The sequence below is a fragment of the Burkholderia pyrrocinia genome, assembly GCF_003330765.1.
Lineage (GTDB): Bacteria > Pseudomonadota > Gammaproteobacteria > Burkholderiales > Burkholderiaceae > Burkholderia > Burkholderia pyrrocinia_B.
The window spans coordinates 975,001-1,031,648 of the sequence record NZ_CP024903.1 but is presented as its reverse complement, the minus strand read 5'-3'; the positions used below and the strand labels follow the sequence as shown (position 1 = coordinate 1,031,648).

The following is a 56,648-nucleotide window of genomic DNA, read 5'->3' as shown; positions in this document are numbered from 1 at the left end:
AGCCGGTCATGGAAAACTCACTCAACCGACATTGGCTGAACTACATCGACGGCGAATGGATCGACAGCCCGCGCCGTCTCGACGTCGCGAATCCAGCCGACGCCGAACCATTCGCAACCGTTGCATTGGCTTCGAACGACGACGCCGAACGTGCACTCGACGCTGCGACGCGATGCGTCAACAGCGGCGCACTGACTCGCCCGCGCCCCGCCGAACGCGTCAAATGGCTGCTGCGCATCGCCAACGAAATCCGCTCGGTGACGGACGAAGGCGCGCGCATTCTGTGCCGGGAAAACGGCAAGCGCCTGAGCGATGCTCGTGACGAGTTCGTCGAGGCAGCCCGCTACTTCGAATACTACGCAGGCCTCGCCGACAAGCTCGAAGGCATCTCGGTGCCGCTGGGCGACGACTACGTCGACTTCACGCACTACGAACCGATGGGCGTGTCGGTGCAGATCGTGCCGTGGAATTTCCCGGTGTCGATCTGCGCGCGCTCGCTGGCGCCGGCGCTGGCCGCCGGCAACGCGGTGATCGTGAAGTCGCCGGAACTCTCGCCGCTGGGCATGTGTGTGCTGTTCGAGGCGATCGAGCGCGCGGGCCTCCCGCGCGGCGCGGCACAACTGCTGTGCGGGCTGGGCAGCGAAGTCGGCGCTCATCTCGCGTCGAGCCCGAAGACCAGGCAGATTGTCTTCACCGGCTCGGTGCCGACCGGCCGCGCGATTCTCGCCGCCGCCGCGCAGTGGGCAACGCCCAGCGTGATGGAGCTCGGCGGCAAGTCAGCGGCCATCGTATTTCCGGATTGCGACCGCGAACAGCTGCTGGCTAGCGTCAAGAGCGGCATCTTCTTCAACGCAGGCCAGGTGTGTTCGGCGATGTCGCGCCTCGTCGTGCATCGGAGCATCCATGACGAGGTGGTTACCGCTGTCGCCCGTCTGGCGCGCAGCCTCGTCGTCGGCCGTGGCGAGCAGGATGCCGATCACACGCCGCTGATCAGCGCGAACCAGCTCGACCGTGTCGCGTCGATGTGCCGCGACGCGATCGACGAAGGCGCGCGGGCCGTCGCCGGCGGCGATCGCATCAATGACCGGAGCGGGCACTTCATGCAGCCGACCGTGCTCGCCGACGTGCATCCGCAGATGAAGATCGCGTGTGAAGAAGTGTTCGGGCCGGTACTGGTCGTGATGCCGTTCGACACGGAAGACGAAGCCGTCGAGATCGCGAACGGCACGCCGTTCGGCCTCGTGGCCGGCGTGTTCACGCGCGACGTCAATCGCGTGCTGCGCCTCACGCGGCGCCTGCGGGCCGGGCAGGTGTTCGTCAACGAGTGGTATGCCGGCGGCATCGAAACGCCGTTCGGCGGCATCGGCCTGTCCGGGTTCGGCCGAGAAAAAGGCCAGGAAGCGATCTACAGCTACGTGCAGACGAAGAACGTGGCGTTCCGCGTCGCCCGCGATTGAGAGAGGCACCGACGATGAAGAAGTGGCTCTGTGTCATTTGCGGGCTGATCTACGACGAGGCCGAAGGCTGGCCGAAGGACGGGATCGCGCCCGGCACGCGCTGGGAAGACGTGCCGGATGACTGGAAATGCCCCGAGTGCGGCGTCGGCAAGTCCGATTTCGAAATGATCGAGATCAGCGTCGAGACGGCACCGATCGCGCCCGCCGTTCCCGCAACGCCGGTGCCGTCGGCCCCCGCATCGGCTCCTGCCATCGCCGCGAAGCGCGCGAGTGCGCCGATCGTCATCGTCGGCTCCGGTCACGCGGGCTACAGCCTTGCGCAAGCCGTGCGCCAGCGCGATCCCGACGCCGACATCGTGATCCTGACCCGCGAGTCGGGCCATCTTTACTCGAAGCCGGCGCTGTCGATCGCGACGTCGCAGGGCCGCAGCGCTGACGCGTTGATCGCCGAGTCGCCGTTCGAAATCGAACAACGCCTGAAGCTCCGCGTGTACCCGCATTGCGACGTGCTGGCAATCGATGCGGCGTCGTACGTCGTGCGCACCGCGTTCGGCCCGATGCCGTACGCGAAGCTCGTCCTCGCGCTCGGCGCGAGCCCGGTTCGCATCGACGTCGCGGGACGCGCCGACGCACTGCTCAGCGTCAATAACCTCGACGACTACCGCGTGCTGCGCGAGCGACTGGCAACCGCATCGCGCGTGGCAATCATCGGCGACGGGCTGATCGGATGCGAATTCGCAAACGACCTGGCCGCCAGCGGCTTCGACGTGAACGTCATCGGCATCGGACAGTGGCCGCTTGAACGCCTGCTGCCGCAGCAAGCCGGGCTGCACCTGCAGCGCGCGCTGGCCGCCCTCGGCGTCGGCTGGCATCTGCGCAACGCGGTCACGGCCATCGACGGCGAGCCCGGCCGCTGGACGCTCACGCTCGCGAACGGCAGTCGGCTCGACGCGGACGTCGTGATTTCCGCGGTCGGTCTCGCGCCGAATGTTGCGCTGGCCGCGGCATGCGGCGCCGAAGTCGGCCGCGGCATCCGCACCGATACGCAACTGCGCACCAGCGTTCCCGACGTGTACGCGCTCGGCGATTGTGTCGAGATCAACGGCCGCCCGGCGCCCTATCTCGCGCCGATCAATCACGGCGTCGGCGCGCTCGCGCGCACGCTGACCGGCCAGCCGACCGACGTCCGCTATCCGCCCATGCCTGTCCATGTGAAGACGCCCGTCGCACCGCTGAGCTTCCTGCCGCCGCAGGCTGACGTCGCCGGCGAATGGCGCGTCGACGAGACCGCGGACGGCTTCAGTTGCGCACACGTCGACAGCACGGGCCGCCTGTGCGGCTTCGCATTGATCGGTCAGCACGCACAAACGCTACGGGCCCGCTGGGTGGACGAATGCAAGTCCGCTACCGGACAAACCGCCTCTTGATTCCGACGAATACCATGAACCTGCCCCACGACGACCCCAACTGCGGCTGGTATGCCGCGCTGCCTCCCCCCGCGCCTGCGCACCGTCTCTCCGGCCGCCAGGTAGCCGACTACGCGGTAATCGGCGCCGGTTTCGCCGGCCTCGCCGCCGCCCGCCAGCTCGCGCTTCACGAACCCGATGCCCGCATCCTGCTGGTGGATGCACAGCGTGTCGGCGAAGGTGCGTCGGGCCGCAATTCAGGCTTCGTCATCGACCTGCCGCACAAGTTCGCGCTCGAGAATCCGGACCCAGAATTCAAGCAGCGCCTGTTGCGGTTGAACCGCGCGGCGATCGCACAGTTGCAGTCGCTGATCGGCGAGCACGGCATCGCATGCCAGTGGTCGCACGCTGGCAAATACCAGGGCGCGGTCGGCGAGCGCGGTCTTGGGTATCTCGAACACTTCGAGAAGCTGATGTCCGGCCTCGGGGAACCATATCGGTCGGTCGAGGGCGCCGAACTGGCGAAGGTGCTCGGCACGTCGCACTACAGCCGCGCGGTGTACACGCCGGGCTGCTACCTGATGCAGCCGGCCGCGCTGGTTCGCGGGCTCGGCCGGTCGCTTCCCGGGAACGTCGAACTGCTCGAAGAATCGCCGATCCTGCGCGTCGAACGCGACAGCGGCGGCTATGTGCTGCACGGCGCCGACGGACAGATCCACGCGCGCCGCCTGCTCCTCGGGACCAGCATCTTCACCCGCGAATTCGGCTACCTGCAGAATCGCCTGTTGCCGGTGATGACGTTCGCGAGCTGGACGGCGCCGCTCGACGACGCGCAGAGCAAGCGCTATCGCGGGATGCTCGACTGGGGACTGACGCCGGCCGACCATGCCGGCACGACCGTGCGCATGACACAGGACCGACGCATCATCATCCGCAATACGTACCGGCACGTGCCGAAGTACGGCCGCAGCGTCGACGAAGCGACGCGTAACCGGATTCGCGCCGATCATCGCAAGGCATTTCTCGCACGTTTTCCGGAACTGTCCGATGTGCCGTTCACCCATACCTGGGGCGGCGTCTACGCCATTTCGCGCAACTTCACCAACTTCTTCGGCGAACTCGAGGACGGCGTGTTCGCGTCCGCCTGCGACAACGGCGTCGGCGCGGCATGGGGCACGATCTCCGGCACGCTGCTGGCCGACCGCGCGGTCGGCGCGTCGTCGCCGCTGCTCGACGACATTCACGCGGTCACCGGCATGCCGTCCCTCAATCCGCCGGAGCCGCTGCTCGGCCTCGGCGTGCGGACGCGCATCAGGCTCGCCGCGTGGCAAAGCCGGAGCGAGGTATGAACGCGCGCACCGACACACCGGCCCAGGCACGACTGGTCGACCACGCCGATCTCGGCTTCGTGGTGCGGGGCGGCCCGCCCGGCGCCGCCTACGTGGCGCGTGCGCTGCCCGACGACGTCTCGCCGAACCTCGGCATCGGCTTTGCGCGCTGGGAAGGCGCGAAGGTGAGCTGGACCACGCTGTACGAAGAGGTCATCTTCACGCTCGAAGGTAGCCTGGAGGTCGAGACGGGCGGTGTCACGCACCAGGTCAATCCGGGGCAGGTGCTGTGGCTGCCGAAGTACACGACGCTCGTCTACTCGGGCTTCGCGCTGTTCGGCTACGTGGTCTACCCGGGAAACTGGAAACAGACGTGCGACGCCGCGGATCGGGACGTGCCCGACCTCCACGCGCAGCAACGCTGAGCGGCACGTTCGGGTAGTGTCGCTCTCGACTTGACGGCGACGGCGGCTCGGGCAGAATTCGATCGTCAATCACGAGCCCGACAAGCAGGACGCCCGGCGGGAAACGCCCGCCGGGCGCGTCTCCCGTTGCACCGCCGAAACGGGAATCGCTTACAAAAAGCTGTACGGAGACACCCGTTCCCCAATGAAGATCCAGCCATTGCCCCCGTTCAAGGCGCTGATCGCTTTCGAGGCGACCGCACGCCTCGGCAGCTTCACGCGCGCGGCGGACGAACTCAACGTCACCCAGGGCGCGATCAGCCGACAGATCGGCCTGCTCGAAGACATGCTCGGCGCCCATCTGCTCGACCGCACCACGCGCTCGGTGCGGCTGACACCGACCGGCGAACAGTATTTCCAGTCCTGTCGGGAGTCCTTGCTATCGCTCGCCGAGGCAACACAACTGGTCAAGCGCTGGCACGGCGACCAGCAGGTGACGGTCGCGACCAGCACGGCACTCGCGTCGCTATGGCTGCTGCCGCGCATTCCGGAATTCAACGAGACGCACAGTGGCATCGACCTGCGCATCGTCGCGTACGACCACGTGAAGGACTACCGGAAGCTGGAGTGCGACCTCGCCGTCTACTACTGCAAGAGCCCGCCCGAATCGATCAAGAGCACGCCGATCTGCAGCGAAGAGATCTTCCCGATTTGCAGCCCGGCCTATCTCGCGCGTCGCCCGGAGGTGCGCCACGCAGAAGACCTCGCTTCGTGCACGTGGCTGTGGCTCGACGAATCGGAGCGCGACTGGGTCAGTTGGCCCGACTGGTTCCGTCGCCTCGGACTCCCGCCCGTCGCACCGCGCAACAAGATCAATCTCAACAACTATGCGATGGTGATCCAGGCCGCGCTGAGCGGGCAAGGCGTCGCGCTCGGCTGGCGCAACCTGATCGACCCCTACCTGAGGGACGGCACGCTCGTGCGCCCGGTGTCGGAAACGCTGGAAACGGACGGCCAGTTCCTGATCCTCGAACCGTCCGGCCCCCATGAACGGCGCAAGAGCGTCGGCAGCTTCAGGGACTGGCTTCTGTCGCTCAGATAGGCTCGACGCTTCACGTTTTCGGTCATCCGTCATGGCGTTTCCGTCTGATGGATGCCATGGCTTGCGCACGCCGGAACCGCGCCCGACAATGTTGTTGCACGCTGCGTCTATTACAAAAAATGATGAATTGACGCACGAAATATCGTTTGTTCGGCCCGGCCGATTTCCACAAACTCTCCTTGCCAGTTGATCCAGATCAGGTCGTCAGAACCGCAATCGGCTGGACCTGCCGTCCTGCACAAACACAAGGAGACATCATCGTGTCAAAAGCCCTACCTTCTACGCCGAGCGCGCGCGACCAGTTCACCCGTGCGCAATCCGGCAAGCACCGGCGCTTCCTCGCGAAACTCACGACCGTCATTTCCGGCGGAATGTTCATCGACGGTTTCATCCTCGGCTGCATCGGCATCGTCATGCCGGCCATCAGCAGCGACCTGCACTTGTCGCCGGCCTGGGAAGGCCTGATCGGCGCCTCCGCGCTGATCGGCATCTTCATCGGCGGCCCGCTCGGCGGATGGCTGGCCGACAAGGTCGGGCGGCGCCCGATGTTCACGATCGATCTCGCGATCTTCCTGGTCGGGTCGGTCGCGCAGTTCTTTGTTGCCGATGCATGGCAACTCTTCATCGTGCGCATCCTGATGGGCATCGCGATCGGCGCCGACTACTCGATCGGCTGGCCGCTGCTCGCCGAATTCTCGCCGGCACGCCTGCGCGGCAAGCTGCTGTCGATCGTCGAGCTCGCGTGGTACGTCGGATACCTGATTTCCTATGCGGTGGGCTACGGCTTGACGGTGTCGTCGACGGCCGGCTGGCACGTGATCCTCGGTCTCAGCACGGTCCCGACCGTCATCGTGTTCCTGCTGCGCCTCGGCACGCCCGAATCGCCGCGCTGGCTGATGAGCCAGGGACGCACGGCCGAAGCGCGCGCGCTCGCGGAAGAGCACATGGAGCAGGACGAGCAGCACGATCTGCAACTCCAGCGGGCAACCGGCAAGCAGGGATTCGGTCGCCTGTTCTCGGCCGACTACATCAAGACCACGATGTTCGTGTCGATCTTCTGGGTATGCAACGTCACGCCGTACTTCGCGATCGGTTCGTTTGCGCCGATCGTGCTGGAAAAGCTCGGACTCAAGGAGGGATTGACGGGCGGCCTGGTCCTGAACGGGGTTGCGGTGCTGGGCACGATCATCACGGTGATGTTCGTCGAGCGCGTCGGCCGGCGCAAGCTCGGCATCCCGCCGTTCTTCATCTCCGCTGTCGCACTGGTGGGCGTTGCGCTGTTCTCTCACGTTTCGCCCGTCGTCATTCTCGTCTGCTTCTTCGTCTTCTCGCTGGTGAACGCGATTTCCACCACGCTGTGCGGCGTCTATCCCGGCGAGGTGTTCCCCACGGAGATCCGCGGGATCGGTGTCGGGTTCGCGACCGCCTTCTCCCGCGTCGGTGCCGCGCTGGGCACGTTTCTCCTGCCGCAGGTCATCAGCGCGTACGGGGTCAACGTTGCGTTGCTCATCGCCGCGGGCATCTGCCTTTTCGGCGGCCTCGTGTCGTACTGGCTGGCACCTGAAACCAAAGGCAAGCTGCTGAGCGAAGTCTCCGCCCCGCAGCGAGGAACGGCCGCGGTTCGCACCACCGGCTGACGCCCGCCGTCGAGTCGAATCCACGCGCGCATCGATCGCGCCGCAGCCTTCGCTGGCCGCGGCGCGATCCCGACTACGCAGTGCCGTGCCCAGTGCAAGCGATGCGGGTCCCCAACCGCGTTGCAAAAGCCACCAGCAAATGGCTCACTCCGATCCCGCACCCATGAATACCCGATCGCCACAAACGAACGTTCTCGCAGGTGCTGCCGTGCCGGCGCGCAAAATCGGCCCGTCGGCACGACAGGCTTCATCGCCCGAAAGCGCGGCAGGCAAGCTGAACATGCACGCGCTGGGTCCCGGCGACGACGTGCTCCGCGAATGGGCCGACGTCGGGCTGGTACTGCCGGATCTCGCTGCAATGAGGCGCTATCGGCTGGCGCGCATTCGTCAGGAACTGGTTCGCCGCGACTACGTGGGCATCGTTCTCTACGATCCCGTGAATATTCGTTATGCCGTCGACAGCACCAACATGCAGGTCTGGACGCTGCACAATGCGTGCCGCTATGCGTTCGTTCCGGCGGAAGGCCCGGTGATCCTGTGGGAATTCGACCACTGCGACTTCCTGAATCATCACACCGGGTCAGTCGATGAAATCCGGCCATGCGTGCCGTGGTTTCATTTCTGCGCAGGCGATCGCGCGGACGAGCAGGCCGCGCGCTGGGCCGACGAAATCGCGGCCGTCGTTCGGCAGCATGGCGGCGGCAACCTGCGCCTTGCCATCGATCATTGCGATTCCGAGGGCGTCGCCGCGCTCGAACGGCTCGGCATTAGCCTCTACAACGGCGAAGCGCCGATGGAGGAAGCGCGCAGAATCAAGTGCGACGATGAAATCCGCGCGATGCGGTGCGCCATTCACGCATGCGAAGCCGGCATCGCCGTCATGCATCGGCATCTTGAGCCGGGGATCACGGAGCAACGCCTGTGGAGCTACCTGCACGCCGAGAACATCGCACGTGGCGGCGAATGGATCGAGACACGATTGCTCGCATCCGGGCCACGCTGCAACCCGTGGTACCAGGAGTGCAGCAGCCGCACGATCGAAAACGGCGATCTCGTCGCGTTCGATACGGATCTGGTCGGTACTTTCGGTTTTTGCGTCGACACGTCGCGCACCTGGCTCTGCGGCGACAACACGCCCACTGCCGAGCAGCGCGAAATCTACCGGCTCGCGTACGAGCAGGTGCAGCACAACATCGCGCTGCTGCGCCCGGGCCTCACGCATCACGACCTGACCCATCGCGCGCTGCGCTACGCACCAAACGAATTCCGGCACTACTCGTGCCTGTATCACGGCGTCGGGTTATGCGACGAAGCACCGAACATCTACTTCCCTGAATCGTGGCAGTCGTGGGGTTATGACGGTGTCATCGAACCCGGCATGGTGCTGTGTGTCGAGAGCTATCTCGGACGGATCGACGGCGGCCCGGGCGTGAAACTCGAGGAGCAAGTACTGATCACCGACACGGGGCACGAAGTGCTGACGGCCTACCCGTTCGAAGACCGGCTTCTCGCGTAGCAACCCGCCGGCAATTTGTGCAATGCCGCCCCCCCTCCACCACCGACCACTCGACATCATGAACGCCGCGGACGCAATTGGCATCGTAGGTGTGATCTGCTATCAAGTCGCCTATGCGGGGCTGCAACTCGGCCGCATGCTACGCGACGACCGCCTGTACTTCTATCTGAACCTGTTCGGCCCCTGCTGCCTGCTGTATTCGCTGCTGTTTCATTTCAATCTCGCGGCCGCAGTCAGCCAGGTGCTCTGGCTCGTGTGGAGTCTGCTCGGCGTTGCCAAGGGCGCGCGGGCGCGGCGCCGGAAAGCGATTGCCGCTGCCGGCACTCACATGATCGCCGACGGATCCGCGCTGCACGCGACGAATGGATTTGCCCACACCCCAAGCGTCGCGCACACCGTCCTTCCCGCTTCCGGCGACCACGCGACGGCTTCGGGGAAGCGGACCGACGGGCTGTGCTGATACGTTGCATGCCGAATAGCGCAGCCTCCCTCGGGCCCCCTGATACCGCCCTCGCCTCGCGGCATCGCACAGGCCTCACACGGTGAAACGCTCGCTCGCGAACTGCGCATCCGGCACGCCCGCCGCGACCGCCACCTCCCGCACACCCTGCACGAGCGGCGGCGGCCCGCACACATAGATGTCCGGCGCCGCATCGGCCTGCGCGAGCGCCGCGCGCAACGCGTCGACCGGCGTGCCGCTAAACCCGGCCCACGCCCCGCCCGGGCGCCATACGCACAGATCGACTCGCAATGGCGGCAGGTCGGCCTGCAATCGCGCCAGCTCGTCGAGCATGAACAGTTCGCTTTCCTCATTGACGCCGAAGAACAGTCGCGCGTCGGCCATCTCCTGAAATTCGGCCAAGCACCGCAGCATCGACAGGATCGGCGCGAGCCCCGTGCCGCCCGCGACGAACCAGCGCGGCCGCAGGCTGTCCGCGAACAGCCCGAAACCGCCCATCGGAACACGCACGGTCAGCGCATCGCCCGGCCGCGCACGCTCGCGCAGGTAGGTCGAGAACCAGCCGCCCGGCCGCAGCCGGATCAGGAACTCGAGGCGGCCGTCCCAGTTGCTCGTATTCGCGAGCGAATACGGGCGGCGCAGGCCGCTGCCCGGCACCTCGAGTTCCGCGAACTGGCCCGGCTCGAACTCCACTGCCGAGCCGAATGCGTCGTCGGGCTCGACCTGCAACTCGACGCGTATCGTGTCGGCTGCGATCGGTTCGAGCATCGCGATCCGCGCGGTGCGCACGGGCACCGGATGCAGCAGCACCTTGGCCCGGTCGTACGGCGCGGCGACCCGCAGATCGCCGCGCGGCGTGGTCCGGCACATCAGGACCGCGCCGCGCTGACCGGCCGGCAGCACGCCGACGCTGTCGGCCTGCATCTCGTATGCCCCCTCGACGACGGTCGCCTGACACGCCCCGCAGCTGCCACGCCGGCATTGCGACGGCAGCGTGATGCCGGCTTCGGCCGCCGCCGCGAGCAAATCCTGCCCGGCGTCGCAACCGAAACCGAACCGTTCGCCATCGCGCGTCGTGATCTCGATCCGAAAAGTCATCGAACGATCCCGCTCAGGCGGCCTTGCGCGCCAGCGACGCGGCAAGGTCGGTACGGGCGTCGCCGATCGGCTGGATGCCGAACTGCTCGACCAGCACCGCAAGCACGCCCGGCGTGACGAATGCCGGCAGCGTCGGCCCGAGGCGGATGTTGCGCAGGCCGAGCGCGAGCAGCGTCAGCAGCACTGCCGCCGCCTTCTGCTCGAACCACGAGATCACGAGCGACAGCGGCAGGTCGTTCACGCCGCAATCGAACGCGTCGGCGAGCGCCGTGGCGATCCGGATCGCCGAATAGCTGTCGTTGCATTGCCCGACGTCGAGCAGGCGCGGAATGCCGCCGATATCGCCGAACGCGTGCCGGTTGAACCGGTACTTGTTGCAGCCGAGCGTCATCACGACCGTATCGTCGGGCGCCTGCTCCGCGAACTCGGTGTAGTAGTTGCGGCCCGGCGCCGCGCCGTCGCAGCCGCCGATCAGGAAGAAATGGCGAATCTGTCCGGCCTTGACCGCGTCGATGACCTGGTCCGCGACGCCGAGCACCGCATGCCGGCCGAACCCGACCGTGATCGTCTCCTCCGGCGCCGTGGCCGGGAAACCGGGCAGCGCTTGCGCGGCGCGCATCAGCGTCGAGAAATCGTGATGCTCGAGATGGCGCACGCCCGGCCAGCCGACCGGCCCCGTCGTGAAGATCCGTTGCCGGTATTGCGGCATCGGCTCGATGATGCAGTTGGACGTCATCAGGATCGGCCCGGGGAAATGCGCGAAGTCGCTCTGCTGGTCCTGCCACGCGCCGCCGTAGTTGCTGACCAGGTGAGGAAACGCGTTGAGCGTCGGATACGCGTGGGCCGGCAGCATTTCACCGTGAGTGTAGACCTGGATGCCCGTGCCGGCCGTCTGTTCGAGCAGCGCGTGCAGATCGCCGAGATCGTGGCCCGACACGAGGATCGCCTTGCCCGCCACCGGCGACACACGCACGGCAGTCGGCTGCTGCGCGCCGAAGCGGCCGGTATTCGCGCTGTCGAGCAACTCCATCACCGTCAGGTTCAGTTGGCCGAGTTCGAGCGCCTGCGCGAGCAGCGCGTTGACGTCGTCGGGTTCGCGCGCGAGAAACTCGAGCGCCGCCTCGACGCCCTCGTAAATGTCGTCGCGCTCGTAGCCGAGCACCCGCGCATGATGCGCGTACGCGCACACGCCCTTCAGCCCGTACAGCACCAGCGCGCGCAGGCCGACAATGTCCGCGCCCACCTTGTCGAGGCCCGTGTCGATGCCGACGGCCGCGGCCTGTTCCAGCAGGCCGGCGAGATCGCCCGCCGGCTGCCATATCGCCGGCCCCTGCGGCGCGGGAACGACCGTTCCCGCGGCCCGCGCGCTTGCTTCGCATGCGGCTTTCACGCGGTCGCGCGTCTGCGCCGCTTCGCGCAGCAGCGCGACGAAGCGTGCCGCATGGAAGTTCACGTTGGTCAGCGTCGTGAACATCGCGTACAGCACGAACCGATCCGCGTCGCGATCGGGCTCGCCCATCGCGCGCGCGATCGCGCCGTATTGCGCGATGCCCTTCACCGCATGGACCAGCAGGTCCTGCAGGTCGGCCGTCGTTGCATCCTTGCCGCAGTTGCCTTTCGCCGATGCGCAGCCGGGCCGCGCGCCGGTCCGGTCGGTCTGTTCGCATTGATAGCAAAACACGGTGCTCTCCTTTCTCGATCATGGGGGCGCGGGTCGGCGCGAACGGCGGCAGAACGCAGGTTCCTTGCCGCCGGGCATCCCGCCCGCTTCAAGATGCGTGTTTTATGCATCTTTTTTCATGATGTTTCGGGACGCGTTTCGCCACCGTGATGCAGATCAAGAAACGGGATACGTACCGGTGGGACAACTTGTCGCTATGACTGCTCGCCGGCTTCGGTCGCGTTGTCGGCGTCCGCACATTCGATACCCCAGTCGCCGTATCGATACCAGTCGTCGCCGAGCAGTTCGCTCGGGTGCTGCGTGCGGCTGGAGCCGTTGCCGCAACGCATCGCGTGCGTCGGGCAGTAGTTGTCGCATCCCCAGCAGATCCTCTCCGGATGCACGGGATGCAGCGGAAATTTCTTGGCCATGGTTCGTTGTCTTCCCGGTGTCGTTTCGTCCGCAACCGTTCGACTCTAGTTCACCGACGCACCCGGGCAATGCGGCATTCTTTCGCAGTGGCGGCCGTGTGTCGGCCCAGGCATGCGAAGGCGATCGGTCTGGTCTGCAAGGTAATCCGCGACGCAATCCGCCAAAAGCAAAAAGGCCCGGACATCGCCCGGGCCTCGTCGCATCATCCGCCGCTACCGGCCGCCCTTACGCTTCAAGCGCTTCGAGCACCTTCCCCTTCGTCTCGATCCCGACGAAGTGCACGGTCACCGCCGCGATCAGCGGCACGACGCCGATCAGGTAGAACGCCGGCGCGAGGTTCCCGCCGATGATCGCGTGCGGCACCACCATCGGCGCGACGAACGACGCGATCTTCAGCCACGCGCTGCCGAGCCCGCAGCCCGACGCGCGGATGCTGGTCGGATATTGCTCCGGCGTATAGACGTACGCGGTAATGAACCCCGACGCCATCAACCCGAGCGACAGCGAACAGAAGAGCGCGACGACATACACCGACGATGCGTGGTAGATACCCGCGAGCGCCAGCGACAGCGCGCACAGCACGAACGACCACACGATCACCGGCTTGCGGCCGAGCTTGTCGACGAGCAGCGCCGACGCCAGTGAACCGAGCACACCCGCCACCGAACCGATCACCGCGAGGTTGAGCGCGAGTTGCAGCGGCGCATGATAGAAGTTCTTGTAGATCGTCGGCAGCCACGTCGACAGCCCGTACTGGATGAACCCGCAGGTCGCCCACAACGTCGCCACCGCGAGCGTGCGCTTGCGATATGCGGCGCTGAACAGGTCGCTCATCTTGCGCTTCGGATGCTGACGCACCATCTCGTCGAACGCGGCCGTCTGCGTGACGGGCGGCAGTTCGCCGCGCACCGACGCTTCGAACACGCCGACCGCACGCCCGGCTTCCGCGAGCTGCCCGCGCGACGCGAGCCAGCGCGGCGATTCCGGCACGAGACGCGTGAGCACGAGCGACAGGATCAGCGGCAGCCCGCCGACGAAGTACATGATCTCCCAGCCGAACCGCGGCACGAGCCACGCGCCGAGCCCCATCGACACGAGCAGGCCGATCGGGAACACGATCTCGTACAGCAGCACGAAACGGCCGCGGCCATGCGCGCGCGTGATCTCGTTGATGTACGTCGCCGCGACCGGCAGCTCGCCGCCGAGCCCCAGCCCCTGCAGGATCCGCAGCAGCACGAAGATCTCGAAGGTCGGCGCGAAGCCGCATGCGATGCTCGTGATGCCGATCACGGCCGAGCTCCACGCGATCGCCTTCACGCGGCCATGCTTCTCGGCCAGTGCGGGAAACAGGAACGCGCCGATCAGCTGGCCGATCGCGCCGGACGCGATCAGCATGCCGATCTGCGTTGGCGACAGCCCCCATTTGTGAATCAGCAGCGGCAGCGTCGCCGCGATCGTGATCACGTCGAAGCCGTCGAAGAACGTCGCGGTGCCGATCAGCACGCGCGCGCGGATCTGCATCGCGTTGGCCGGAAGCCGCTCGAGCCGTGCGATGATCGCGCCGGGCGTGGAGGCGGCAGCTTCCATCGTGGCGCGACCGGCCACGACGTTGTCGAAAGTGCTCATGCGGGGTGTCTCCTGGTCGTTTGCCGGTCAGGCAAGCGCTTTGGTTGTGTCTGCCAGGGCTTCCGTATCCACTGCCCGGCCCTGGTTCATCCATTTGCGCGCGAGCTTCAGCTCACGCGCGTTGTTTACGGCGATGACACCTCTCACATGCCCGTCGCCAAGGAAAAACAGCGTCGCGCGGCGCGCGGCGAGATCGCCGCGCACGACGAGCTGCGCATCGGCCGGCAGATCACCGAGGATCTGCAGGTTCACGTCGTACTGATCGGACCAGAACCACGGGATCTCGGCGTACGGCGCGCGCACGCCGAGCACGGCTTTCGCGGCCGCGATCGCCTGGTTCTGCGCGTTCGCCCACGATTCGAGCCGCACGCGCCGCTTCAGCCAGCCGTTGTGATGATTCGCGACGTCGCCGCACGCGAAGATCGCCGGGTCGCTCGTCGCGCCGAATTCGTCGACGACGATGCCGTCGTCGACGGCCAGCCCCGCGTCGCTCGCGAGCGACGCGTTCAGCGCGAGGCCGATGCCGGCCACCGCGAAATCGGCGTCGATCGTCGTGCCGTCGGCGAGCGTCGCGCGCACTTGCGACGCGTCGTCCGGCTGCGCGTCGAGCGACGCGAGCGCTGCGCCAAGGCGCACGTCGACGCCGTTCGCGCTATGCAGGTCGAGCAGGAAATCCGACACGATCTGCGGCACCGAGCGGCCACACAAGCGCGGCGCACCTTCGACTACGACCGCTTCGACACCCAGCTTGCGCGCGGTCGCCGCGACTTCGAGGCCGATCCAGCCGCCGCCGATCACGAGCACGCGCCGGCTGGCGCGCAGCTTCTCGCCGAGCGCGGCCGCTTCGTCGAGCGTGCGCAGGTAGTGCAAATTCGCCGTCTTCACGATCGCGTCCGGCAGGCGGCGCGACGTGCCGCCGGTCGCGATCACGAGCCGGTCGTATTCGATCTCGCGGCCGCTGGCGGTTGTCACCACGCGGCGCGCGCGGTCGATCGACGCCGCGCGTTCCGGCTGCCATGCTTCGACGTTCAACGCGTCGAATTCGTCGGGACGCACGACGCGCACGGTTTCGATATCGGCGTCGCCGGCCAGCACGGCCTTCGACAGCGGCGGACGCTCGTACGGCAAGTGCGGCTCGTCGGCAATCATCACGAGGCGGCCCGCGTAGCCTTCCGCGCGCAGCGTCTTCAACACCCAGCCGGCCGCCTGCCCGCCGCCGATCACGACGACCGTGGCCGGCGCGGGCTGCGCCTGCGTGTTCGCATCGGTCATGATTTGCGCTCCGTCATGAACTTGCCTTCCGGCGCCTTCGCGTTTTTCTGCCGGCGCGTGTTGCCGTCGAGGCCGCCGTCGACGGCCCACTCGGCGAACACAGTCGGGCCCGGCTCGAATTCGCGCGGCTGCCACTCGGGCGTCAGGACGTCCTCGTCCGCGTAGTACTCGATCAGGCCGCCGGCCGGATTCTGGAAGTACCAGAAGTACGCGGACGACACCGGGTGGCGGCCCGGGCCGAGCTGGGTTTCCCAGCCGCAGCGGTCGATGTGCATGCCGCCACCGAACACTTCATGGATATCGCGCACGGTGAACGCGACGTGGTTCAGGCCGCGCTTGCCATTCGGCAGCGCGAGCAGGAACAGGTCGTGGTGGCCGCCGTGCGGCGCGCAGCGCATGAACGCGCCACGGCCCGGGTAGCGGTCCGACATCTCGAAGCCGAGCAGGTCGTGATAGAACGTTTCCTGCGCGGCGAGGCAGTTCGTGAAGAACACGACATGCCCGACCTCGACCGGCTCCGCGCGTGCATAGATCGGGCTCGGCTGGTCGACGCGCAGCGTCTGCCCCCACACGTTCGACGGCGAGCCCGTGATGTCGAGCGAGCGCTTGCGCGTGACTTCGACACGGATCGCCATCCCGTTCGGATCGATGCAGCCCACCGCATCGTCGTGCGTGTAGTAGCCCGGCTGGCCGGCGAGCTTGTCGCGCAGCGCGTCGAGTTCCTGTTGCGTCGCGACGCCCCACGTGACTTCACGCAGTGTCGGCCCCGCTTCGAACGCGGGCGGCAGCGCCGGATCGTCGGCCTTGACGGCCAGCACGGTGCAGCCGTTCATCGTCTCGAAGCGCGCGCGCGTGTCGTCGTGCGCGACTTCCTTCAGCCCCCAGTCGGCGAAAAAGCGCCGGCAGGTCGCGAGGTCGTCGACGCCGTACGTGATCTGCTCGATTCCCAAAATGCTCATTGCGTCATTCCCCTTCGCTCAGTTCGCCCACGGCAGCGGCGCGTCGTTCAAGCCCCAGTAAAGGCTCTTTTGCTGCATGTACTCGCGGATGCCGAGACGACCCTTCTCGCGGCCCATCCCGCTCTCCTTCCAGCCCGAGAACGGCGTGGAGATCGAGAACAGCTTGTACGTGTTGATCCATACGGTGCCCGTTTCGAGCGCGCGCGCGATGCGCCATGCACGCTTGTAGTCGCGCGTCCAGATGCCGGCGGCAAGACCGAATACGCTGTCGTTGGCCTGCGCGATCAGCGACGCTTCGTCGTCGAACGGCATCGCGACGAGCACGGGCCCGAAAATTTCTTCCTGGCAGATGCGCGCGCTGTTCGGCAAGCCCTCGAGAATCGTCGGCTGATAGAAGAAGCCATTCTCGCGCCCGTCGCCCGACGGCCGCTCGCCACCGCACAGCAGGCGGCCGCCTTCTTCCAGCCCGAGCGCGACGTAGCGCTCCACCGATTCGCGGTGCTTCGCCGTGATCAGCGGCCCCATCTGCGTGTCGGGGCGCGTCGGGTCGCCCACCCGCAGCTTGCGTGCGCCGGCCACCAGGCGCTTCATGAATTCGTCGTACACCGAACGCTGCACGAACAGCCGCGAACCCGCGATGCAGGCCTCGCCCGACGAGCTGAAGATGCCGTACAGCACGCCGTTGACCGCGTGATCGAGATCGGCGTCGTCGCATACGATCGTCGGCGACTTGCCGCCGAGTTCGAGCGACACGGGCATCAGCTTCTCGGCCGCGATGCGCGCGATGCCGCGGCCCACTTCGGTGCCGCCGGTAAACGACACCTTCTTCACCAGCGGATGACGCACGAGCACGTCGCCGATCACCGAACCCTTGCCCGGCAGCACGCTCAGCACGCCCTTCGGCACGCCGGCTTCCTCGCAGATGCGCGCGAGCGCCAGCGACGCGAGCGGCGTGACTTCGGCCGGCTTCAGCACCACCGCGTTGCCGCCCGCAAGCGCCGGCGCGAGCTTCTGCGCGTCGGACGCGATCGGCGAATTCCACGGCGTGATCGCCGCGATCACGCCGATCGGCTCGTACACGCTCATCGTCAGGTAGTCGCCGCGCGACGGCGTCAGTTCTTCGTCGAGCGTTTCGAGGCAGGCCGCGAAATAGCGGAACGTGTTCGCGGCGCTCGCCACTAGCACGCGCGTCTCGCTGATCGGCTTGCCGTTGTCGCGGCGCTGCAGGTTCGCGAGCACCTCGTGGCGCTGCATGATCAGATCCGCGATGCGGTACAGCACCTGCGCGCGCTGGTGCGGCTTCAACCCGGCCCAGTCGGCGCGGCGCCATGCGGCGTCGGCGGCCTCGACGGCTTCGGCCGCGTCTTCCGCGTTCGCCGTCGACACTTCCCTATTCAGCGACTGGTCGGCCGGATAGATGCTCGCGTAAGGCACGCCACGGCCGCGCCGCCACTCGCCGCCGATCAGGATGTTGCCGTCGGGTACGAGGCTCGTATCGAAAGAAGTCATGTCACAAGTCCCACAAGTCTGTCTCTGCACACCCACCCTCGCCGTGGCGCGGGCGGACGCTCAATGGCCCGGTCAGATCACGCAGCGGGCCGCGCGGTTGCGCAGCGCGCGGATCGCGCTGTACGCCGTCAGCGCGGACGTCTTCGGGTTGTCGGGCAGCGGCTTGCCGCTCATTTCCAGCGACATCTCGCCGAATGCGCCGCGCGCGGTAATGCGGTGCACGTTGCGCGAGACCGCCGGATCGGCGATCAGGCGCACGCGCGTCGCGTCGAGGCCGAGGCCCGCGAGCGCGACCGTCGCCGCGACGTTCGCGTTCTTCGGATACAGTCGTGCGGCGTCGCGCGCAGTGCCGTCGAAGATCACCTTTTCTTCGGTCATCGCGCGCAGGTCGCATAGTTCCTCGGCCGGCGTGCCGAGCCAGCCAAGCGGCGGCTTGCGGCCGACGTACAGCACTTCGTCGAGGCCGCCCTGCTGCGCGGACGCCAGCGCATCGATGCCGCCGATCGCACCGGACAGCAGCGTCACCGTCGCGTTGCCTTCGTCGGCCGCCTGCGACAGCACGTCGAGCAGCGCGAGGTCGGACAGCGCGCCGATCGACGCGACCGCGCAGTCGGTGCCGGCCTTCAGGAGCGGCACGACGTGATCGACGAGCGCACTGTGGCCCGCGCATTCGAGCGCGAACTCGGGGAGGCGGGCGAGCGCGTCGACCGACGACACGACCTCGACCGCACCGCCGAGCACGCCCTGCACCGCCGCGCGCTGGTGCTCCGGCACGATCACGTGCGCGATACGCAGCGATGCATCGTGCTCGACCGCGTGGTACACGGCCGCGCCGATCGCACCGAAGCCGATCATCGCGACGTCGACGGGTGCGTGTCCGTTACGCATACTGGCGCTCCGTGGGCGCTTCCTTCTTCACCGGCGGGCCCGCGAAAACCGATGCGAACGAGCCGACCGACAGCATGTCGACTTCGACCATCACCGGCCCTTCCTTCGCCATCCCTTCGCGCACGATCGCTTCGGCCTGGTCGAGCGACGTGATCCGGTAATGCGTGAGGCCGAAGCTCGCGCAGAACTGCGCGAAATCGGGCTGGTGCAACTGCACGAAGCAGCGGCGGCCACCGTAGTGCGCGTCCTGGATGTTGCGGATCACGCCGTAGCACTGGTCGTTCATCAGCACGATCATCACGTTCGCGTTTTCCTGCACGGCCGTCACGAGTTCGCCGACGTTGACCATCAGGCCGCCGTCGCCGACGAGGCAGACCGTCTTCGCCGCCGCGTCCGCCAGCGCCGCGCCGATGCCCATCTGAATCCCCTGGCCGATGCCGCCACCCAGCGCATGCACGCCCGCGCGCGGCTCGAAGATCTTCAGCAGGCGGTTGCCCCACGTGCTGTTCGAGATCGTCACGTCGCGCACCCAGTTGTAGTCGCGGCCGACGGCGCCCTGCAGCGTGTCGACGAGCGTCTTGTAGGGCCCGAGGCCCTTCGACACGTCGGCCACGGCCTGTTCGCGGGCCGCCGCGAGATCGGCCGCGAACTGCGGATCGACCGACAGGCGGCCTTCGAGGCGATCGGCCAGTTCGGCCAGCACGCGCTTCGAATCGCCGTGCACGAACCACTCGTTGCGATAGCCGCGGTTGTCGGCGAGCGCGTCGGCATCGACGCGGAACAGCGGCTGCGGCAGCGCGAGCTTGTACTTCAGCGTCTCGTTGCCGCGCAGGCGCGAGCCGACGACGACGAGCGCGTCGCAGGTCTTGTAGAACGCTTCGACGGACGCGTGCACGTTGAACGCGCCGAGCGTCGCCGGGTGATCCTCGGGCAGCACGCCGCGGCCCTGCACGCTCGTCACGACGCCGAAGCCGAGCTTCACGAGGCGTTCGACTTCCTCGCGTGCGTGACGCGCGCCGCCGCCGAGCCACAGCAGCGGGCGGCGCTTGGCCGCGAGCGCGTCGGCAAGCTTCGCGACGCGCGCGGCGTCGTGCTCGCGCACCGTGACGTGCGCCGGCGCGAGATCTTCCGGCCATTCGATTTCGGCAGCCTGGATGTCGATCGGAATCTCGACCGACACGGGGCCCGTCGGCGCGGTCTGCGCGATGCGTACGGCTTCGCGGATCGTCGGCAGCACGGTCTCGACCGTACGCACGCGGAACGCGGCCTTCGAGATCGCGTTCAGCATCGTCAGCTGGTCGGGCGCTTCGTGGATGTACGCGAGATCCTGGTCGAGATACGGCGTCTCGATCTGCCCGGTGATGTGCAGCATCGCGGTGCCGGCCGTCAGTGCCTCGACCATCGCGCCGGCCGCGTTGCCCGCCGCCGTGCCCGTGCTCGTGAACGCGACGCCGAGGCCGCCCGACACGCGGGCCAGGCCGTCGGCCATGTTCACCGCGCCCGCTTCGCCGCGCGCGCCGACATACCGGATGTTGCCGCGCGAGTTGATCGCATCGAGGATCGGCATGTTGTGGATCGAGATGACACCGAATGCGGTTTTCACGCCGCACTGCTCGAGAAAGGCGGCAATCAGCTCGCCAACCGTGGTTTTTTTAGACATGGCGTGCAAACCCTCCAGAAACGTCGATATGGCTGCCCGTCGTATAGGACGACAGATGCGTTGCGAGATAAAAAAGTGCCCAGGCCGCCTCGTCGGGCTTGCCGAAGCGATTCAGCGGAATGTTCTTCTTGCGGGCGAGCGCGCCCGTCCAGTCTTCCCAGCTTTCGCCGGGCTGCGCCTGCGCTTCGTAGCGGCGGCGCCACTGGCCCGACTCGACGATGCCGATCAGGATCGAGTTCACGCGGATGCGCTGCGGCGCCAGTTCGGTCGCGAGCGACTTCACGAGGCTCAGCACGCCCGCACGCGCCGACGACGTCGCGACCATGTGCGGTTCCGGCTGCAGCGCGAGCAGCGAGTTCACGCAGGTGATCGTCGGCGCCTGCGCGTCGCGCAGCAGCGGCACGAACGCGCGCGTCGGGCGGACGATGCTGAAGTACTTCAGTTCGAGCTCTTCGCGCCACGCGTCGTCGGTCGTGTCGGCGAAGGTCGACACGCGGCCCTGGCCCGCGTTGTTCACGAGCATGTCGGCTCGGTCGAAGCGGGCGGACACGGCTTGCGCGAACGCGGTCACGTCGGCCTCGTCGAGCACGTTGCAGCGCACGGCGAGCAGTTGTGCGCCCGGGTATTTCTCGTTCAGCATGGCCTCGGCACGCGCGAGGCGCTCGCCGTCGCGGCCGCAAATCGCGACCGACGCGCCAGCCTGCAGGAACCGTTCGGCGGTCGCGAGGCCAATGCCGGACGAACCGCCCGTCACCACCGCCACCTGCCCGGTCAGATCGATCTGAATCATGTCGTCGGTCCTCGCCGGGCCGTCCCAAGAGGGCCGACAGCCCCCTCGGGGGGCAGCGCGCAAAGCAAGCGTGGGGGTCTCATTTCAGTCCTAACGCCTTCAGAAACGTGTGCTCGTCATCCGAGCGGTAATTGAGCCGCCGCGACAGTTCCGCCGCCGCGCGCTGCACCTTGTCGATCAGTCCGTCCGCGATCAGCGCCGCGTCGATCTCCGGTTTAGGCACCGTCACCGTGATGCACGCAACGATCCTCTGCGTCTCGTTGCGCACCGGCGCCGTGACCACCGAGATACCGCGCTCGAACGACGAATTGCTGACGCCGTAGCCGCGCAGCGCGTCCTCGCGGATCACTTCGTACAGCGCGTCGACCGTCGACGGCGTCGCGCTCGTCATCCGGTTCAGCGCGCCTTCCGGATACAGCGCGTGCAGTTCCTTCAGCGACAGGTCGCCCATCAGCACGTGGCCGTGGGTCGTCGCATGTGCGGGCAAGCGCGTGCCGACGTTCACGCGGATCGAGCTGAACACCGGCGACTGGCTCTGCGCCTTCGCGACGAACACCACGTCGCGGCCGTCGCGGATCACGATGTGCGTCGTGAAGCCGGTTGCATCGCGCAAGCTCTCGATCACGGGCAAGCCGAGATCGGTCAGTTCCAGCGAGCTCAGGTATTCGAAGCCGAGCCGCAGCACGGCAATGCCGAGCTTGTAGTTGCGATCCTTGTCCGCACGCTCGAGGAAGCCGAGCGATTCGAGCGTCTGCAGCAGACGGAACACCGTCGTGCGCGGAATGCCGAGCCGCTTCGACAACTCGGGCGCGCCGAGCACGGGCTCGCGCGGCGAGAATTCGGCGAGAATCCGCAGCCCGCGTTCGAGGCCCGGCACCACGTAGCTGGCCTCGGCCTTCGCGTTCTCGGATTCGGGTTGTTGCAGCGGTTCGCTCATGATGCCTCCCGCCGGGCCGCCCCAAGGGAGGCATCCGCCCCCTCGGGGGGCAGCGAACGAATGTGAGCGTGGGGGCAGTTCATACCAGTCCTCGCTGCATGTCGCATTGCCGACAGAACGCGTCGATCAGTGCGGAATAAACGGCCGGCGCTTCCACGTAGCCGGCATGACCGGCCTGCGGAATCACCTGCAACCCGACGTGCGCGGCCGCGGCGATCCGCTCGCACGCAGCGGGCGGCGTGATCGCGTCGTTCGCACCGACCGCCACGGCCGTGCGACCGCGAAAGCCCGCGAGATCGCTTGCCAGATCGGCGTTCGCGAGCAGATGCGTGGCCTGCGTGTAGCCGGCCGGCACGATGCGCGCCATGTTCCAGCGCACCCAGGCGCGGGCATCCTCGCTCGCGAAACCCGACAGCATGTTGCCGCTGCGCTGCTCGGCGAGACCGGCCGGGCCGAGTTCAGCGAGCATTGCGAGCCGCGCGTCGCGGCGCGATTCGCGTGTTTCGGCCGGTGCGCTGCCGTAGCCGCCCGCGGGCGAGACCAGCAGCAGGCCGGCGATCCGCGCGGGCATCACGCGGGCGAGACCGCCCGCAATGATCGCGCCGAGCGAATGACCGACCAGCACGCAGCGTTCGATGCCGAGTGCCTCGAGCCACGCGTTCAGCGATGCGGCGTAATCGGCTGAGGCCGGCGACGCACAGTGCACGGGCGTCGACACGCCATAGCCGGGCGCATCCCACGCGAGCACGCGCCGCGATGCGCCGAGCGCGTCGAGCTGGCGGACCCACGATGCGGCACCCGAGCCGATCCCGTGCAGCAACACGACGGGCAGCGCGCGGCCCGCATGCTGCGCACCGGCCTCGCGATAACCGATCGTGCCCGCCGCACCGGCCGCGCAACGCTGCTCCGGAAACTGCCCGAGCAGCGCGGCGAACGCCGCGGTGCGGTCGCGTTCACGTTTGTCGATGACACTCATTGCTTCATCCGCTCCGTCTCAACGCTTGATCTTCGCGAGCGGCGAATCGGGCGGATACGTCGGCGTGATGGGCTTCGACGAACCGAGCATCACGCACATCAGCGCATCTTCCTCGCCGATGTTGATTTCCGTGCGATACACGCCCGGCGGCACCGAGATCAGGTCGCGCTCGCCGAGGATCGCTTCCCACGTCTCGCCGTCGCGCTCGCAGATCACCTTCATCTTGCCGCGCAGCACGAAGAAGATTTCCTCGACGTCGATATGGATGTGGCTCGGGCCGATGTTGCCGGCCGGGATGACCATCGTCGAGAACGTGAAGTTGCCGGCCGGCACCGTGTTGACGTCCTTCGCGACGCCCGTGCCGCCCGTGCCGACGTAGCGCATCTGCGCACGGCGGTACTTCGGGTCGTAGTCGGCCTGGAACTTCAGTGCGTCCCAGTCGTAGCGCCGCGTCGCATAGCGCGCAACGCGCCCTTCCATCCAGTCGTCAAAGCTTGCGCCTTCCGGCTGGTCCCACGACTTGCGTTCGAGATCGGCGTCCGCCATCGTCCTCTCCTTCATCAAGGGTAAAAACATCAATTCATTACGAAGCCGCCGTTCACCGGCAGCAGTTGGCCCGTCACGAAGCGCGCGCCGTCCGACAGCAGGAACAGCACGGGGCCCGTCACGTCGTCGGGCATCTGCGCGCGCGTCAGCGCACGGCCCTGCATGTAGAACGCATGGCGCTCGGCCGGCACGTAGGCTGTCGCCTCGACTTCGGTCAGCCCCGGCGCGACTGCGTTGACCGTCACGCCGTGCGCGCCGAACTCGCGCGCCTGCGCATGCGTCATCGCGATCACCGCGCCCTTGCTCGCGACGTACGCGAGCAGCTTCGGCGCGCCCCACAACGCGGTGTCCGATGCGAGGTTCACGATCGCGCCGCGGCCCGATTGCGCGAGGTACGGCAGCGCCGCATTGCTGACGAGCCACACGCCGCGCACGTTCACGTTCATCACGGCGTCCCAGGTCGACACGTCGAGCTCCGTCGACAGCTTGCCGCCCGAGTTCGTGATCGCCGCGTTGTTGATCAGCGCGTCGATGCCGCCCAGTGCCGCCGCGCCCTGCGCGACGAATGCGGCAACGCTCGCCGGATCGGCCAGGTCGAGCGCGAAGAAATGCGCGGCATGGCCGGCTTCCGCAAGCTGCGCGGCGAGCGCCCGGCCTTCGTCGGCCAGCACGTCGCCGAACGCGACCTGCGCGCCCGCTGCCACCAGCGCCTTCACGAACGCCGCGCCGAGACCGCGCGCGCCGCCCGTGACGAGCACGCGGCGCCCTGCGAGCGACACGACCGGTGCGAGCTCAGCCATTCGCGGGCTCCGAAGCGGCTTGCGCCGCGCGATGCGCGTCGAGCGCGGTCAGGTGTTCCTGTGCGCGCTGGCGCAACATCCGGCGCACGCGTGTGACGCCGACGTCGTGCTGGTACAGGTATTCGTGATCGCGCGCCTGCGGTGCGAGGCTTTCGAGGACGTAGCGGTCCTGCTCGAGCACGTCCCAGTGCAGGCCTTCGAGACGGTTGCGGTACATGAAGCGCCACACGTCGCGCTGCCAGCCGCTGACCTTGCGAGTGCGCCAGAAGTAGACCTGGCAGTTGTCGCCGTCGACCGGCGTCGCGAAGCCGATGATCCCGAAGTTGCCGCCCGGGCCGAACTTCTGTTTGTACGGAATCGCGAGGCGCATCCACAGGCAGCCCGTTTCGCCGAGTTCGACCCAGTCGAAGTTCACGTCGCGCTGGCCGACCTTCTCGAACATCAGGCCCGTTTCCGTCTTGCGCACACGCATGTCGGCCTGCTTGTCGCCTTCGGCCATCGAGTGCGACGTCGCGTGCAGGTACGCGCCGTGCATCGGGTCCATCACGTTGTCGATCGCGTACTGGTAATTGCACTTCCAGTTCGACACGCACAGGAAGTGGCCGTACTCGTCGGCGACCAGTTCCTCGGGCAGGTTCAGCGGCGCCGGCTCGCCGTGCGCTTCGTCGCCGAACCACAGGAAGATCGCGCCGGCCTTCTCTTCGACCGGATACGACTTCACGCACTTCGTCCCTTCCATCGGACAGTTCGACACGGCCGGCACCCGGTTGACCGTGCCGCCACCGTCGATTTCGATGCCGTGATACCAGCAGGCGATGTTGCCGCCGAGATTCCAGCCGAGCGACAGGCGCGCGCCGCGGTGCGGGCAGCGATCTTCCAGCGCGTGAACCTTGCCCTCGTGATCGCGCCACAGCACGATCTGCTCGGACAGGCGCGTGAGGCCGACAGGCGCGTTCGACACCTGCCAGCTCGGCGCGACGGGATACCAGTAATTCTTGATGCCGCGGTCGAGATAGTCACGGACCGGGTCGTGTTGGGATGCGTGTTGTACGGGGGACGTCATCAGTGTGCTCCGGATGCGGTTGTCGTCGGGTCGGCGGGTCACGCGCTCGGCGCGGTCATTCCGCGAGCGAGGCCAGTTCGGCGCGGAAGCGCTCGGGTGTCCACGGCGTGCCGTCCGGCGCTCGGAAGCCGATGCGGTTCAGGCCCGCGACGACGTCGTCCAGCTCGGTTGCACCGGCTTCGAACACGCGTTCGAGCGCATCGCCGAGGTCGTTCTCGTACTGGGTCGGCTCGGCCTTGCGGTTCTGCCAGATCCGGTTCTCGACCTGACCGGGGATCTCGATTTGCCCCTTGCCGGCGACGTTGTTCGGCTGCGGCGCCACCCACGGCTTCAGGAAGGGATTGAAGTTGACGGTCGCTTCTTTCATGTCATTCCACCTTGATCTGGATTTCCTCGCCGGCGAGGCGCACCGCGTACTGCTTCAGCGCGCGTCCGCCCGGACCCTTCAGGCATTCGCCCGTCTTGATGTCGAACACGGCCTCGTGCAGCGGGCATTCGACCGTGCCTTCGTCGACGAACCCCTGCGTCAGCAGCGCGTACGCATGCGGGCACACGTTCTCGAGCGCATACACGTCGTCGCCGACGCGGTAGATCCCGATTTCGACGCCGTCGGTCCGCTTGAACTCGATCGGCGTGTCTTCCGACAGCGCGCCGGCGTGTCCGGCGCAAATCCATTGTTCAGACATCTCACACCCTTCCTTCTGATCGACTCTCGTTTGCTTCTCGTTTGTTCCATATTAGGAACATCAGTTTATGGATGGTGATTATAGAAGCGACTTTCCACGAGTAAAACAAAAAGCTGCATGCCCTAGGGAAAACACCGACCGCCCTGTCTACCCTCGCCTCCACCTACCACGTCAAATGTGGTTTTTTGTTTGGTGACGGGTAGTTACACCCTTATCTCGGGCCTCGAGCACCGATGCCGGACATCGGCTATGGACGCATCCGTCCCGAAAAAATTATTTTTGATCCGGCGCTTGACGCCTCTATACTTCATTCCACCAGAGGCACACTGTTCCTTATATGGAACATACGAAAAAGCCCACCCGGCGGTGAAAAACGCGTGACGGCCGGCCGTCCCTACGCATGCCGCCACACCACGTTTTCATCAGGTTGGAGAGTCAGGAGATCAAATGGTCAAGCATGCGATAGCAGCAGCAGTCATCGGATTGGGCGCCGCGTCGGGCGCGTGGGCGCAGAGCAGCGTGATGCTGTACGGCAGCGTGGATGCGGGTGTCGCGTACGTGAACAACGTCGGCGGCCATGCGAAGTGGGCGATGATCCAGGGCAACACGCAGCCCGATCGGTGGGGCCTGAAGGGCAAGGAAGACCTCGGCGGCGGCCTGTCGACGATCTTCCAGCTCGAGAACGGCTTCTATACGAACAACGGACAGTTCGCGACCGCGAACACGATCTGGAACCGCGCGGCGTTCGTCGGCCTCAGCTCGGACCGCTACGGCACGCTGACGCTCGGCCGCCAGACGCCGCTGACGTTCGACTATCTCGATCCGCTCAGCACGGCCTACCTCGCGATGAGCTGGTATGCGTTCCACCCTGGCAACATCGACGGGCTCGCCGCGACCGGCAACGTGCCTTACAACAATTCGGTGAAGTACCGCTCGCCGAGCTTCGCGGGCTTCTCGGCCGCGGCCACGATCGCGCTCGGCAACACGACGAACTTCTCGACCGGCAAATCGGTCGGCGTCGCGCTGAACTATGCGAACGGGCCGTTCAAGGCGTCGGCCGTCTACTCGAACGAGCATGACCGCTCGATCCTGATCAGCCAGACGGGTATCGCTTCGTTCCAGGGGCAGAACACCGCGAACGGCTACATCGCGAACAAAGTCGAGAACATCGGCGCGGGAGCGTCGTACCAGTTCGGCGACTTCCTCGTGCACGGCCTCTACACGCGCACGAAGATGCAGTCGAACGGCTTTTCGGACACGTTCCAGAGCTATGACGCGGGCGTGAACTACCGCAGCAGCGCATTCAACACGATCGCGGGCGGCGCGGCGACCACGACGCTGGCCGGCCGTCGCTGGACGCAGGTCGAACTCGGCGACATCTACGCGCTGTCGAAGCGTACGCAGCTCTACGCGAACGTGCTGTACGAGCATGGTTCGGGCGGCGCGAAGGCCTCGTTCTTCACGGCAGGCGTGTCGAGCACCGCGAACCAGGTGATCGTGCTGACCGGGATCCACCACTCGTTCTGAGCGGTTTCACGCGTTCGGCGCCCGAAACGACAAGAGCGGCCCGCGGGCCGCTCTTGTCTTTTGCGAAGCCGCGCGTGGCGACCGGTTCGATTCGTCAGAACATCGCGACCTTGTGGCGCGCATGCGCGAACGTCGGGTCGCTTTCGAGCGGCCGGTAGTTCAGTCGCTGCGACAGGTCGACCGCCGCGCCGCACACCGCTTCGACGAGCCTTTCCTTTTCGCCGGCCTCGCCGATCTCCGAGCGCGGCACCGTCGCGGTGATCGCCGCGACGATCGAGCCGGAGTGATCGCGCACGGGCGCGGTGACGGCCGAAATGCCGCTTTCGAACGCCGCCTCGCTGACGGCATAGCCGAGCCGCGCGTAATGGCGCACGCGTTCGTACAGTTCGTCGACGGTGCCCGGCGTGCGCTCGGTGAACTGCTCGAGCCGCTTTTCCGGATAGAGCTGGCGCAGCGCGTCGCGCGTCAGGTCGCCCATCAGCACGTGGCCGTGCACGGTCGCATGCGCGGGCAAGCGCGTGCCGACATGCACCTTCACCGAACCGAACATCGACGCATTGCTCTGTGCCTTCGCGACGAACACGACGTCGCGCTGGTCGCGGATCAGCAGATGCGTCGACAGGCCGGTCGAATCGCGCAGCCGTTCGAGTACGGGCGCGCCGAGATCGGTCAGTTCAAGCGAGTTCAGGTACTCGAAGCCAAGCCGCAGCACGCCGACGCCGAGCCGGAAATAGCGGTCGCCGTTCACGCGCTCGAGGAAGCCAAGTGCCTCGAGCGTCTGCAGCAGGCGGAACGTGGTCGTACGCGGGATGCCGATGCGCTTGGACAGCTCGGGCGCGCCGAGCACTGGCTCGCGCGCGGAGAATTCGGCGAGAATCCGCAGCCCGCGTTCGAGGCCGGGCACCAGATAGGACGACGCGCCGCCGGACGGTTCGTCGTCGCCGGGCGCGGCAGGTTCGGGAGTGTCGCTCATCGTTGTCTTGACCATGGGTACATGGACGGAAGGGAATCGATCACGAAACAGGTCGTGGATCATCGTGGATATTCCGTCATGCTACCTCAGCGCGCGTGCAGACTCGCACCCCCGCGTATCGCCGCGACGCAGCATGTGCATCCACGCCCCCGTGAATGGCCCTTCACCGCCGAGAGGACAGCTGCGACGGGCAGCGCGACGCCATGCGGACATCGCCGAGCGGCGGGAAGACGGCCGCCCGGTCCGTGCGCGCGTCGAGCGGCTGAAGGACAGCTGGCGGCGCGGTATTTAACGCCGGGGCCTACAGGCGCGACAGGTGGACTCGGATATTCGCGCGGTCGTACGTAAAACCGCCGGCCGCATCCGCTTCAAGCACCCGCGCAAGATCGACCGCATACATCCATCCGCTGCCCAGACGGCCACCGTTCACGGCCCGGATCCGGCTGCCGCCGACCGCGATCGCGGCATGAAAGACATTGCCGCCGCGGGAGAAACCGACCGCGGTTCCCGCTGGAATGCTGGCGTGGCCGTCCCACTGATCGCCGGTCTCGAAGTTGAACCGCGTCCGCCAGTGCTGACCGATCGTGTCGAGCAACGCGCTGGGCGCGATCATCGCGTCGCCGCGCAGCAGATACCTGACATAGGCCGCGGCGTCGTAGCACACGCCACCGGAAACATACTCGTTGATGTCGGCCATCCCGTACATCAGCGCTTGCGCGTGTTTCTGCCGTTCGGCGAAACCGGATTGGGCGACATGCCCGCCTAACTGGGACAGTTGCATGGGTAGCTCCTTCTGAGGAAATGGGTCGTCATCATCCCGCCAACGCAATAACCTCATATCTTATTACGATATCTATCGGCATCGTCCGGCTCCGAGCCTCACGGCGTGCGCGCCGCCGATGCCGGCACGACGGCGGCCGCGTCAGGATTCGGCGCGAGACGCAGGCGCACGCGCAACGGCTGCAGCATGTCCGGCGGCGGCGGCTCCGTCAGCGGGCCGGCCGTGAGCAGTTGCCGCAGCGTCGCGTCCGCGTCCGGATCGCCCAGCGACGCGAATTCGACACGCGTGACGGCGCCGTTCGCGCCGATCCACGCGCGCACGACGATCGCGGGCGGCGGCGCATCGGCGCTCGCGTTCAGCACGCGCGTCTCGAGGTAACGGTGCAGCCGGTCGGCCGCGTCGCCGTCGGCTTCGAGCCACATCTGGAACTGCTGCCCGGCGAGCTGCCCGTAACGGATCCACGTCTGCGGCACGTCGGCCGTCTGCGCGACGGCCGGCGCGGCGCCCACGGCCAACGCCGATGCGACGACGATCGCCCGCAGCCATCCGGATGCGCCCCACTCCTGCATTCGCTTCATCCCGCCTCCCGTTTCGACGAATTGTCGGCGCGCTGTTTTGCGCGCTGTTTTGCGCGCTGCCATTCGCGCTGCCCTCGTGCTGCCCTCGCGCCACGCAGCCTCGCCCGCTCACCCGATCTCGATCGGCACATACAGCCGCGTGCCGCCGCGCTGGACGAGCAGCGCGACGTTGCCGTGCGCGGCGTCGATCTCGGTCATCAGCGCGCCGATGCTCGCGACCGGCGTGCCATTGACCGACAGCACGATATCGCCGGGCTGCAAACCCGCGCGGGCGGCCTGGCCGCTCACCTGCTCGACGACAAGCGCCTGGCTGACGCCGAGCCGCTGGCGTTCTTGCTCCGTCGCCGCGCGCAGCGCCAGCCCGAACCGCGCGGGCCCTTGCTCGCCGCCGGCCGACGCCGTGCCGCTGTCGAATGCGCCCACCGTCGCGATCACATGCATCGCCCGTCCCGCGCGCCACACGAGCAGGTCGGCCTGCCGCCCGGCACGCATGCCCGCGACTGTGCCGAGCAGGTCCGTCGATTCGGCGATCGGCTTGCCATCGACCGCGAGCACGACGTCGCCCGCCTGCAGCCCCGCGTGCGCGGCCGGGCCATCCGGTTCGACGATCGTGATCAGCGCGCCGTCCGGGCTCGCGAGGCCGAACGAACGCGCGAGCGCCTGGCTCACTTCCTGCACGGCCACGCCGAGCCGCCCGCGCGTAACCCTGCCGGTTCGCAGCAACTGGTCCTTCACGTCGAGCGCGATGTCGATCGGAATCGCGAATGCGAGCCCCTGATAGCCGCCCGTCTTCGAGAAGATCATCGAGTTGATCGCGATCACGCGGCCGCCGAGGTCGAACAGCGGGCCGCCCGAATTGCCGGGGTTGATCGGCACGTCGGTCTGGATGAACGGAATCGCGCGCTCGCCAGGCAACGATCGCGATTTCGCGCTGACGATGCCCTGCGTGACCGTGTTCGCGAACCCGTACGGCGAACCGATCGCCATCACCCAGTCACCGACCTCCGTACGCGCGGGATCGCCGGTCGCGACGACCGGCAGGTTGCGCGCGTCGATACGGATCACCGCGACGTCGGACACGGGATCGCTGCCGATCACGCGCCCCTTGAACTGCCGCTTGTCGGTCAGCTTCACGTCGACGCTGGCCGCGTCGCCGACCACGTGCCGGTTGGTCAGGATCACGCCGTCCGCGCTGACGATGAAGCCGGAGCCGAGACTCACTTCCTCGCGGTTGCCGATCACGCGCCGCGCGAGAAACGGCGCGAGCGGATGATCGGGCGCGATGCCGGGCGGCAACTGGATGCCCATCTGCGTGACTTCGCGCGTGACGCTGATGTTGACGACGGCCGGGCCGACGCGCCGGACGAGCGCGGCAAAGTTCGGCAGCGCCACGGTCGGCGGTGCGGTACCCGCCTGCGCGGGCTGCTCGGCGGCCCGTACCGTCGTGCACGCGCAGGCGAACGCGAGCGCGCCCGCGATCGCACGCACCACCACCACCCGGCCCGTGTGCTTGCCCGCTTTCATATCGCAGTTCCTCGTCGGTTCGCGCCGGAACGCCGTCGGCGCATCGATGCCCGCGCCGCGTTGCCGGCCGCATGCATCACTTCGGCGGCACCGCAACCGGCGCATCGGGCCGCTGCGGCGTCACCGACCGGCCCCAGTTCGAGCCGAAGCGGTTCCGCTCGGTCGACAGGTTGAACGTGCCGAGACGGTTCGACGGCTGCTTCGACAGCCGCTCAGAATCCGTCTGCGACGCGCCGGGCTGCGGCTCGGCCTTCGGCTTCAGTTGCCGGCTCAGGCAGTCGTACGACAGCGCGCGCTTGCCGTCGACTTCCGCATCGACGCACACCGGCTTCGCAGCCGAACCGGGACTGGCCGGCGCAGGCGCGGGCGCACTCGCCGCCGCACGGCTGCCCTGCGCGTGTGCGCCGGCCGCCAGCAGCAGGCAGACGATCGTCGCGATTCCGTTTCGTCGCTTCTTCATGCGCGCCTCCTTCCGTGATAGCTCCATCGCGCTCGCGCCGCCGCACTCACACGCTCGTGCCCGACGCCGGCGCGCGCGCCAGGAAACGCGCGAATGCCGCGCGGTCGGTCGTTTCGACGGCCGGCTCATGCACATCGGCGTGCCGCGCCCACGCATCACGCATGCCGTCGACCGGCTGCCACGCATGCACCTGCGCACCGGTCGGATACGGCGTGACGAGCGGCTCCCGATAGTCGACGCGAAAGAGCGGTGGCGCGTCGTTGCCGGGCGCCCACAGATCGCCGACGTCGCGCACGCTCGCATCGAACCAGAACCGCACCCAGCGCACCGTAGGCGCGCACGCATCGGCGCCCGACGCATCGGCGCCCGACGCATCCGGCACGCGCAGGAAGCCGGCCAGCACGAGCAGCACGGCCGCGAGATCGTCGTCGCGCGACATCCGGTACGACCAGAGATCCGCGACGTCCACGCACGCGATCACCGCGATGAAGCGCCCGATCGTGAGCGCGGGCCACGCGCGCCGCATCAGTGCGTAATGGCGCGGCCACTGCGCGATGAAGCGCTCGCGATTGAGCGCGGCGACCTGCGCGTCGCGCGAGCCGCGAATCGTCAGCTCCTCCGGCTGATACTGGCGCGTCGTGAGCACGCACTGCGCGGAGCACCGCGTGCTCCGGTGCCGCGCATAGCCGCCCGCACCGGGCAACGGCTCCAGCGCGCCGAAGCAAAGCGGGCAATGCGTCGGCCATTCGCCGGGCCGGCCCGGCCACGGGATCGCCTTCGGCATGCGCGGACGGTCGGACGCGGCAGCCGGGCGACGACGCCTCGGCGTGCGCGCGTCGGGCGCCTCGACGCGCGGCGTCGAACGGACAGGTGCCATGAGCGCGCCTACCGGGCAGACGCGAGCGCTTTCTTCAGCGCGTCTTCGTTGATCGGCGCGTTCGCGGCCAGCTTCGCGAGATACGCCTGCGTATTCTGCTGCGTGCGCTGCGCGCGCAGCATCGCGCGCAGTTGCTCCTTCACGTCGGCCAGCGGACGCGGCGCGGCCGCGCGCACGTCGATCAGCTTCACGACGTGAAAGCCGGCCGGCGTCTGGATCGGCGCGGAGACCTGGCCCGGCTTCAGCGCGTCGGCCGCTTGCCGGACGGCCGGCACCATCAACGGATCGGGCACGAAACCGAGATCGCCGCCGTTCGCGGCGCTCGCCTTGTCCTGCGAGTTCGCCTTCGCCAGCGCCGCGAAATCGCCGCTGCGCGCGCGGTTCGCGAGATCGGCCGCGTGCTTGCGCGCCTTGTCGAGCGTCGCGGCATCCGCGTTCGGCGGCACCGCGATATAGATCTGCGCGACGTGCAGCGCGCGCGGTGCGGTGAACGCGGCGCGGTTCTTGTCATACGCGGACTGGATCTCCACGTCCGACGGATAATCGGCCGGCGGCGCATTCACCGACGTCAGATAGCTGCGCACGACGATATCGCGCTGCGCCTGCTCGACGGCCGCCTGCACCGGGGCCTGCTTGTCCCAGCCCTTCGATTTCGCCTCGGCCAGCACAGCCTTCTGCGCGAGCGTCGAACGTACGACCTGATCCAGCGTCGCCGGGTCGGCTGCGAGGCGTTCGCGCCCTTCGGGGCTCACCGTCTTCAACAGCGCCGCAATGTCGGCCTGCGTGACCGACGCCTGCGCGGCGTTCGCGATCACGTCGTCCTGTGCGTGCGCAACGAGCGGCACGCCCAGCACGAGACTGCCCGCCACCATTGCCAGCATCTTCATCTTCGTCATCATCATTCGACTGCCCTCTGGATTGTTCTTGAAATGCGGACGCCGTACTTAACGCGCGCCTGTCAGCATCACCCGCAGAACGAGCGGCTGCGTCATCCCGCGCGGCGGTGCCGCGCCGACCGCCCGGCCGACGAGCGCAGCGTGCAGCGCGGCGTCGAGCGCCGGTTGCCCGGCCGTCGCGCTGTCGACGCGCGTCACGTGCCCGCGCCGGTCGAGCCACGCGCGCACCGGCAGCACGGGCCCGTCGCCACCGGTAGCGGCAAGATCGTCGGCCCAGCGCTCAACGTCGGCGCGCAGGCGGCACGCGGCTGCGTCGTCGCAGTCGAGCGTCGCCTGCAGCCATTGCGCGATGTGCTCCGCATACGCAACCCACGCGGCCGGCACCTCGCCGGCGACCATCGCAGCGGGTCGCGCACGGCCCGGCAGCAACGCGCGCAGCACGGCGCCGATCCGGCGGCCGGCGATCCGGCTCGCGGCAATCATGACTGCGCGGTAGCCTCTTGCCCGGCCGCCGCAGCGGCCGATGCGCCGCCCTGATCGCCCGCCGCCGCACGCGCCGCTTCCTGCTCGGCCATCGCGGGACGGTTGCGCAGGTGCAGCAGGAATTCCTGGATCAGGCGATCCCACAGCTCGATCGTCGAGCGCAGGTAGCGCTCCGACACACCGCCCGCGACGACCACATCCATCTCCAGCGCGAGAAACGGCCCGTGGCTCGCGAGACGCGCGAAGCGCTTGGTCCGGTTCCAGTCCGCGACGAGTTCGGCCGGCAATTCGCCCTGCACCTGCAGCACGCAGGACAGCGTGTAGTCGATGTACGGCAGCGTGGCGGCCTGCGCATCGGCCCCCTGCGGCACGAGCGCCGTGGCCGGATTGCCGAAGCGCACCGCGAAACCGATGCCCTGGCTCGCGCTCATCAGTTGCACCGTGCCGTTCTGCTCGGCCGCCGTCACGCGGTAGCCCGCGCGGCGCAGCACGTCGGCCAGGCGGTCGGCGCTGATCGCTTCGATCGGCGCATCGTGTGCCGCGCGTTCGTCGCCGGCGTTCGGTTGCTTGTCTTGCATGTCTGTCTTCCCCGTGTTCAATGAATCGATCGGTTCAAGCCCGGCTTCGGGCCATGCGCTCACGGCGCGCTTGCCGGTGCGGCCGACGCGGGTGCCGGTGCCGCGGCGGCCGGCCGCGCGGCCGGGTCGTACTTGCCCGCATACAGCGCATCGCCGTAGCGTTGCGCGAGATCGTCATATTTCACGCGCGCCGACTGCGCGAACGGCTGCCGCGACGAGAAGAACGTGCCGATCCCGACATGCTCGTACGCGTCGAGAATCTCGTGCCCCACGCGATACAGCTCGGCATTGTGTGCCTGGCAGGTTGTCAGTTGCGTGTCACGCGCGGCGACGTCCTTTTGCAATTGCGTGTGCTGCGCATCGCGGGCACGCGACACGGCGAGCAGATCCTCGTAGGACGACTTGTATTTCGCCAGCGACTTCGCGTCCTGCTCGCGGCCCGCCCGCTCCTGCGCGAGCGCGCGCTTCGCGGCCGCCTCGGCGCCCGAATCGCCGCGCGCCGCCGCGAGTTGCCCCTGCAACGTCTTCAGTTGCGCGAGCGCGTCGTCGCGCTGCTTCTCGGCTGCCGCCTTGTCGCTCTGCAATTGCGCCTGGTTGTCCTGCAACTGGCGCAACTCCTGCACGGTCGAGCGCAACTGGCTGCGCAGCTTGTCCTCGATGCTCTGCGCGTGTGCACCGCCGGCCGCGAGCAGCAGCGCGCCGGCCACGCCGGCCGAAAGCATCGTGCGATAGGTCGTGTTCATTCGCGGCTCCGGTCAGAAGCGAGCATTGAGCTCGATCTGCAGCACGTCGATCGATACCGGCGGCCCGTACACTTCCTTCGAGCTCAGGTAGCGGGCCGACACCCAGGTGTCGCGTGCCACCGCGTACGCGGCGCCGATCACGTAGCCGCGCGCGTTGGTGCCGCCGAGATGGAAGTCGGGATCGTTGAACGCATCGAGCACGGCGTCCGGCTGCAGGTACTTGTACGCGATCGAGAAATTCCACTGGCCCTTCTCGCGCGGCTCCGGCTCGCCGACCGTCGCCTTCGCGAGGAAGCCGTTCGGGCCGCTGCGGTAATCGGCGCGCGTCGCGTTCACCGACGTCGATTCGTAGTTGTTGACCGGCAGCGACGCCGCCGCGAACGCCTTGTTGTCGTTGTACGCGAGGTTGCGCACGAATTCGCCGTCCAGACGCAGCTTGAAGCGATCGGCCACCACCGTGTCCCACTGCGCCTTCAGGTCGAGCAGCCGGTAGTTGTATGCGAGCCCGAAGAGTTGCGGCTGCGGCGTCATCCCCGGCGCGAGGTTCGGGTTCTGCACGATGTTGCGCAGCGCGATCAGCGTGTTGCCGCCCTGCATGAACGCGGGCGCCTCGTTGTCGGTGTTGCAGCTCGTCGCACCAAGATACAGCGCGCACGGCGACGACAGCGTGCCGCGCATGTTCTGGAAGTCGTAGTACGCGATGGCGCCGCGCAGCCGGTTCTTCGCATCGATCTTCCAGTCCGCGCCGAACTGCGCGCCGAACATCCATTTCGTGTCGCTGCCGGCCTTGTCGGTGCTGTTCGACGGGAAGTTCTCGCTCGTGTACTGGATCGGAAACACGCCGAGCGTGCCGAACAGCGTGACGTCCGGATTCCACGGCAGCGCGTGGCGCAGGTTCGCGGCGAGCCCGTCCATCATCAGGTCGTCGGCGAACACCAGGTCCGACTTGAAGAATGGATTGTCGAAGCGGCCGGCCGTCAGGTTCAGCCACGACGTCGGCCGGTACGCGAAGAACGCCTTGTTCAGCCAGATGTTCTTCTTCGCGAAGCCGCCGCCGGCGGTCGACGTGGTCGACACGGGCCCGTTGTCGTTGCCGCTCGCGAGCTGGATGCCGGCGATCATGTCGTCGGACAGCGTCGCCGTCACGCCGAGCCGCGCGCGGTAGCGCAGCAGGTTGTTGCGGTTCTGCGTGGTGTTCTGCGTCGGCAGTTGCGTCGTGTTGGTGTTCGGGTTGATGTCGAACCCGCCGCCCTGGTTGATCGCCGCGAAGTTCGTCACGTTGTTCGCGTTGCGACTGCCGTAGAAGTGGTATTCGTCGCGCACGCGCAGGTCGCCGTCGAGCTTGATGCGCGACACCCAGTCGGGGAACGTGTTCGGCTGTGCCCAGTTCTCGGCCTTCGCCTGCGCGATCACTTCCTGCTTCACCTGGTCGCGGATCTGGTCGCGCACGAGCTGCGGCACGTACGGCACCGCGACGTCGCCCGGCTGCGTCGGCGGGTTGACCACGCCGCCCGCAACGACCGGTGCGCCCGATCCGCGCGCGGCCCGCGCGTGCACGGCCTCCGTGCGCGCCTCGCTGATCAGCTCGTTCGCGTTCTGCTGCGTGAGCACGCCGCGCTTGACGAGCAGGTTGATCAGGTTGATCACCACGCTTTCCGTCGGCGCGGCCTTCCCCGATGCCGCCTGCGCCTCGAGCGATTGACCCTGTGCGACGGACGCGCACGTCAACCCCAGCATCAGCACCGCCGCGCCAACACGCGACAGGCGCGCGGGCAGCGCGCCGTTGCGGGGCACCCCACCCCGTCCGTTCATCTTCCGAATCATTGAAGCACTCCGAACAATTTTCGTTTCTTTTCCGGCAGCATCCGTGCGACGGACCTGCCCCATGATTCTTTCGTGGTCTCTCGCGCGCATCGTCATGCCGGCTTTCGGCCCTGGAGCTTGACGAGCACCGGGTACGACGTCGCCGGCGGCGGCACCTCGTCGACCTTGCCGAGCGCCTCGACCGCCGCGACGACGGCCGCGTCGATCTTCGCGTCGCCGGTCGACTGCGCGACCGTCACCTTCGTGATCCGCCCGGACGCATCCATCCACAGGTTCAGGCTCCCCGTGAAACGCGCGCCGCCGGCCTCCTGCACGCCCTTGTCCTGCTCGATCGCGCGCTGCAGCACGTACACCATGTATTGCGCGTAGCTCGCATTGCCGAACTTGCCGCCCCCGCCGCTGCCGATCATTCCCGAGCCGTCGCCCGCGCCGATGTTGAAGCTGTCGGTGCCGGCCTGCGCGGGCGCATTCATCGTCATCTGCTTCGGCTGGTTGTCCGACGGCTTCGGCGCCTCCGACGGCTTCGGCGCGATCGTCGGCCGGTCGACCGGCGTCTTGACCTCCTCCTTCACCTTCTCGGGCGGCGGCTTCTGTTTCGGCGGCGGCGGGGGCGGCAGCGGAATCACCGTCGTCACCTGCGGCGCGCTCACGCGCTTCACGCCCGCGGTATCGCCCGCGAAATGCCAGATCAGCGCGGCCAGCCCTGCGAGCAACAGCGCGATCGCAACGGGCTTCACGTAGCGGCCGGGGCCTTTCTGCGGCGGGCCGCCGTTGTAGGTCATTTCCATCGCGCGCCCTAGCCCTACTTCGCCTTGCCGGTCACGAGACCGACCTGCGACAGGTCGAGGCGGCGCAACAGGTCGAGCACATCCATGACCTTCTGGTACTGCACGGCCGCATCGCCCTTCAGCACGATCGGAAATTCCGGATTGGTCGCCTTCTCGGTACGCAGCCGGCTCTCGAGCTCGTCCATCGTCACCGGGTACGCATCGAGGAAGACCTGCCCCGAATCGGCGACCGTGATCGCCTTGGTCTTCGGCTTCGCGAGGCTCGCGGACGAGCTCGCCTTCGGCAAATCGACCTTGATGCCCTGCACCGACGCGGTCGTCATGATGATGAAGATGATCAGCAGCACGTACGCGAGGTCGAGCATCGGCGTGATGTTGATGTCGTCGTACGGCTTGTCGTCGTCCTGAACCTGCATGGTGGTCTCCTGCGTGCGTTCAGTGCGGTCAGTCGGCCAGCACCGCGTGATCGGGCGTGCGGTGCGCTTCGGCGAGTCGCGTGACGAATTCGTCGACGAACACCTGCATGTTCGCGGTCACGTTCTTGTTGCGGATCAGCAGGTAGTTGTAGCCGAACAGCGCGGGAATCGCGACGAACAGGCCCGTCACCGTCGCAAGCAGCGCGGCCGCGATACCCGGTGCGATCGCGTTCACGTTCACGTCGCCGGCCGCGGCGATCGCCGCGAACGTGATCATCACGCCGACCACCGTGCCGAGCAGGCCGAGGAACGGGCCGCCCGAAATCGCGATCGTCAGCAGCACCATCGATTTCGACAGCCGCTGGTTCTCGCGCACGAGGGTCGCGTCCATCGACGCGCGGATCGCCTCGATCGATTCGGACGTGATCACCGTGCGGCCGTTGCCGTCCATGCGGCTGTGGATTTCATGCACGCCGGCCTTGTACAGCCGGTACAGCGACGACTGGTACAGCCGGCGGCCGTCGTCGCTCGCTTCGTCGACATGCGCTAGCCCGACCAGGTGACGCCCGGCCACCTCGCGAAAGCGCTGCACGAAATACTGGTTCGCCTTGTCGACGGTGCCCACGTAGCGCGCCTTCGTCCACATCACGACCCACGACACGAACGCCATGCCGAGCAGGATCGCGATCACGACCCACGCGTCGACCGTCACCGACTGCACGATCACGCCGAAGTAACCGAAGCCGAAGCCCGACTGCTTCTCGTCGGCGCCGTACGCGACGAGCTTCGATTCCGAACCCTGCGCGAGCGCGTCGACGGCGAGCGCGGCCGGCGAGCGCGCGATCTTCGACAACCGCAGTTCGTCGAGCGCGCCCGCGTAGGCAGCCAGGCCGGCCGGCGCGCCGGCCGCATCCGCGCCGATCGTCGCCGCGCCGTTCAGCGCGGGCAGCGTCGCCGCGACCTGCGCGGCCTGCTTGCCGTTCACGTAGACGGTGAGGTTCTTGCCGTCGGCCGTGACGGCGAGATAGGTCCACTGGTTCGCGGCGACCGGTGCCGCGGCGGGCGTGCGCAGCGGTGCAACGCCGCCGTCGACTTCCGCGAACGGCACGCCGTTGTCGAGGCCGATCAGCAGCGCGTTCGCGCCGTCGCGGCGGCCGTACAGCAGTGTGTTCGGCGCCAGCGCCGACGGCTTCACCCACGCGCTGAACGTGAAGCTGCCGCCTGCGGCCAGGTTCAGCGACGGGCTCGCCGGCAGCGTCAGTGACCCGTTGCCGTCGAACCGCGCGCCCTTGCCGACGATGCCGTCCTCGACCGTGCGGAACGATGCGTTCTGCGCGTTGTTGCCGTACGCGGTCGCATCCTTCGGCGGCGCGCCCGCGGCGCCGTTGAAGTGGTAGACGAGCGTGTAGTCGGCATCGAACGTCTCGGCCGGCTTGCCGCCGTCCGGGGCCTTCTTGTTGCCGTAATACATCCAGATCGACTCCGCGGCGCCGGCCGGCATTTTCGGAACGTCGACCCAGATCAGCGCGACGCCGAGCACCGGATCGTATTGTTCGACGTGGTAATTCAGCGGCGTCTTGTCGTCGGCCGCGACGAAGCGGATGTCGGCGCCGTTGTCGGCCAGCCCGTCGAACTGGAAATTGCCGGAATGCAGACGGATCAGCAGCGGCACGCGGCCGGCCGATTCCGCGAGGTTCGCGCCCTTCGCGCTCGCGTCGATCGTGATCGCCTTCCGGTACGACCAGTCGTTCTGCCACCATGCGTTCGCGATGCCCGGCAGCACGCCGAGCATCACCGCCAACAGGAAAAACAAGACTCGCTTCACGATCCACTCCCCGAATGTGCGGGCGCCGCGCTCGTCGCGTCGCCCCGGCACGGTCAAAAAAAATCCGTCAGAACCCCAGCCGTACGTAGAAATCGAAGCGCGGGCTGTACTGCCGCGTATAGACGCCTGCCTTCAAAGGCCAGCCGGCCTCGAAATCGGCGCTCACATACTTCATGATCTGCAGCCGCGTGCCGACGCCGACGCTCATCAGGTTGAAGCGCGAGGTCTGCTCCGGCAGCGGGCTCAGCAGCCACAGGTGCGCCGCGTCGAAGAACGCATGGAAGCGCCACTCGTTCAGGCGGCTGCCCACCGCACCGCCCAGCCACTTCGACAGCGACGGGCTGCGCAGCTCGAGCGACGCGATCACGCCGCTGTCCGCCGTGTCTTCCGCCTGCATGTAGCCGCGCACGCTGTTCATCCCGCCCGCCGCGAACTGTTCGCTCGACACCAGCGGCGAATTCGAGATCTGCGCGCTGACGTGCCCGTTGGCCTGCATGTCGTTCGCGAAGCGTTGCGTGTGATTGACGTCGAACTTGCCGTACACGAAATCGGGCGTTGCGTTGTAGCGCTTGTTGTCCCACGCGCCCCAGTCGCTGCCGAGGCCGCGGATGTTGGTCGTCAGCGACGCGGAGAATGACGTCTGCGAGTTCTTCAGGCTCAACTGGCCGTTGTACGAGAATGTCACCGGCACGTAGGTCAGCGGTGCGGTGGACGTCTGGCCCACCAGGCTCACGTTCTCGTCGTAATGCTTGCGGTCGATCTCGACGCTGACCGAATGCGCATACGTCTCCGTCGCGGGCAGCGCGTAGATCGCGGTGAAGCCGTAGGTGGTGCCCTTGCCGAGCACGTTGGTACCGCCGACCGACGCGACGTTGCTGTCCGAGTGCACGACCGTCGCGAGGAAACTCCAGCGCGTGTCCTTGATCGGCGCGAGATACGAGAACGCATAGACGCGTGCATCGTTCGGATGCTGCGGCGCGATCACGTAAGTGCCGGAAATCACGTGGCCGAGCTGCCAAAGGTTCGAGTAACTGAGGCTCGCGCTCGTGCGCAGCGTCGACGTGCCGGGGCTGTTGTCGTTGTTCAGTTCGAGCGTGCCGTGCAGCGGGCTGTGATCGTCGACCTTCAGGTCGACGTCGACCGTCTGCGGCATCGCGCCGGGCTTCAGCACCGGGATCACCTGCCGGTCCGCCGAGCGGTTCAGGTCGGTGAGCTGTTGCTGCGCCTGGTTGAAATCGGGCACCTGGCCCTCGGCGAGCGCAGGCACCGCGTCGCGGATGTTCTGCGGCGAGTTGTATTGCGCGCCGTCGACGCGCAGCCGGCCGACCTTCGCCTCGGTCACCTGCAGCAGGATCACGCCGTTCTTCACCTGCTGCTGCGGCAACTCGACGACGACCGACTGGTAGCCGCGCTCCTGGTAGGTCTTCTGCAATGCATCGCGTGCTGCGTTCACGTCGGCGAGCGTGCGGCCCGGCCCCTCGAACGGATAGACGGCCTTCTCGATCTCGAGCGTCGGCAGCGTCGTGTTGCCGCGCACCACGAAGGCATTCACGTCGAACGTCTGCGGTGCCGATGGTGCCGCCTTCGCGGCCGGCGCCGCGGCGGCTTCCTGCGCATGGACGCCCGGCGCGAGGCCCAGCCCTCCGACCAGCACGGCGCCGGCCAGGCATCGGCAATTCAGCCGCCATCGTTCGCGTGACTTGCGGTCTACTCTCGGCGGCATGCGCCATTCCCCTTTTTTGTTCCGGATCGCAGCGAAGCACTCGGCACGCATCGCCCGCTTCGCTATCAAATGCCTGTTTCACTTTGATGACGCTTTATTCGTCATCCTTATAATATTCTTCGCAATGCTTTTCCCGCTCTTCGATTCGAACTCAGCCGTAACGTCCCTGCACCGGCCGCGTATCCGCCGGACAAACAAACTGCGTGCACGCGAATCGCATCAGCGTATCGACGCACATCGCGAGCGACGACCGACCTGTGTCGATCGTGAGATCGGCTTTCACTGGCGGCTCGTACGGCGACGAAACGCCCGTGAATTCCGGCAGCGCGCCGCACCGCGCCTTCGCATACAGCCCTTTGGGGTCCCGCGCCTCGCAGCAGGCCAGCGGCGTACTCACATGAACTTCGCGAAATGCCGGCCCCACGATCGATCTGGCTGCGTCGCGCATCGCCGCAAACGGCGAAATGACCGAGACGATCGCGAGTGCTCCGGATTCGCTTGTCAGCGACGCGACTTCGGCGATGCGCCGCACGTTCTCGAAGCGGTCGTGCACCGTAAAGCCGAGATCCCGATTCAGTCCCGCCCGCAACCGATCGCCATCGAGCACCACCGGATGCACACATCGTTCGCGCAGCCGCACCGCCAGCGCATCGGCCAGCGTTGTCTTGCCCGCACCCGACAGTCCCGTGAGCCACAGCACCCCGCCCGCCCACTGCGGCGACGCGCCGGACACCGCATGAGTCCCGTCTACCGATAAGGACGAAACGACGCCGGAAAACCCGCAACAATCGATCTTCATCACGCTCGCCCGCCAGCGTTCGCGGGCTCGTCGTCCTCGCGCGGACGCGTCTGCCAGAAGCCGCCCTGCATCGTCACGATCGACGGCGCCTCGGCCCATTGATGCGGGCTCAGGATTTCGGCACGCCGCACGTTCGGGAGCACCTGCACGTCGAAGATCTCGTCGACGCCATTGAAGAACTGAAGGATGCCGAGCACATCGCCGCTGTTCGCGTCGAGCGCGGCAACCCCCGCGACCAGCACGTCCGATTCGCTTTCAATCGGCAACCCCTGCGGACCGCGTTTGTCGCGCAGCTTCGACAGTCCGACGAACAGCACGCCGCCGTATTCCGCGAGACCGTGCGTAAAGCCCGGCAGCTTCGCGAGCACACGTCGCGCGCCCGATTGCGGATCGATCTGCAGCACGTGGCCGCGGCCGCCTTCGAGCACGTGCAGGCGCCCGCCGATCACACGCGGCGAATGCGGCATCGACAGCCCCGACGCGACGATCCGGCCAGACGGCACCTCCATCACGATGCCGCCGCCGGCCATCCCGCCCCGCCAGCCGAACGGCTCGTCGCTCATCCCGAGCGCGGTCGCGAACCGCACCTTGCCGTCGGCAAACGCCATGCCGTTGAGGTGGCAGCGATCGTCGGGCGCCGTCGCCGTCACGAACGGCGGCTGCCAGATCGGCGTGAAGTTGAAATAGCCGTCGATCACGCTGATGCATGAATAGCGCGTATTGACCGCGAGCAGGACGTGCTTGTCGAACGCCATGTCGTGCAGGTCGAGATCGCCGGTGTAGTAGGACATGCGCGGCACGAACATCGCGTCGTAGTGATCGGGGCGAGCGGGATAGTGCGGCGCGAGCGTCGACACGTTCGCGAACACCATCAGTTCGTGCATCGTCGCGACCGCGAGCCGATTGCCGGACACGGCCATCCCCATCGAGCGCGGCAACAGGCACGCGGACAGCGTTGGGATGCCGCCGTCGACGCCGATTACCGCCACGCCGGACGGGCGGCGGCTGACGGCCAGCGAACACTTGAGCGCCTCGAGCACCTGCAGGAAGCGCCCCGTATCGCGCAGATTGATGACCGGCGACAGCGCTTCCGCTTCCCGCGCCGATACGTCGTCCGGCGCCGCGCCGCTAGCATCGTCTGGCCGGTTTTCCTCGAACTGTTCCACTGTCATGCACCTGTCGGCTTCACGCCGTCCGATGAGAAAAATGCGCGTGTCCGCGTTCGCCCGCCCGCCGACCCGACGCATGTGCATCGGTCGCGAACGGGGCCGCGTACGGCGCACCCAATCGCAGCTCCCACCTACCTAGACGGAACGAAGCGCGCATTGCCGCAATGTTTTTTTTGCGTAACGTCGACCGACCTGCCGCCACGGGCAAACGGTCGACGCAACCGGCCCGCGTATGCCCCGAACGATGCACCGGCATGCCGTGCGACCGACGAGGCGCGGACTGCAATGCGCGCGCAGCCGACCCCTCGCGCGAAGCTCGCGAGACGCGGCGCATGACCTTGCGTGGCCCCCGTTTCGTGTGCGTGTCGTCGCCCGGCCGATATCCGGCTCTTCGGCGGCCCGCACTCGCGCACGGACCACCGGCAAACGTGTCGCCGTCTTGCTGGTCAACGCGCGAAAACGCGACGCGCGAGCGTGCAGCCCGACAATCCTCGGGTTTCAACCGGGAAGTTTTTGTGACATTCCACTGAAGATATGCACGAAACGCACGCGAAACCCGGCCCGGGATCGCCGAGACCGTTTACGCACCGTGGACTCGCGATGCGCAGCGCGGCAAATCGCCGGCACGCACGAAATCCTGCGGCTTGCGACCGCCCGCTTCGTCCTAGCTATTGAGAAGGGAAAACATCCACGACAGGACGATCCATGTCACTCGCCACGATGCTCGTACGGTGGCTCGCCGGACGATTGTCCGGCGCCGTCGGAACGCCGGGCCGGCTGCTTCCGCCCGCCGCTGATGCAGCGCCGAATCCGCCGCTGCGCTGGCGCACGCCCTGGCTCGCGTGGCAACTGCTGTCGTGGACCGTGCTGACGCTGCTCGCTCCACCGATCTTGATGATCGGCACGCTGCTGCTGATCAATCCGTCGAGCGACCAGCCTTTGTTCTGGGGGCTCGCCATGGCGATCGTGCCCGTCGCAAACGGGGTCGCGATCGTCGCGACGAACCAGCGGCATCACCGCACGCCGTTCACGCGGCGCCCGGCGGTCGCGCTGCACATGTTCGGGATCGCGATGATCGCCGGCTGCACGCTGTTCGTGCTGCTGCTGTGGCGTTCGCACACTATCGCCAGCCTCGTCGGCCCGCTTGCGGCCGACGGCATGCATCCCGCGACGCTCGCGTGCTGGGTAGCGGGGCTCGCCGCACTGTTCGGCGTCACGTCATCTGCGCATGCGAGCATCGCGCATGCGTGGCTGGCGTTCGAGGTCTGAGCGCGCCGCGCCGACACTGCGGGGGCATGCGGATGGTTCGATACGGGACAGGAAGGACCGTGCGCGCGCAACGCGAACGCGGAATCGCGATCGTGATGGTGCTGCTCGTCGTCGCGCTGGCGGCCACGCTCGCGGCCAGCGTGCTGTGGCGCCAGCAGGTCGCGACGCGCGACGTCGAAAACCAGCGGCTCGCGACGCAGACGATGTGGGTCGAGCGCGCCGCGGTGGAATGGGCGCGCGCGACGCTGCGCGCGCAGAGCGCGACGTCGAACGTCACGTTCGTCGGCCAGCCCTGGTCGTCGCCGGTCGCCGACGTGCAGCTCTCGGACCTGCTGCCGTCCGACGCGCTGGCGGTCAACGCCGAACTGTCGCGCGCGTGGATCTCGGGCAGCGTCGAGGATGCGCAGGCGCGCTTCAACCTGATGAACCTCGTGTCGCGCGTCGCGCCCGGCAAGCCGTGGCAGGCCAACGGCGAAGGCGTGCTGGCGTACCGGCGGCTGCTCGGCCAGCTGTCGCTCGAACCTGCGCTCGCGCAGCAGACGGCCGACTACATGCTGCGCTCGCTGCGCGACGCGAACGGCCCCGGCGGGTGGCCGCTGCAGCTCGTATCCGTCGACGATCTTGCGCGCATCCCCGGCTACGACGCGCATGCGATCGATACGCTCGCACCGTTCGTGACGGTGCTGCCCGACCTCACGGTCGTCAACGCGAACACCGCGGCCGAACCCGTGCTCGTCGCCGCGATTCCGACGCTGTCGCGCAGCCAGGCGAAGCGGCTCGTCGACCGGCGCGCCACCGCGTATTTCGTCAGCACCGGCGACATCGCCGAATACCTGCTGCCCGCACCGGACGGCAATCCGACGCTGCCGGACGGCTCGGCCGTCGGCGTGACCAGCGGCTACTTCATCGTGCATTGCCGCGTGCATTCCGCACGCATCAACGCGCGCGTCGACACGCTGATCGCGCGCTACGGTAGCGGAAATTTCGCGTGGACGTCGGTCATCTGGGTGCGTCGACTCACGAGTTGAAGCCGGATGCGGCGTGTGCCTGCGTGGCTGCCGGCAACGACCGTCACCAGCCCGCATCCCGCATCGGCACCCGCTAATTCAGCGACGATTCGCTCAACACGACCGGGCGCACACCCTGCGCCGCCGCATCGAACGACAGCCGCGTGAGGCTCGTCTCGCGCACCTCGCCGAGCAGCCGGTTCCAGTCGTCGATCGATACGAGCAGCGCGATCGGCCGGTTGTACTTGGTGACCATCACGAGTGCCTCGCCGGCGTGCCGCAGCGCCTTCGACGGATTGCTGCTGAAGTCGCGCGTCGCCATCGCGATCGTGCGCAAGCTGAACACGTTCGCGGCCGGATCGTCGCCGTCGTCGTGCATCAGGTGCTCGAGCGTGGCCGCGCGCAGCAGCGCCTGCGACTTCGCGGACAGCCGTTGCTCGCGACGCCGGCGCCGTTCGCTGCGCGGATCGACATGCACGGCGAGCATTCGCACGATCTGGCCAAGCGCCGTCGCGGGCAACTGGTCGTAACGCGCCCACCACTCGGGCGGCAGCGCGATCATCATCCCCGCATAGGTGGCCGTCACGCCGTCGGCGATCAGCGACGGCAGGCGCTCGACGTCGCGCGCGTCGAGATCGAGCGCACCGCCGACGACGCGCGTCATCACGCTGAACGCGTTGTACGCGAACGCCGCGATCCCGCTCGCCAGCAACGCCGCGCGCGCAGGCACGGCGCCGAACGGCGCGCCGCTCGTCACGGGCTCGAGCGGCAGCGGCAACGCGTCGCGCCAGCACCGGCACGACAGCTGCACGACCTGCAACGCGTCGAACTGCGCGGCCGGCAGATCGGTCAGCAGCGCGACGGTTTCGCCGAGATCGCCAGCCGCATCGGCGCGGCGCCATTCGATCCGCCGAAACGCGCCCGACACACCACCGTCGCCGGCCATGCCGACCGGCTGCTCGACTACCCGCCCGTCGTCGAGCACGCCGGCTTCCCGCCAGTCGCCAAGCGGGCGGCACGCGGCCGGGCGGCCGTATTCGCGCACGACGAACGCGCCACCGCGGCGCGGCCAGCCGGACAGGATCGCGTCCGTATCGAAGCGCCCGTCGACGATCCACAGCTCGCCGGGCCTGACCGTTTCGAGCAGCGCGCCGACGAATGCGTGCTCATGCGACCGGCCGCGCTCGTAAGGCAGCAGGTCGACGATCATCCCGAGATCGGGATCGTAGACCGGCAGGACGCGAGTACCGCCCGCGGCAGCATCGTGCGCGGGGTCGTCACATGCGCGTCCGCAGCCGCAACCGTCGGCCCGGGGCGCGCATGCGTCGCCCACACCCTCCAGCACGCGCAGCCGCATCCCGTCGACTGCGCGCACGCCGTCGACGGTGCGCACCGACGCGACGGGCAGCAGCAGTTCGACGCTGTCCTTCGCCAGCGCGCGCCCCCAGCCGGACCGCCACCGGCTCATGCAGTCGTGCAGCGCCGTCACGGCAGCGCCAAACCCCGGTGCAGCCGCACCGGCTGCATCCGGCATCCGCTGCCACGCGGCAATCGCCGCGATCGCGTCGACGGCCAGCGCGAACAGTGCCTCGCGGGTCGACTCGCCGTCGGGTTCGTCACCGGCGTCTGTCGCGGCGCCGATCCAGTCGTCGTGCAGCGCGCACTGCAGCACGAGCCGTGTCATGATCGTCATCGGGCTCCGCTCGACAAAGCGTTCCACGATCGTGCGCATCATCGGGTTACCCCACACTGTCTAGTTGATGGCGCGGGCCGTCGTAGCGGCATGCGCACGCGTGCGTCGCGCTGCGCTCGCACTTGACGGCGCGCTGTCGACGCCGCAGCATCGTGGGCGACCGGATCCGCGCGACGACGCGCCGTCGCGGTGGTCCGCCCGCAATCGATGCACGAGGCACCGGCATGTACGTAGATCCACGCGTGGCGCACGGCCGCGCCCGGTTCGACCTGAGCGGCTCGCCGCGGCTCGTCGCCGACGAGCGCCGCTGGGAAATCAGCGACATCGTCACGCGCGGCCTCGACGATTTCGCGGGCGTGCGCAACCGCCGCAACCTGATGCGGCTGCTCGAACGCCAGATCGCGCCGAAGCTCGCGCGCCTCGGGCTCGAGCCGTACGTCGGCGCACTCGGTCACGCCGAAGGGCTGTTCGTCAACTTCTCGACGATGAGCGCCGAGCACGGCCTGCGCGAATTCCAGCTGCAATTGACGGTGCCCGACCTCGTGCTGCGCAGCTTCGCGTCGAACGCGATCCGGCCGCATGCGGTCGCGCGCTGCATGCAGCGCAACGGTGTGATGTCGCTCGCGGAAATCGAGCACGAAACGCGCATCGCGTTCGTCGCGGCGCGCGTGATGCGCTCGCTCGCACTCGCGGAAGGCTGGCAGCAGATCGGCGTGCCGACGCCGCACGGGCTGTTCGTCGGCACGCTGACCGAAGCGCACGACGTCGCGATGAACACCTATTTCCGGCCCGGCGACAACGATCGCCCGTCGCGCTGGAGCGGCTTCTCGGCCGTCTTCTCGACGATGCCGGACTGGCGCCCGGGACAGGTCCGGCACGGCGGCGAACTGCTGCAATGGATGGTCAACCATATCGTGGCCTTGCAAGAATCCGCACCGTTCGTCGAACGCTTTCCGTTTCTGCGCGAGCCGCTGCGCGACGCCGGCGATCCGCTCGACGCCGCGTGGAGCGGCGCACGTGCCGGCCTGCAGCACGGGTCGCCCTCCTGAATCGTGACGTCGGGCTTGCGTGGTCGAGTCGGCAAAACCAACACCTCGCCGCACACCGGCCACCGTGCGTGAACGGTGATCCGGGAGCCAACCGCGGCTCCCGGCCCCCGCCTCACAGCCCCCTCACTGCCCCTCTGCACGGGTCCCTCGCTCTCTCATATACAAGGTCGAAGCGGGCCCGCCTAACCCGCAGACTTTCTTGCGACGCCCGCGCGTTGCGATGTGCAAGCCATTCCAATGCGCGCAAATCCGAACTGCACCGCTCGCCGCGTCAATGCGTGCGCGTCGACCCGCCCGGCGCACCCGGCTCCTGGCGGCCGACCGTCTCCAGCACGGCCCACATCCAGATCAGCTCGCGGACCGTGCGCGCATGCTCGTCGCTCTGCGCGCGCCAGCGCCCGAACGCGTCGAGTTCGTGTTCCGTCGTGTCGCCCGCGCGCAGCCACAGCAGCCAGCGCACCGCGCCCTCGCGGATCGCGTCGGCGCGCGTGTTCGCGTCGCCGGAATCCGTATCCCGTTGCAATTCGTTCATAATCACGCCACCGCCCGAAGCTCCATCGACACACATCCCCCGCACCGCGCATCGCTGCGCGGCCGGGGCGCTTGCCACCCACGCCTCGGGTCCGACGACGCACCACCGGGCCGCCGTTGACGGCAGCCCGGCGTTTGCCGGCCCTCATGGATAAGGTCGTATCGAAGGGACGTAACCCGCAGCGCGCGGGCAGCCCGGAAGCAGGCGGAGGAGCCGCCTGGCGGAGAAAGGAAGGAAGGAGGAAAGCGCGGGAAGCCGCTCAGCTCAGCAGCACGATGTTGCCGGGCAGACGCGTGATATGCGCACCATACAGGCGGCCGACCATGTCGATCACGTCGTCGAGCCGCGTGATCGGGAACTGCGCCTGCATCCGGTTCGCGCCGAGCGACGCGCTGCGCAGGATGACCTTGCCGCGCCGGTAGCGGTTGATCTCGTCGACGACATCTGCAAGCGGCACGCCGTTGAACACCAGCATGCCACGCCGCCATGCGCTGACCGCGCCCGGATCGATCCGCGACACGGGTTGCACGCCGCGATCGTCGTAGACGATCTGATCGTCGGCCTTCAGCATGCGCGCGCCGCGCGGATGCTGGAGCGCCACCGTGCCGGACAGGCAGGTCACGCAGACCTGCGCGCCCGTGCGCCGCACATTGAAGCGCGCGATGGTCGCCTGCATGCGGCCGCCGCCCGCGACCACCGTGACCGGCTGGATCGGCGTCGCGCGGCCGGCCGGCGGCACGGCCGCATCGATCTCCGCTTCGCCCGCGACGACTTCGACGCCGTGCGCGGCATCGCTCGCGGGCAGCACGTCGACGCGCGTCTGCGTGTTCAGCTCCACCGTCACGCGCGACGACAGCGCGACGCTGCGCTGCTCGCCGGTGCCCGTGTGGTAATCGGCCGCGAGATCGCCGAGCGAAGGCCACAACTGCATCGGCGGGCGCAGCGCGAGCCACGACGCGCCGGCCGCGACCGCGAAGCCGATGAACGCGCGCCGCCCGGTGCGCATCGTGCGCTCGCGCTTTGCAACATTTGCCCAGGCAGCGGCCGTGCGCTCCTCGTGCGCGAGCTCGGTCGCGGCCGTGCGCAGCGAGCTCCAGGTGTCGCGCAGCAGATCGGCCGCCTGCGGACGATCGGCGCACCAGCGCTCGAACGCGTCCGCTTCGGCCTGGCTCGCGTCCCCCGAGCGCAGACGCAGCAGCCACGCACTCGCTTCGTCGAGTTCGTCGTGGGCAGGTTCGGCCTGGGCTTTCGTCATCGTCCGGATGCTCAAAATTTGCGCGGGCCGCCTCGCGAACCCGTGTACGGATCACCGTCTTCTTCCTGCATGCGCTGCAGGCAGTACTTCATCGCCGCGCTCAGCTCGCTTTCGACGAGTCGCAGCGAAATACCGAAATGCTCGGCGATCTCGCGGTTCAACAGGCCGTCCACGCGGGCGGCCAGCAGGATCGCACGGCGCCGCGGCGGCAGGCCGCGCAGCACGTCCTTCAGCGTATCGACCTTGCGGCGCGCCGCGACGATACGCTCGGGATCGGCCAGTTCGTCGGGCATCTCGAGCAGCGTCTCGACATCGTCGTCGTGCAGATGCCGTCGTTCGCGGCGATGCTGGTCGATCGCGACATTGTTCGCCATCCCGAGTATATAGGCGTCCGCATTCGTCACCTGCGTGGAGACGTTTGCGTTCTCGAGACGCAGCCAGGTTTCGTGCAGCGCGTCGGCGGCGCCGTCCTTCGACCCCGTCACGCGTTCGAGACGCCTGACGAGATACGCATAGCGCGTCGCCAGCAGATTCCGGAGCCCGGTGCGGTTGCTGTCGGACATCGCGGGCTAGCCCCGCACCGCCGGCTGCGGCGCCGGACAACGGAAATGCACGCCGTTGCCGGCCGGCCGCAGCAGGATCGTGACCGGCTGCGGCAGATCCGCCGGCGGCGCATCGCCCAGCTTCAGCGCGCGCAGCGCGTGCATCACCGCCGCGTCGCGGGCGGCCGAACCGCTCGATGCCACCATGTTGACCGCCACCACCGCCCCCCTGTTGTCGATGCGCACCTGCGCGACGAGTCGATAGCTGCCCGGCACCGCCGCCGGCTGCGTGCACAGCGCATCGATCAGATGCGCCTGCAGCAGGCCCGCGAACGCGCGCCGCTCGCCGGAATCGCCGATCCCGTCGATCGGCAGCGCGGCGTCCACCGGCGTGTCGACCGGCGCAGGCGCCGTCTCGGCTACCGATTGCGCGACGATGATCGCTTCGTCCGGACGCGAGAATTCCGCACGCAACCCCGTTCCGGCCAGCATCCGCTCAAGCGCGTCGCGCGGCACGAAATCGCCCTGCACCGGCGCACTCGTGCGCCCGTCGAGCAGCGGCGCCGGCGCCAGCACGATCAGCTCGGTGATCCGCGCGAAGTCCTGCAAGGTCTTCGCGAGCGGCTGCGCGGGCAGATCGAAATGCGCCACGCTGCCCGGCTGGCGGCCGATGGAACCGGTCTCCTGTGCCTGTACGCCGCGCATGCAAAGCACGACGAACGCGAGCCACGCGACGAGCGCCAGGACACCGGTCGGCGCCCGTGAACGAGTCATGAATCCCTGGACGGAAGTGGAGTTGCACGCTGCGGGCCGGAACGCGAACCCCCGTTAGCGGTTCGGCCGCAAGCGAACGACAGATTGTGAGCGGGCACTGTGACAGTCAGGTGAACCGTGCAGCGACGCGAATCAATGCGATGCACCACTTTCGCGCGCCACGCGTTCATCGCACGCCGCACGCTGCTCACGGCCTGCGCACGACGAAGTTGCCGATGCCCGTGCCGACGACCGCCATCCGCACATCGCCGGACCACAGCGTGATCGTCACCGGCACGTCGATGCTTTCGCTGCCCAGCACGATGCGCGACGGTGCGTCGTCGCCACCCGTGTAACGCACCGACAAGGCCGTCACCTCGGTGCCCCAGCGGCGCGCGCGATACAGGTCGTCCGTCATCGGCACCCACGCACCATTTTCCGTGCGCTGCACAAACCGGTAGCCACCGCCTACCGGCTGCCACGCGATCGGCATCGACCGCACCTGTGCTTCGTCGCCAGCCGATTCGAGCAGGTTCGCGAGGCGCTGTGCCTCCTCGGCGAGATCGGTGCGGCGATTGCGCGACGGCGCGAGCGTGACGACCGCGACCAGCAGCCCGACGATCAAGAGTACGACGAGCATCTCCAGCAGCGTGAAGCCGCGTTGCGTGCGACGGTGCGCGTGTTCGCGCGATCGTTTCGCATGCAACGTTCTGGTTTCGTCGTGGCCCGTCATCATGCATTCACCCTTGCATCAAAGAATGGAAACCCTCTTCTGTCCATCGCGCCGACCTGTCGCCATGAAACCGCTCGCCCTGCTCCGCACCGTTCCGTCCCGTGTCGATCTCCTGCCGTTCGTCGCGACGCTCGCTTCCGGTGCGGCACTCGTCGCCGTATCGCTGTGGGCCGTGCGTTTGCTGAGTGCGTCCGATGCGCCGGCTCCCGTGCATGTCGCGCCGCCCGCAACGTTCGACGTCACCGCGAGCGCGCAACTCTTCGGCGCGAAGCCCGACAACGGCCGCGACACGATCCAGTTGCTCGGCGTACTCGCGTTCGATGCGCGCCGCGCGGCCGCGATCGTCAGCGTCGGCGGGGAAGCGTCGCGCGTCGTGTCGCTCGGCTCGGCGATCGGCGAAGCCGCGAAGCTCGCCGAGGTTCGTGCTCGCTCGATCGTCGTCGACCGAAACGGCCTGCAACGCGAGATCGCACTGCCCGCCACGGAGAAGGCGAACGCGTTCGTGCGCTGAACGGCGGCGCTTCACTGCACCATGTTGTTCAACTCGATGATCGGCATCATTACCGCGAGCACGATCACGAGCACCACGCCGCCCATCGCGAGAATCAGCAGCGGCTCCAGCAGGCTCGTCAGGAACATTGTGCGGCGTTCCAGCTCGCGTGATTCGCCTTCGGACGCGCGGTCGAGCATCGTCGTCACGTCGCCGGTCGCCTCGCCCGAGCGGATCAGGTGCACGAGCACCGGCGGGAACGTCTTCGTATGAGCCAGCGCCCGCGACAGCGCCGACCCTTCCCGAACGCGCACGATCGCATCGTCGACGTTCGCGCTCATCGCGCGGTTCGACAGCGTCTCGCCGGCCGCCTGCAATGCACGCAGGATCGGCACGCCGGCCGCAGTGAGAATGCCGAGCGTGCTCGCGAAGCGCACCGTGTTGTAGCCGCGCACGAGCTTGCCCGCGAGCGGCGCGGTCAGCACCCAGTGATCGAACCTGAGCCGCGGCCCTTCCTGCGACAGCACCTTGCGGATCGCGAAGACGATCGCGACCGTCGCCAGGAGCGACGCCCACCACCAGTGCCGCACGAAATCGGACAACGCCATCATCACGACCGTCAGCGTCGGCAACTGCTGCTTCGTGCTGGTGAACACGTTCGCGACCTGCGGCACCACGTAGCTCAGCAGGAACGTGACGATGGCGAACGCGATCAGCATGACGATGCCCGGATACGTGAACGCAAGCAGGATCTTCTGCTTCAGCGCGTTGCTTTGTTCGATGTAATCCGCGAGACGCGACAGCACGACGCCGAGCTTGCCCGTGTGCTCGCCGGCCGCGACGAGCGCGCGGTAGATCTCCGGAAAATCGCGCGGATGCTGGCTCAATGCATTCGCGAACGAATGGCCGCCGACGACTTCCGCGCGGATCGACGCCATCAACTCGCGCAGGTATTCGCGTTCGGCCTGCTCGCTCAGCACCGACAGCGCTTCGTCGAGCGGCAGCCCCGCGACCAGCAGGCTCGCGAGCTGGCGCGTGAGGATCGCCTGCTCGCGCTGCGACAGCTTGCGGCCGAACGACAGGCGTTGATGACGCTCGCCGTGCAGGCGTTGTGCTGCCAGTTCGACGACGAGCGGCGTGAGCCCTTGCGTGCGCAACTGGCTGCGGCCCGAGCGTGCGCTGTCTGCTTCGAGCACGCCTTTCAGCGTGCGGCCGGTGGGATCGATCGCTTCGTAACGGAATGCCGACATGTCAGTGCCCTCTGCCCTCGTGTCACGCGTACGACTTTTTTCCGGCGATGTTGCATAACGGCGCCGGATGGAGTCGCCGGGGAAGACTAAGGAGCGAACCGGCGCAAATTTGTGACGAATGTTGGGCTACCTTTTTTGGCGGGCTTTATTACTTTAGATCGGTATTCTTATATTGGAAAAACGATTTCATTTCTGATAGCACCATCAATCATTCAAACATTAACGATCAGATACGCACCAATCAACGTTCTTTTATCAAACTCATTCAATCAATTTCAGGAAAATTTCAACAGATGACTCATTCGCCTCTGGAAGAAATGTTCCGTAGCATCCGCCACGAAACTGACTTGGAGTTGCGATAGCGCGGCACCGTATGCCGGGGGCCGTCCTCGTGACGTGCGGAAAGGTGCTCCAACGCCCCGCTCCAGGCCCGATCGAAGGCGCGCAGCGACGCTCCCCGGCGCAATCTCAACATCTGGGAATTCCGGTGCATGCCGAATGGCAGTCAAATCCTCGCTTTATCAATCCGAATAACGCAATGGCTTCTTTGGAGAAAATGTTACGCACCATTCGTTATGAAAAATTCACACGCGTTATTCGGATTTCCACCTACATTTACCCGGCGGTCCATAAGCATTCCAACCGCAGTAGCAGGGGTTCCCGTTTATCTTCGTCCAAGGAAATTTCTCATGAAATCCAGCAAGCGCAAGATCTGTCAAGTCCTCGCTCTCGTTGTTTCCGGTCTGGGCGCCACGGCCGCAATGGCCGCGGACATTCACGGCGGCGGTTCGTCGCTCGTCGCTCCGACCATCGGCGCGATCGGCAACACCGCGACCGAAATCGGCCTGTTCGGCACCGCCGAAGGCTCGTTCACGTATTTCTCGGTTGGTTCGGGCGCCGGCCAGAACGCGTTCCTGAACAACCAGCCGACGTACTTCGGTTCGACGGTCACGGGCACGGTCCACTTCGCGAACAGCGATGCGGCCCTGTCGACCACCCAACTCTCGTCGTACAAGGCCGGTCTCGGCACGACGAATGGCCCGCTGATCCAGATCCCGTACGTCGTCACGCCGATCACGGTGCCGGTCGTCAACGGGCCGGCCGTCACGAGCACGACGACCCCGCAAACGACGCCGGGTCAGGCGCACAGCATCGCGCTGAACGACGACGATCTGTGCGGCATCTTCTCGGGCAAGCTGACGAACTGGAACCAGGTCATCAATCCGGAAACGACCGCGGCCTATACGACGAACGCGCCGATCAAGGTGATCTACCGCTCGGACGGCAGCGGCACGACCGAACTGCTGACCCGCCACCTGGCTGCTGTCTGCACGACCGCCAACACGTCGACGGGCGTGACGTTCGTCGATTCGCTGACGTTCACGGCTTCGTTCCCGGGTGGTGCCGTACCGTCGAACTTCACCGCGGCTTCGGGCAGCGGCGGCGTGCGCAACGCGCTGTCGTCTTCCACCGGCGCTGCGGTCGCGTATCTGAGCCCGGACTACACGAACACGTTCCTTGCGCCCAAGAGCACGGTCGTGACGTCGGCCGGCGCGCTGCAGCTGCCGGTGGCCAGCCTCGTGAACGCGAAGAACGGCGTGTACTATGCGCCGACGTATGCGAGCGCGACGACTGCGCTCGGTACCGTTGCGCCCCCGAACAGCAAGCTCACCGCCAGCAGCCCGGCAGCCTGGGTGCCCGCTGCCGGCAACCCGGTTTCGGGCTATCCGGTTTCGGGTACGAGCCAGATCATCCTGAGCCAGTGCTATGCGGATGCGACGGTCAAGACGGCCGTGCATGACTTCCTGAACAACCACTACACGAACGCCAGCTTCGCATCGATCGTTCACGGCAACGGCTTCGACACGGTTCCGTCGACCTACCAGACGGCCATCTCGA

Annotated in this window: 55 protein-coding genes (1 of these 55 running past the window's edge); 14 read left to right on the top strand and 41 right to left on the bottom strand. The window is 67.4% G+C overall.

What is annotated here, in order from left to right; genetic code table 11:
- Positions 1-8 precede the first annotated feature (8 nt).
- From CUJ89_RS22085 to CUJ89_RS22050, 8 genes are all read left to right on the top strand, one after another.
- A complete protein-coding gene (locus CUJ89_RS22085; protein WP_114179566.1) occupies positions 9-1,457 on the top strand; it encodes an aldehyde dehydrogenase family protein in 1,449 nt (482 codons plus the stop codon).
- 14 nt (positions 1,458-1,471) lie between these two features.
- On the top strand, positions 1,472-2,884 hold the full coding sequence (locus tag CUJ89_RS22080) for an FAD-dependent oxidoreductase (RefSeq protein ID WP_114179565.1): 1,413 nt from the start codon (positions 1,472-1,474) through the stop codon (positions 2,882-2,884).
- 14 nt (positions 2,885-2,898) lie between these two features.
- Positions 2,899-4,212 carry an NAD(P)/FAD-dependent oxidoreductase gene (locus CUJ89_RS22075; RefSeq protein ID WP_201752385.1) on the top strand — a complete coding sequence of 438 codons (1,314 nt, stop codon included), beginning with the start codon at positions 2,899-2,901 and terminating at the stop codon, positions 4,210-4,212.
- Positions 4,209-4,616, top strand: coding sequence for an ethanolamine utilization protein EutQ (locus CUJ89_RS22070; protein WP_114179563.1), 408 nt, complete (start codon positions 4,209-4,211; stop codon positions 4,614-4,616). The genes CUJ89_RS22075 and CUJ89_RS22070 overlap by 4 nt, the downstream gene beginning before the upstream one ends.
- Positions 4,617-4,800: 184 nt before the next feature.
- On the top strand, positions 4,801-5,697 hold the full coding sequence (locus CUJ89_RS22065) for a LysR substrate-binding domain-containing protein (RefSeq protein ID WP_114179562.1): 897 nt from the start codon (positions 4,801-4,803) through the stop codon (positions 5,695-5,697).
- A 260-nt stretch (positions 5,698-5,957) separates the two neighbouring features.
- A complete protein-coding gene (locus CUJ89_RS22060) occupies positions 5,958-7,334 on the top strand; it encodes an MFS transporter (protein WP_236655059.1) in 1,377 nt (458 codons plus the stop codon).
- 280 nt (positions 7,335-7,614) lie between these two features.
- The gene (locus tag CUJ89_RS22055; RefSeq protein ID WP_236655058.1) at positions 7,615-8,850 is read left to right on the top strand and encodes a M24 family metallopeptidase; all 1,236 of its coding nucleotides are present in this window, start codon (positions 7,615-7,617) and stop codon (positions 8,848-8,850) included.
- Positions 8,851-8,908: 58 nt separating this feature from the next.
- On the top strand, positions 8,909-9,310 hold the full coding sequence (locus CUJ89_RS22050) for a CBU_0592 family membrane protein (protein WP_114179559.1): 402 nt from the start codon (positions 8,909-8,911) through the stop codon (positions 9,308-9,310).
- A gap of 75 nt (positions 9,311-9,385) precedes the next feature.
- Here CUJ89_RS22050 and CUJ89_RS22045 read toward each other — a convergent pair whose 3' ends face one another.
- From CUJ89_RS22045 to CUJ89_RS21965, 17 genes are all read right to left on the bottom strand, one after another.
- Entirely contained in the window at positions 9,386-10,408 is a 1,023-nt protein-coding gene (locus CUJ89_RS22045) for a 2Fe-2S iron-sulfur cluster-binding protein (protein ID WP_114179558.1), read from the bottom strand.
- A gap of 13 nt (positions 10,409-10,421) precedes the next feature.
- On the bottom strand, positions 10,422-12,089 hold the full coding sequence (hcp, locus tag CUJ89_RS22040) for a hydroxylamine reductase (protein ID WP_114179557.1): 1,668 nt from the start codon (positions 12,087-12,089) through the stop codon (positions 10,422-10,424).
- Between the two features lie 194 nt (positions 12,090-12,283).
- On the bottom strand, positions 12,284-12,499 hold the full coding sequence (locus tag CUJ89_RS22035; RefSeq protein WP_114179556.1) for a DUF3079 domain-containing protein: 216 nt from the start codon (positions 12,497-12,499) through the stop codon (positions 12,284-12,286).
- Between the two features lie 226 nt (positions 12,500-12,725).
- Positions 12,726-14,126, bottom strand: a complete 1,401-nt coding sequence (locus CUJ89_RS22030; RefSeq protein ID WP_114179555.1) for an MFS transporter — start codon at positions 14,124-14,126, stop codon at positions 12,726-12,728.
- Between the two features lie 27 nt (positions 14,127-14,153).
- Positions 14,154-15,398 (bottom strand): NAD(P)/FAD-dependent oxidoreductase, encoded by a 1,245-nt coding sequence (locus tag CUJ89_RS22025; protein WP_114179554.1) that lies wholly within the window; start codon positions 15,396-15,398, stop codon positions 14,154-14,156.
- Positions 15,395-16,357 (bottom strand): VOC family protein, encoded by a 963-nt coding sequence (locus CUJ89_RS22020; RefSeq protein WP_114179553.1) that lies wholly within the window; start codon positions 16,355-16,357, stop codon positions 15,395-15,397. Before CUJ89_RS22020 ends, CUJ89_RS22025 begins: the two co-directional genes overlap by 4 nt.
- 18 nt (positions 16,358-16,375) lie before the next feature.
- Positions 16,376-17,866, bottom strand: coding sequence for an aldehyde dehydrogenase (locus CUJ89_RS22015; RefSeq protein WP_114179552.1), 1,491 nt, complete (start codon positions 17,864-17,866; stop codon positions 16,376-16,378).
- A 72-nt stretch (positions 17,867-17,938) separates the two neighbouring features.
- On the bottom strand, positions 17,939-18,754 hold the full coding sequence (locus CUJ89_RS22010; protein ID WP_114179551.1) for an aspartate dehydrogenase: 816 nt from the start codon (positions 18,752-18,754) through the stop codon (positions 17,939-17,941).
- The gene (locus tag CUJ89_RS22005; RefSeq protein WP_114179550.1) at positions 18,747-20,414 is read right to left on the bottom strand and encodes a thiamine pyrophosphate-binding protein; all 1,668 of its coding nucleotides are present in this window, start codon (positions 20,412-20,414) and stop codon (positions 18,747-18,749) included. Before CUJ89_RS22005 ends, CUJ89_RS22010 begins: the two co-directional genes overlap by 8 nt.
- Positions 20,407-21,204 carry an SDR family oxidoreductase gene (locus tag CUJ89_RS22000; protein ID WP_114179549.1) on the bottom strand — a complete coding sequence of 266 codons (798 nt, stop codon included), beginning with the start codon at positions 21,202-21,204 and terminating at the stop codon, positions 20,407-20,409. The genes CUJ89_RS22005 and CUJ89_RS22000 overlap by 8 nt, the downstream gene beginning before the upstream one ends.
- 79 nt (positions 21,205-21,283) lie before the next feature.
- Positions 21,284-22,141: an IclR family transcriptional regulator gene (locus tag CUJ89_RS21995; protein WP_114179548.1), complete on the bottom strand. Its 858-nt coding sequence runs from the start codon at positions 22,139-22,141 to the stop codon at positions 21,284-21,286.
- Positions 22,142-22,220: 79 nt separating this feature from the next.
- Positions 22,221-23,117, bottom strand: a complete 897-nt coding sequence (locus CUJ89_RS21990) for an alpha/beta fold hydrolase (RefSeq protein WP_114179547.1) — start codon at positions 23,115-23,117, stop codon at positions 22,221-22,223.
- A gap of 18 nt (positions 23,118-23,135) precedes the next feature.
- Positions 23,136-23,663 carry a cupin domain-containing protein gene (locus CUJ89_RS21985; RefSeq protein WP_114179546.1) on the bottom strand — a complete coding sequence of 176 codons (528 nt, stop codon included), beginning with the start codon at positions 23,661-23,663 and terminating at the stop codon, positions 23,136-23,138.
- Positions 23,664-23,692: 29 nt separating this feature from the next.
- Entirely contained in the window at positions 23,693-24,463 is a 771-nt protein-coding gene (locus CUJ89_RS21980; protein WP_114179545.1) for an SDR family oxidoreductase, read from the bottom strand.
- Positions 24,456-25,526: an aromatic ring-hydroxylating oxygenase subunit alpha gene (locus CUJ89_RS21975; protein WP_114179544.1), complete on the bottom strand. Its 1,071-nt coding sequence runs from the start codon at positions 25,524-25,526 to the stop codon at positions 24,456-24,458. Before CUJ89_RS21975 ends, CUJ89_RS21980 begins: the two co-directional genes overlap by 8 nt.
- A 55-nt stretch (positions 25,527-25,581) precedes the next feature.
- Positions 25,582-25,893 carry a recombinase-like helix-turn-helix domain-containing protein gene (locus tag CUJ89_RS21970; RefSeq protein ID WP_114179543.1) on the bottom strand — a complete coding sequence of 104 codons (312 nt, stop codon included), beginning with the start codon at positions 25,891-25,893 and terminating at the stop codon, positions 25,582-25,584.
- A gap of 1 nt (position 25,894) precedes the next feature.
- Complete coding sequence (locus tag CUJ89_RS21965; protein ID WP_006489883.1) at positions 25,895-26,212, bottom strand: non-heme iron oxygenase ferredoxin subunit; 318 nt, start codon at positions 26,210-26,212, stop codon at positions 25,895-25,897.
- Between the two features lie 447 nt (positions 26,213-26,659).
- Between CUJ89_RS21965 and CUJ89_RS21960 the strand changes: the two genes are divergently transcribed.
- Positions 26,660-27,739, top strand: coding sequence for a porin (locus CUJ89_RS21960; RefSeq protein WP_114179542.1), 1,080 nt, complete (start codon positions 26,660-26,662; stop codon positions 27,737-27,739).
- Between the two features lie 94 nt (positions 27,740-27,833).
- Here the strand turns inward: CUJ89_RS21960 and CUJ89_RS21955 are convergent, their stop codons facing one another.
- From CUJ89_RS21955 to CUJ89_RS21875, 17 genes are all read right to left on the bottom strand, one after another.
- Positions 27,834-28,727 carry an IclR family transcriptional regulator gene (locus CUJ89_RS21955; RefSeq protein WP_114179541.1) on the bottom strand — a complete coding sequence of 298 codons (894 nt, stop codon included), beginning with the start codon at positions 28,725-28,727 and terminating at the stop codon, positions 27,834-27,836.
- A 286-nt stretch (positions 28,728-29,013) separates the two neighbouring features.
- On the bottom strand, positions 29,014-29,493 hold the full coding sequence (tecA, locus tag CUJ89_RS21950; protein ID WP_114179540.1) for a type 6 secretion system effector deamidase TecA: 480 nt from the start codon (positions 29,491-29,493) through the stop codon (positions 29,014-29,016).
- Positions 29,494-29,591: 98 nt separating this feature from the next.
- Positions 29,592-30,071 (bottom strand): YbaB/EbfC family DNA-binding protein, encoded by a 480-nt coding sequence (locus tag CUJ89_RS21945; RefSeq protein ID WP_114179539.1) that lies wholly within the window; start codon positions 30,069-30,071, stop codon positions 29,592-29,594.
- Positions 30,072-30,179: 108 nt separating this feature from the next.
- On the bottom strand, positions 30,180-31,595 hold the full coding sequence (locus tag CUJ89_RS21940; RefSeq protein ID WP_114179538.1) for a Do family serine endopeptidase: 1,416 nt from the start codon (positions 31,593-31,595) through the stop codon (positions 30,180-30,182).
- Between the two features lie 76 nt (positions 31,596-31,671).
- Entirely contained in the window at positions 31,672-32,055 is a 384-nt protein-coding gene (locus tag CUJ89_RS21935; RefSeq protein WP_114179537.1) for a hypothetical protein, read from the bottom strand.
- 46 nt (positions 32,056-32,101) lie between these two features.
- Complete coding sequence (locus CUJ89_RS21930; protein ID WP_114179536.1) at positions 32,102-32,932, bottom strand: hypothetical protein; 831 nt, start codon at positions 32,930-32,932, stop codon at positions 32,102-32,104.
- 8 nt (positions 32,933-32,940) lie between these two features.
- Entirely contained in the window at positions 32,941-33,831 is an 891-nt protein-coding gene (locus tag CUJ89_RS21925; RefSeq protein WP_114181500.1) for a peptidylprolyl isomerase, read from the bottom strand.
- 45 nt (positions 33,832-33,876) lie between these two features.
- Positions 33,877-34,311, bottom strand: a complete 435-nt coding sequence (locus CUJ89_RS21920) for a hypothetical protein (RefSeq protein ID WP_114179535.1) — start codon at positions 34,309-34,311, stop codon at positions 33,877-33,879.
- Entirely contained in the window at positions 34,308-34,889 is a 582-nt protein-coding gene (locus CUJ89_RS21915) for a YbjN domain-containing protein (RefSeq protein WP_114179534.1), read from the bottom strand. The genes CUJ89_RS21920 and CUJ89_RS21915 overlap by 4 nt, the downstream gene beginning before the upstream one ends.
- 59 nt (positions 34,890-34,948) lie before the next feature.
- Complete coding sequence (locus CUJ89_RS21910) at positions 34,949-35,632, bottom strand: hypothetical protein (RefSeq protein WP_114179533.1); 684 nt, start codon at positions 35,630-35,632, stop codon at positions 34,949-34,951.
- 12 nt (positions 35,633-35,644) lie between these two features.
- Positions 35,645-37,456: a putative porin gene (locus CUJ89_RS21905; protein WP_114179532.1), complete on the bottom strand. Its 1,812-nt coding sequence runs from the start codon at positions 37,454-37,456 to the stop codon at positions 35,645-35,647.
- A 92-nt stretch (positions 37,457-37,548) separates the two neighbouring features.
- Positions 37,549-38,244, bottom strand: coding sequence for a TonB family protein (locus tag CUJ89_RS21900; protein WP_114179531.1), 696 nt, complete (start codon positions 38,242-38,244; stop codon positions 37,549-37,551).
- A gap of 14 nt (positions 38,245-38,258) precedes the next feature.
- Entirely contained in the window at positions 38,259-38,660 is a 402-nt protein-coding gene (locus tag CUJ89_RS21895) for an ExbD/TolR family protein (protein ID WP_114179530.1), read from the bottom strand.
- A gap of 28 nt (positions 38,661-38,688) precedes the next feature.
- The gene (locus tag CUJ89_RS21890) at positions 38,689-40,485 is read right to left on the bottom strand and encodes a DUF2341 domain-containing protein (protein WP_114181499.1); all 1,797 of its coding nucleotides are present in this window, start codon (positions 40,483-40,485) and stop codon (positions 38,689-38,691) included.
- A 67-nt stretch (positions 40,486-40,552) separates the two neighbouring features.
- Positions 40,553-42,208: a ShlB/FhaC/HecB family hemolysin secretion/activation protein gene (locus CUJ89_RS21885; protein ID WP_236655056.1), complete on the bottom strand. Its 1,656-nt coding sequence runs from the start codon at positions 42,206-42,208 to the stop codon at positions 40,553-40,555.
- 151 nt (positions 42,209-42,359) lie between these two features.
- The gene (gene cysC, locus CUJ89_RS21880; protein ID WP_236655055.1) at positions 42,360-42,941 is read right to left on the bottom strand and encodes an adenylyl-sulfate kinase; all 582 of its coding nucleotides are present in this window, start codon (positions 42,939-42,941) and stop codon (positions 42,360-42,362) included.
- A gap of 65 nt (positions 42,942-43,006) precedes the next feature.
- Positions 43,007-44,179, bottom strand: coding sequence for a TIGR03032 family protein (locus tag CUJ89_RS21875; protein WP_114179528.1), 1,173 nt, complete (start codon positions 44,177-44,179; stop codon positions 43,007-43,009).
- Positions 44,180-44,881: 702 nt separating this feature from the next.
- Between CUJ89_RS21875 and CUJ89_RS21870 the strand changes: the two genes are divergently transcribed.
- Positions 44,882-45,445, top strand: coding sequence for a hypothetical protein (locus tag CUJ89_RS21870; protein WP_114179527.1), 564 nt, complete (start codon positions 44,882-44,884; stop codon positions 45,443-45,445).
- Positions 45,446-45,477: 32 nt separating this feature from the next.
- Positions 45,478-46,473, top strand: a complete 996-nt coding sequence (gene gspK / locus CUJ89_RS21865) for a type II secretion system minor pseudopilin GspK (RefSeq protein ID WP_114181497.1) — start codon at positions 45,478-45,480, stop codon at positions 46,471-46,473.
- A gap of 73 nt (positions 46,474-46,546) precedes the next feature.
- Here the strand turns inward: gspK and CUJ89_RS21860 are convergent, their stop codons facing one another.
- Positions 46,547-48,187: a type II toxin-antitoxin system Phd/YefM family antitoxin gene (locus CUJ89_RS21860; protein WP_114179526.1), complete on the bottom strand. Its 1,641-nt coding sequence runs from the start codon at positions 48,185-48,187 to the stop codon at positions 46,547-46,549.
- Between the two features lie 182 nt (positions 48,188-48,369).
- Between CUJ89_RS21860 and CUJ89_RS21855 the strand changes: the two genes are divergently transcribed.
- Positions 48,370-49,194 (top strand): hypothetical protein, encoded by an 825-nt coding sequence (locus tag CUJ89_RS21855; protein WP_114179525.1) that lies wholly within the window; start codon positions 48,370-48,372, stop codon positions 49,192-49,194.
- A 271-nt stretch (positions 49,195-49,465) separates the two neighbouring features.
- Here the strand turns inward: CUJ89_RS21855 and CUJ89_RS21850 are convergent, their stop codons facing one another.
- The 5 genes from CUJ89_RS21850 to gspH form a co-directional block, all read right to left on the bottom strand.
- Complete coding sequence (locus CUJ89_RS21850) at positions 49,466-49,726, bottom strand: FecR/PupR family sigma factor regulator (RefSeq protein WP_236655053.1); 261 nt, start codon at positions 49,724-49,726, stop codon at positions 49,466-49,468.
- Positions 49,727-49,985: 259 nt separating this feature from the next.
- Positions 49,986-50,981, bottom strand: coding sequence for a FecR family protein (locus CUJ89_RS21845; protein ID WP_114181496.1), 996 nt, complete (start codon positions 50,979-50,981; stop codon positions 49,986-49,988).
- An 11-nt stretch (positions 50,982-50,992) separates the two neighbouring features.
- A complete protein-coding gene (locus CUJ89_RS21840) occupies positions 50,993-51,544 on the bottom strand; it encodes an RNA polymerase sigma factor (protein WP_114179523.1) in 552 nt (183 codons plus the stop codon).
- A gap of 6 nt (positions 51,545-51,550) precedes the next feature.
- Positions 51,551-52,297 carry a secretin and TonB N-terminal domain-containing protein gene (locus CUJ89_RS21835; protein ID WP_114179522.1) on the bottom strand — a complete coding sequence of 249 codons (747 nt, stop codon included), beginning with the start codon at positions 52,295-52,297 and terminating at the stop codon, positions 51,551-51,553.
- Between the two features lie 187 nt (positions 52,298-52,484).
- Positions 52,485-53,012: a type II secretion system minor pseudopilin GspH gene (gspH, locus tag CUJ89_RS21830; RefSeq protein WP_114179521.1), complete on the bottom strand. Its 528-nt coding sequence runs from the start codon at positions 53,010-53,012 to the stop codon at positions 52,485-52,487.
- A gap of 61 nt (positions 53,013-53,073) precedes the next feature.
- On the opposite strand from gspH, the gene CUJ89_RS21825 reads away from it, so the two are divergent.
- Positions 53,074-53,520, top strand: a complete 447-nt coding sequence (locus CUJ89_RS21825) for a type II secretion system protein N (RefSeq protein ID WP_114179520.1) — start codon at positions 53,074-53,076, stop codon at positions 53,518-53,520.
- Between the two features lie 11 nt (positions 53,521-53,531).
- On the opposite strand, the gene gspF is transcribed toward CUJ89_RS21825, so the two are convergent.
- Positions 53,532-54,749 carry a type II secretion system inner membrane protein GspF gene (gene gspF / locus CUJ89_RS21820; protein ID WP_114179519.1) on the bottom strand — a complete coding sequence of 406 codons (1,218 nt, stop codon included), beginning with the start codon at positions 54,747-54,749 and terminating at the stop codon, positions 53,532-53,534.
- A gap of 689 nt (positions 54,750-55,438) precedes the next feature.
- On the opposite strand from gspF, the gene CUJ89_RS21815 reads away from it, so the two are divergent.
- Positions 55,439-56,648, top strand: partial view of a substrate-binding domain-containing protein gene (locus CUJ89_RS21815; RefSeq protein WP_114179518.1) — the 5' portion only. The gene runs 83 nt beyond the window's last position; the window shows 1,210 of its 1,293 coding nt (coding positions 1-1,210); its start codon is at positions 55,439-55,441; the stop codon falls past the right edge of the window.

Coding starts and splice junctions, on each gene's coding strand:
- CUJ89_RS22085 (WP_114179566.1), top strand. CDS start 9: ATGGAAAACTCACTCAACCGACATTGGCTGAACTACATCGACGGCGAA.
- CUJ89_RS22080 (WP_114179565.1), top strand. CDS start 1,472: ATGAAGAAGTGGCTCTGTGTCATTTGCGGGCTGATCTACGACGAGGCC.
- CUJ89_RS22075 (WP_201752385.1), top strand. CDS start 2,899: ATGAACCTGCCCCACGACGACCCCAACTGCGGCTGGTATGCCGCGCTG.
- CUJ89_RS22070 (WP_114179563.1), top strand. CDS start 4,209: ATGAACGCGCGCACCGACACACCGGCCCAGGCACGACTGGTCGACCAC.
- CUJ89_RS22065 (WP_114179562.1), top strand. CDS start 4,801: ATGAAGATCCAGCCATTGCCCCCGTTCAAGGCGCTGATCGCTTTCGAG.
- CUJ89_RS22055 (WP_236655058.1), top strand. CDS start 7,615: ATGCACGCGCTGGGTCCCGGCGACGACGTGCTCCGCGAATGGGCCGAC.
- CUJ89_RS22050 (WP_114179559.1), top strand. CDS start 8,909: ATGAACGCCGCGGACGCAATTGGCATCGTAGGTGTGATCTGCTATCAA.
- CUJ89_RS22045 (WP_114179558.1), bottom strand. CDS start 10,408: ATGACTTTTCGGATCGAGATCACGACGCGCGATGGCGAACGGTTCGGT.
- CUJ89_RS22035 (WP_114179556.1), bottom strand. CDS start 12,499: ATGGCCAAGAAATTTCCGCTGCATCCCGTGCATCCGGAGAGGATCTGC.
- CUJ89_RS22030 (WP_114179555.1), bottom strand. CDS start 14,126: ATGAGCACTTTCGACAACGTCGTGGCCGGTCGCGCCACGATGGAAGCT.
- CUJ89_RS22025 (WP_114179554.1), bottom strand. CDS start 15,398: ATGACCGATGCGAACACGCAGGCGCAGCCCGCGCCGGCCACGGTCGTC.
- CUJ89_RS22020 (WP_114179553.1), bottom strand. CDS start 16,357: ATGAGCATTTTGGGAATCGAGCAGATCACGTACGGCGTCGACGACCTC.
- CUJ89_RS22015 (WP_114179552.1), bottom strand. CDS start 17,866: ATGACTTCTTTCGATACGAGCCTCGTACCCGACGGCAACATCCTGATC.
- CUJ89_RS22010 (WP_114179551.1), bottom strand. CDS start 18,754: ATGCGTAACGGACACGCACCCGTCGACGTCGCGATGATCGGCTTCGGT.
- CUJ89_RS22005 (WP_114179550.1), bottom strand. CDS start 20,414: ATGTCTAAAAAAACCACGGTTGGCGAGCTGATTGCCGCCTTTCTCGAG.
- CUJ89_RS22000 (WP_114179549.1), bottom strand. CDS start 21,204: ATGATTCAGATCGATCTGACCGGGCAGGTGGCGGTGGTGACGGGCGGT.
- CUJ89_RS21995 (WP_114179548.1), bottom strand. CDS start 22,141: ATGAGCGAACCGCTGCAACAACCCGAATCCGAGAACGCGAAGGCCGAG.
- CUJ89_RS21990 (WP_114179547.1), bottom strand. CDS start 23,117: ATGAGTGTCATCGACAAACGTGAACGCGACCGCACCGCGGCGTTCGCC.
- CUJ89_RS21985 (WP_114179546.1), bottom strand. CDS start 23,663: ATGGCGGACGCCGATCTCGAACGCAAGTCGTGGGACCAGCCGGAAGGC.
- CUJ89_RS21980 (WP_114179545.1), bottom strand. CDS start 24,463: ATGGCTGAGCTCGCACCGGTCGTGTCGCTCGCAGGGCGCCGCGTGCTC.
- CUJ89_RS21975 (WP_114179544.1), bottom strand. CDS start 25,526: ATGACGTCCCCCGTACAACACGCATCCCAACACGACCCGGTCCGTGAC.
- CUJ89_RS21970 (WP_114179543.1), bottom strand. CDS start 25,893: ATGAAAGAAGCGACCGTCAACTTCAATCCCTTCCTGAAGCCGTGGGTG.
- CUJ89_RS21965 (WP_006489883.1), bottom strand. CDS start 26,212: ATGTCTGAACAATGGATTTGCGCCGGACACGCCGGCGCGCTGTCGGAA.
- CUJ89_RS21960 (WP_114179542.1), top strand. CDS start 26,660: ATGGTCAAGCATGCGATAGCAGCAGCAGTCATCGGATTGGGCGCCGCG.
- CUJ89_RS21955 (WP_114179541.1), bottom strand. CDS start 28,727: ATGGTCAAGACAACGATGAGCGACACTCCCGAACCTGCCGCGCCCGGC.
- tecA (WP_114179540.1), bottom strand. CDS start 29,493: ATGCAACTGTCCCAGTTAGGCGGGCATGTCGCCCAATCCGGTTTCGCC.
- CUJ89_RS21945 (WP_114179539.1), bottom strand. CDS start 30,071: ATGAAGCGAATGCAGGAGTGGGGCGCATCCGGATGGCTGCGGGCGATC.
- CUJ89_RS21940 (WP_114179538.1), bottom strand. CDS start 31,595: ATGAAAGCGGGCAAGCACACGGGCCGGGTGGTGGTGGTGCGTGCGATC.
- CUJ89_RS21935 (WP_114179537.1), bottom strand. CDS start 32,055: ATGAAGAAGCGACGAAACGGAATCGCGACGATCGTCTGCCTGCTGCTG.
- CUJ89_RS21930 (WP_114179536.1), bottom strand. CDS start 32,932: ATGGCACCTGTCCGTTCGACGCCGCGCGTCGAGGCGCCCGACGCGCGC.
- CUJ89_RS21925 (WP_114181500.1), bottom strand. CDS start 33,831: ATGATGACGAAGATGAAGATGCTGGCAATGGTGGCGGGCAGTCTCGTG.
- CUJ89_RS21920 (WP_114179535.1), bottom strand. CDS start 34,311: ATGATTGCCGCGAGCCGGATCGCCGGCCGCCGGATCGGCGCCGTGCTG.
- CUJ89_RS21915 (WP_114179534.1), bottom strand. CDS start 34,889: ATGCAAGACAAGCAACCGAACGCCGGCGACGAACGCGCGGCACACGAT.
- CUJ89_RS21910 (WP_114179533.1), bottom strand. CDS start 35,632: ATGAACACGACCTATCGCACGATGCTTTCGGCCGGCGTGGCCGGCGCG.
- CUJ89_RS21905 (WP_114179532.1), bottom strand. CDS start 37,456: ATGATTCGGAAGATGAACGGACGGGGTGGGGTGCCCCGCAACGGCGCG.
- CUJ89_RS21900 (WP_114179531.1), bottom strand. CDS start 38,244: ATGGAAATGACCTACAACGGCGGCCCGCCGCAGAAAGGCCCCGGCCGC.
- CUJ89_RS21895 (WP_114179530.1), bottom strand. CDS start 38,660: ATGCAGGTTCAGGACGACGACAAGCCGTACGACGACATCAACATCACG.
- CUJ89_RS21885 (WP_236655056.1), bottom strand. CDS start 42,208: ATGCCGCCGAGAGTAGACCGCAAGTCACGCGAACGATGGCGGCTGAAT.
- CUJ89_RS21875 (WP_114179528.1), bottom strand. CDS start 44,179: ATGACAGTGGAACAGTTCGAGGAAAACCGGCCAGACGATGCTAGCGGC.
- CUJ89_RS21870 (WP_114179527.1), top strand. CDS start 44,882: ATGTCACTCGCCACGATGCTCGTACGGTGGCTCGCCGGACGATTGTCC.
- gspK (WP_114181497.1), top strand. CDS start 45,478: ATGGTTCGATACGGGACAGGAAGGACCGTGCGCGCGCAACGCGAACGC.
- CUJ89_RS21860 (WP_114179526.1), bottom strand. CDS start 48,187: ATGATGCGCACGATCGTGGAACGCTTTGTCGAGCGGAGCCCGATGACG.
- CUJ89_RS21855 (WP_114179525.1), top strand. CDS start 48,370: ATGTACGTAGATCCACGCGTGGCGCACGGCCGCGCCCGGTTCGACCTG.
- CUJ89_RS21850 (WP_236655053.1), bottom strand. CDS start 49,726: ATGAACGAATTGCAACGGGATACGGATTCCGGCGACGCGAACACGCGC.
- CUJ89_RS21845 (WP_114181496.1), bottom strand. CDS start 50,981: ATGACGAAAGCCCAGGCCGAACCTGCCCACGACGAACTCGACGAAGCG.
- CUJ89_RS21840 (WP_114179523.1), bottom strand. CDS start 51,544: ATGTCCGACAGCAACCGCACCGGGCTCCGGAATCTGCTGGCGACGCGC.
- CUJ89_RS21835 (WP_114179522.1), bottom strand. CDS start 52,297: ATGACTCGTTCACGGGCGCCGACCGGTGTCCTGGCGCTCGTCGCGTGG.
- gspH (WP_114179521.1), bottom strand. CDS start 53,012: ATGATGACGGGCCACGACGAAACCAGAACGTTGCATGCGAAACGATCG.
- CUJ89_RS21825 (WP_114179520.1), top strand. CDS start 53,074: ATGAAACCGCTCGCCCTGCTCCGCACCGTTCCGTCCCGTGTCGATCTC.
- gspF (WP_114179519.1), bottom strand. CDS start 54,749: ATGTCGGCATTCCGTTACGAAGCGATCGATCCCACCGGCCGCACGCTG.